This is a genomic window from Achromobacter sp. 2789STDY5608621 (assembly GCF_001299375.1).
Taxonomy (GTDB): domain Bacteria; phylum Pseudomonadota; class Gammaproteobacteria; order Burkholderiales; family Burkholderiaceae_B; genus Achromobacter; species Achromobacter insuavis.
The window spans coordinates 8,898-65,822 of the sequence record NZ_CYTU01000005.1; the positions used below are offsets into that span (position 1 = coordinate 8,898).

Below are 56,925 nucleotides of genomic sequence, written 5' to 3' on the forward strand. Positions count from 1 at the left end.
TGCGCGCGACGATGGAAGCGGCGCTGGCCGGCCTGGACGCCGACACCCACCTGCACGTCAGCTTCGACGTCGACTTCCTCGACCCGGAGATCGCGCCCGGCGTCGGCACCACGGTCATGGGCGGCCCGACCTACCGCGAGGCCCAGCTGTGCATGGAGATGATCGCCGACACCGGCCTGATGCGCTCGCTCGACGTGGTCGAACTGAACCCGGCCTTCGACGTGCGCAACAAGACCGCCGACCTGGCGGTGGACCTGATCGAGAGCCTGTTCGGCAAGTCGACGCTGGTGCGCCGCGGCGGCTGACGCGCGCCTGCCAGACGCGGTGGCGGCGGACGGGTTGCCGATTGCCACCGAACTGATTGAGAATGCCCCAGGTAGAGCAAGAAACCGCCCCCCAGAGGAGACATTCCATGAAGTGCTATTGCGTCGTCAATTTCCGCGAACCGCTGCAGCAGATGGATCAGCCCATTGCCGCGCCGCAAGGCTCGCAGGTGCTGCTGAAGGTCCGCGCCGCGGGCGTCTGCCACAGCGACATCCACCTGTGGGAAGGCGGCTACGACCTGGGCCAGGGCCGCACCCTGTCGCTCAAGGAACGGGGCGTGACGCTGCCCCTGACGATGGGCCATGAAACGGTCGGCAGCGTGGTCGCCGCCGGCCCCGACGCCACGGGCGTCGAAACCGGCCGCAACTACCTGGTGTATCCGTGGATCGGCTGCGGCGCGTGCCCCACCTGCCTGTCCGGGCAGGAAAACCACTGTACCGCCCCCGCCTGCCTGGGCATCCATCGCGCCGGCGGCTATGCCGAGCAGATGCTGGTGCCGCACCCGCGCTACCTGATCGACATCGGCGATCTCGATCCGGCCCGCATCGCCCCCTACGCCTGCTCGGGCCTGACCACCTATTCGGCGCTCAGGAAGATCGGCGAGGCCGTCTACCGCGAGCACCCCGTGGTCATCTTCGGCGCCGGCGGCCTGGGCCTGATGAGCCTGACGCTGATCAAGGCGCTGGGCGGCAAGGGCGGCATCGTGGTCGACATCGACCCGGCCAAGCGCCAGGCCGCGCTGGAGGCCGGCGCGCTGGCCGCCATCGACGGCGCCGCGCCCGACGCCGCGCGGCAGATCATCCAGGCCGCCGGCGGCAAGCCCTTGCAGGCCGCCATCGACCTGGTGGGCGCCCCGTCCACCACCGCGCTGGCGTTCGACTTCCTGACCAAGGGCGGCAAGCTGATCATCGTCGGGCTGTTCGGCGGCGCCTCGTCGTGGCCGATCGCGCTGATTCCGATGAAGGCCATGTCCATCATCGGCAGCTACGTCGGCAACCTGGCCGAACTGCGCGAGCTGATGGAACTGGTGCGGGCCGGCAAGGTGCCGCCGATGCCGGTGCACCGCTATCCGCTGGATGCGGCCGACAGCGTGCTGGCGTCGCTGCGCGCCGGCAAGGTGCTGGGCCGGGCGGTGCTGACGGTGGATTGATCCTCCGCCGGGGCCGCCGCGAATGGGCCTATCATAGGCACCTGCGCAACCGCGCCCACTTTCCCGCAAAGGATCCCGCATGACCGACCGCCAGCTCACCATTCTCGCGGCCATCAACCTGCTGATCGCCATCGGCGCCGGCGCCTTCGGCGCGCACGGCCTCAAGCGCCTGGTGACCCCCGAGCTGCTGGCGGTCTGGCAGACCGGCGTCATGTACCATCTGATCCACGGCCTGGGCCTGTTCATCATCGCGCTGCTCGGCGCGCGCTACGGTTCGCCGCTGCTGTCGGCCGCCGGCCTGGTGATGTTCATCGGCATCGTCCTGTTTTCAGGTAGCCTGTACGTCCTGACCCTGACCGGCACCCACTGGCTCGGCGCGATCACGCCCGTGGGCGGCGCGGCCTTCCTGGCCGCCTGGGCGATGGTGGCGCTGGCCGCCTACCGCGCCCAGGGCTGAACCCCTCGCCGGGCCGCGGCCCGGCACCCCCGCATTGCCTCCTGGCGGCCTCGGCCGCCTTTCCTGCTGAACCCCGATGTCGTCCTCTACCGTTTTTCCCGCCGCGCGTGACCACTCCGTCTTCACGGGCATCGCCTGTGTCGCCGGAGGCATCTTCTTCCTGACGCTCAGCGACGCCAACGCCAAATGGCTGGGCACCTCCTACAACCCGCTGCAGATCCTGTTCCTGCGCGCGCTGATCGCGCTGCCGTTCGTCACCGCCCTGGCCGTCTGGCTGGGCGGACGCCGGGTGCTGCGCACGGCCCATCCCGGCCTGCACCTGACGCGCGGCGCCATCAACGTGGTCTCGGCCTGTTGTTTCTACCTGGGGTTGCGCGCGCTGCCGCTGGCGGAGGCCACCGCCATCGCGTTCGCCGCGCCGTTGTTCGTCACGGCGCTGTCGGTGCTGATCCTGAAGGAACGCGTCGATGGCCGGCGCTGGCTGGCGGTGCTGGCCGGGTTCGCGGGCGTGCTGATCATCGTGCGGCCGGGCACCGACGCCTTCCAGGCCGCAACCCTGCTGCCGCTGACCACCGCCTTCCTGTACGCCGTCATGATGATCACGGCGCGCGGCATCAGCCGCGGCGAAGGCATGCTGACCACCACCTTCTACATCGTCGCCGGCCAGCTGGTGTGCAGCGCGGTGGCCCTGCCCTGGGTCTGGCACACGCCGGCCATGGCCGACCTGCCCTATTTCGCGGCGGTGGCGCTGTTCAGCACGCTCGGGCTGGCGCTGATCACGCAGGGCTTTCGCATCGCGCCGGCCTCGGTGGTGGCGCCGTTCGACTACACCGGCCTGATCTGGGCCACGCTGCTGGGCTGGATCTTCTGGCGCGAGGCGCCCGACGCCTATGCCTACCTGGGCGCGCTGTTCATCGCCGGCAGCGGCGTCTACATCGCGGTGCGCGAGGCGCGCGGCTCGCACAAGCGGCGCGCCAAGGCCTAGCGGCCAGGCCGGCCAAGCCGCGCGGCGGTCAATGGTCGGCCCCGCGCGGCACGCCCGCTATTCGGTCGGCGGCGGGAAATTACGGCGCAGCACGCCCGCCACGGTCGGCTCCAGCGCCGCCTGGTCGGCGACCGCCGTCAAGGCCGGACAGTGGGCCTCGAACCAGGCGCGCCCCGGCCGCCAGCGCGTCATCACCGTCACGTACAGGTCCAGCGCCGAAAAGCGCCGGCCCAGCATGTGCGGCGCGCCGGCCTGGCGCTCCAGTTCCAGCCACAGTTCCGCGCGCCGCGTATGCACCCGCTCGCGCAGCAGGTCGGCCGCCGCGCCCGGCGTGGTCCAGTGCGGCGGATCGTCGCCGTAGGTAAAGGTGGGATAGATCGCCGCCACCAGCCGCACCAGCAGGTTCAGGAAGCGCGCCCGCTCGGGCCGCGACGGCTCGGGCGCCAGGCCGGCCTGCGGCGCCACGTCGTGCAGGTGCAGCACCATCGCCGCGCTTTCGGTCATCACTTCGCCGTCCGGCGTGATCAGCGTCGGCACCTGGCCCAGCGGATTGAGGTGCAGCAGCCGGTCGCGCTCGGGACCGGGCTTGAGGTACGGCACGTCGGTCAGCGTGTGCGGCACGCTGGCCAGCGCCAGCGCCATCTCGACCACGGCCGAACCGCAGCCGGGCGAGCCGATCAATTCATAGGTCTTCATGACATCACCCTCCCGCTGGCGCCGGCGCCAGCCGCAGCAGCTCGCCCGGCGACGCGTCGGTCAGCACGTACACAAATCCGTCCGGCCCCTGCCGCACGTCGCGGATGCGGGCCTTGCGCTCGCCCAGCAGGCGTTCCTCGGCCACCACCTTGTCGCCGTCCAGCGTCAGCCGGATCAGATCCTGGTCGGCCAGCGCGCCGATGAAGAGCGAATGGCGCCAGGCGGGAAAGCGGTCGGCATCGTAGAACGCCATGCCGCTGATGGCCGGCGACTTGGCCCACCAGTACAGCGGCGATTCCATGCCCGGCAGCGTCTCGCCCTTGGCCTCGGGAATCGGCTGGCCGGAGTAATTGATGCCGTAGGTCGCCAGCGGCCAGCCGTAGTTCTTGCCGGGCTGCACCAGGTTGATCTCGTCGCCGCCGCGCGGGCCGTGCTCGTGCTCCCACAGCGCGCCGCTCCACGGATTCATCGCCATGCCCTGCGGATTGCGGTGCCCGTACGACCAGATTTCCGGCCGCGCGCCGGCCTTGCCGACAAAGGGATTGTCGGGCGGCACCGAGCCGTCGACGTTCAGGCGCACCACCTTGCCCTGCAGCTTGTCGAGGTCCTGCGCGGTCGGGCGCTGGTTGTTCTCGCCCAGTGAAATGAACAGATGGCCCTTGCCGTCGAACACCAGGCGCGAGCCGAAATGCAGGCCCTGCGACAGCTTGGGCGCCTGGCGGAACAGCACCTGGAAGTCCTCCAGCGCCGTGGCGTCGGCCGACAGCCGGCCGCGGCCGACGGCGGTGCCACTGCGCGAGCCATCCGATTCGGCGTATGACAGATAGACGTAGCGGTCCTGCGCGAAGCCCGGCGACAGGGCCACGTCCAGCAGGCCGCCCTGCCCCTGCGCCGCCACCTTGGGCACGCCGGCCAGCGGTTGGGACAGGCCGCCCGGGATGCGCAGCAGCCGCAGGCTGCCGGGGCGCTCGGTGATCAGCATGCCGCCCTCGGGCAGGAAGGCCATCGACCAGGGATGCTCCAGGCCGCCCACCACGACGGTCACCTGCGCGCGCGCGGCGGGCGGTTTGTCGGGACTTTTCTGCGGGGTGGCCCAGACGCTGGCCGCGCATAGCGCGGCGCCGGCGAAGGCGATCAGGGACGAGGCGCGACGGATCGCGGACGGGCGTGACGGCATGGACATCTCCGGCGGCGGGGTGAAGCGCGGCGGCACGGCGCGGCGCCTTGCGGGTGGCGTACCATAGGAGCCAGCGACGGGTGGCTGCCCGTCCATTTCTCTCAGGAGACTCCCTTACATGAAACTGTACTACATGCCCGGCGCGTGCTCGCTCGCCTCCCACATCGTGCTGGAATGGATCGGCAAGCCCTATGACACGCACAAGCTCAGCCGCGACGAACTCAAGGGTCCCGAGTTCCTGAAGGTCAATCCGCTGGGCGCCGTGCCCGCGCTGGTCGACGACGGTTTCGCGCTGACCCAGAACGTCGCGATTCTGGAATACCTGGCCGAACAGGCGCCGCAGGCCAAGCTGCTGGGCGACGGCTCGGCCCGCTCGCGCGCCGACGTGCGCCGCTGGCTCGGCTTCATCAACTCCGACATCCACAAGACCTTCTCGATGATCTTCGGCGCCGGCCGCTTCCTCAACGAAGAAGGCCCGCAGCAGGAACTGGCCGCCTCGGCCTCCAAGATCCTGACGCGCCTGTTCGCGCTGCTGGACGCCCAGCTCATCAACCAACCCTACCTGGGCGGCGAGGCGCCGTCGATCGCCGACGCCTACCTCTACGTGGTGCTGCGCTGGGCCCACGCCAAGCAGGTCGACCTGGCGGGCCAGGACCACCTGGCCGCGTTCTTCAAGCGCATGGAAGACAACGCCGGCGTCAAGGCCGCGCTCAAGGCCGAAGGCCTGGCATGACGGCATCGGCGCCGGCCTGCCCGCGCGCCATCGCCCCGGCCGTCCTGGACGCCGGGGCGTTCTTTTTTCAGGCCCCCGCCACGGCCGGCGCCGCGCTCTCCAGGATCTTCTTGACCGCCGCCAGGAAGCGCCGCGCCAGCAGCGGCGGCGCGCTCAGGTTCGAATGCGTGGCCCAGATCTCGACGCTGGCGCCCGGCGCGATCGGCCGCAGCACCATGCTGTCGGTCTGATCCGGCGACACGCACCAGGCATCCACCAGCGCCGGGCCCAGGCCCTGCTGCACGAACGAACAGGCCGTCACCGGCGAATGCACCTCGACCGCCGCCGCGCAGGCCGGCGCGCCGCCGAAGAACGACTGCAGCGCGCGTCCCAGCGGCGTGTCGTGGGGATAGCCGATCCAGGCCGCCGAGGCGAAATCCTCCGGATGCACCACCTCGTGCGCGGCCAGCGGATGGCCCTTGGGCAGCGCGCAGATCACCGGCACCGTCGCCAGCCGGGTCGAGGCCAGGTTGGGATGGTCCGGCGGCCGCATCGAGATGCCGATATCGGCCTGTCCCGACAGGAAATACGACGCCAGTTCGTCGAACGTGACGCTGCGGTAATCGACCCGCGCGTCGGCATTGCGGTCGCGAAAGCGGCCCAGCGCCATCGGCACCAGCCGCTGGCCATAGCTGGCGCTGGCGACGATCTTGAGCATGCCCGCGCCCGATTGCCCGAGGCTGGCCGCCAGATCGTTGACGCGCTGGATGCCGCCATAGACCTGCTCGACCTCCGCATACAGGCGCCGCGCCTCGGCGGTGGGCGAGAGCCGGCTCTTGACCCGCTCGAACAGCCGGTAGCCCAGGCGCGTCTCGGTCAGCGCCAGCACCCGGCTCACCGCCGGTTGCGACACGTGCAGCATGCGCCCCGCGCCGCTGATCGAACCGGCCATCATGATGGCGCGGAACACCTCGATCTGGCGCAGGTTCAGCGGCCGGCCGGCGCTGGGCCCGACCTCGTCGGCATAGGCCTGCTCATCCATGTTGGTTCCCCTTGATCAATAACGGCGGATTATAGGTTTTCGACATTTTTCGATGACGCGGTGCCGCATGCCCGGTGCTAATCTGCCGGCCTCCACACAACAAAACAAGGGGAAATCCAGCATGCAACGCACCTTCTTCCGCAGCCTCGCCGCCCTGGCGCTGGCCACCACCTTCACCGCGGGCGCCCAGGCCGCCGGCGCCTATCCCGACAAGCCCATCACCTTCATCGTGCCGTCGGCCGCCGGCGGTTCGCCCGACGTGCTGTCGCGCCTGATCACGACCCAGATCTCCAAGGACACGGGCGCCACCCTGGTGGTGGAAAACCGTCCCGGCGCCGCCGGCAACATCGGTATCGCGCTGGTCAAGCGCGCCGCGCCCGACGGCTACACGGTGGGCTACGGCAACATCAACACGCTGGCGGTCAACCGCTCGCTGTTCAAGCGCCTGCCCTACGACGTCGACCAGGACCTGGCGCCCGTGGCCCACATGTTCGACCTGTACAACGCGCTGATCGTGCCGGCCGACTCGCCCGTCAAGAGCGTGCAGGACCTGATCGACCGCGCCCGCAAGGAGCCCGGCCGCCTGTCGTACGGCGCTTCCGGCGTCGGCACCACCGGCCACATGGGCGGCGAACTGTTCAAGAGCATGGCCAAGGTCGACGTCATGTTCATCCCGTACAACGGCGGCCCCGCCGCCATCCAGGACCTGCTGGGCGGGCGCCTGGACTACCTGTTCGTCAACACCTCCGAGGCCACCCCGCTGGTCAAGAGCGGCAAGGTGCGCGCCATCGGCGTCAGCAGCCTGAAGCGCCTGGCGCTGATGCCCGACGTGCCGACGCTGGACGAAGCCGGCCTGAAGGGCTACGAAACCGTGGCCTGGGGCGGCGTGGTCGCGCCCAAGGGCACCCCGCCCGAGGTCGTCGCCAAGCTCAATGCCGCCATCCAGAAGGCGCTGCAGGCCCCCGAGGTCCGCACCGGCCTGGAAACGCTGGGCGCGGTGCCCGCCAGCGGCGCGCCGGATGAATTCAAGCAGCTGATCGATCGCGAAACCGCCAAGTGGAAGCAGATCATCGAAACCGCCGGCATCGAGAAACTGGACTGAGCCCCGCCATGACGGACCGCAGCACCCGGCTGGACCCCGCCCCGCGCGCCGACTTCATCGTGGCCGGCGCCACGCTCATCGACGGCGGCGGCGGGCCGTCGCGCCAGGGCGACCTGGCGGTGCGCGCCGGACGCATCGTGGCGCTGGGCGAATTCGCCCACGCCCCCGGCGTGCCGGTGATCGATGCCCGCGGCCTGGCGCTGGCGCCCGGCTTCATCGACTCGCACACCCACGACGACGGCTACCTGCTGGCGCATCCCGAGATGCTGCCCAAGGTCTCGCAAGGCATCACCACGGTCGTCACCGGCAACTGCGGCGTCAGCCTGGCGCCGCTGTCGCGCCAGGAGATCCCGCAGCCGCTGGACCTGCTGGGTCCGCCCGAGCTGTTCCGCTTCGAAACCTTCCGCGCCTGGCTCCAGGCCCTGGCCGACGCGCCCGCCGCGGTCAACGTCATCCCGCTGGTCGGCCACACCACGCTGCGCGTGGCGGTCATGGACGACACCGGCCGCGCCGCCACCGACGCCGAACGCCAGGCCATGCGCGCCCTGCTCGACGAGGCGCTGGAGGCCGGCGCCTTCGGCGTCTCCACCGGCACCTTCTACCCGCCCGCCAGCGCCGCGCCCACCGACGAGATCGTCGACGTCTGCCAGCCGCTGCGCGGCCGCGCCGGCGCGATCTACGCCACCCATCTGCGCGACGAGGCCGACCACATCGTGCCGGCCATGGAAGAGGCGCTGCTGATCGGCCGCGAACTGGACTGCCGCGTGGTGTTCTCGCACCACAAGCTGGCCGGCGAACGCAACCACGGGCGCAGCCGCGAAACGCTGGACATGATCAGCCGCGCCGCCGCCACGCAGCGCGTCTGCCTCGACTGCCACCCGTATCCCGCCACCTCGACCATGCTGCGGCTGGACCGCGCCCGCCTGGCCAGCCGCACCCTGATCACCTGGTCCAAGGGCTACCCCGAGGCCACCGGCCGCGACTTCGCCGACGTCATGGCCGAACTGGGCCTGGACGACGAAGCCGCCCTGGCCCGCCTGGCGCCCGCCGGCGCCATCTACTTCCTGATGGATCCGGCCGACGTCAACCGCATCTTCAGCCATCCGCTGACCATGGTCGGCTCCGATGGCCTGCCGTTCGACCCGCATCCGCACCCGCGCCAGTGGGGCACCTTCACCAACGTGCTGCGCACCATGGTGCGCGAACAACAGCTGCTGTCGCTCGAAACCGCCATCCACAAGATGACCGGCCTGGCGGCGGCCCAATACGGCCTGTCCGAGCGCGGCCTGCTGCGCGAGGGGTATCATGCTGATCTGGTGCTGTTCGATCCCGCCACGGTGACAGATGTGGCCACTTTTTCAGCTCCCATTCAGGTTAGCCAGGGCATCCACGGCGTGTGGGTCAATGGCCGGCAGGTGTGGGACGGGGAACGGACCGGCGCCGAGCGCCCGGGCCAGGTACTGGCACCCGGTGATGCATTACCTTGGAGTCAACAAAGTGAATAGCTATTCCCAGGGCTGTTACCTGGGTGTTTTGGGCGGCATGGGCCCCATGGCCGGCGCCGCCTTCGCGCTCCGCCTCGCGGCGCTCACGCCCGCCGACGCGGACCAGCAGCACATCCCCACCCTGCTTCGCAACGATCCGCGCATCCCCGATCGTTCCAGCGCCTACATGGCCGGCGGCGAGAATCCCCTGCCCTACATGGTCGAAGGCGTGCGCTTTCTGGAACGCGCCGGCGCCCAGCTCATCGCCATCCCCTGCAACACCGCGCACCTCTGGTACGACGACATCGCCGCCGCCACCCAGCGCCCCGTGCTGCACATCATCCAGGCCGTCATCGACGACCTGCGCCGCCTCGGCCTGCAGCAGGGCCGCATCGGCCTGATGGGCACCGCCGCCACGCTCAAGCTCGGCCTCTACCAGCGCCACCTCGAAGCCCAGGGCTACGAATGCATCGTCCCCGACGACGATGAAGTCGAACGCTACTGCATGGCCTCGATCCGCGCCGTCAAGGGCAACCAGCTCGAAGCCGCCTTCGCCCCCGCCGCCGAATGCATCGCCCGCCTCAAGGCCCGCGGCGCCGACGCCGTCGTCCTGGGCTGCACCGAACTGCCGCTGGCCGTGCCGCACGCCCTGCGCCCCAGCCTGGGCATCACCCTGACCGACTCGATCGACGCCCTGGCCCGCGCCGCCATCGCCCACTACCTGGCCGACCAGCCCGAGCAACGCATCGCCGCGTAGGCAAGGCCCGCGAGTTGCACAACCTCCCGACAACCGGGAGAATCGATCCGTCGGTCCACCCTGTCGGTGGCCGCGGATCATTCAGGAGTCAAGGACGTGCGCAACCCCGTTCCCGCGGCAATGCCGACCGCCATCATGAAAGGCCCGCGCCGGCAAAGCGCTCAAGGCAAACATGCGATCCTGCATGCGGCAATCTGCGCCGTCCTCGCCAGCGCTCCGTTCCTGCCAGTCAAAGCCGCCCACGCCGCCGGCTTCGACTGCAAGGCCGCGAAAACCCATGTCGAACATCTGATCTGCGCCGACCCGTCGCTGTCCAGGCTGGACGATCAGGTGAAGGATCTCTACGACAAGATCCAGTCCGAAACCGCTGGCCGTGACGGTGAAACCGGCGAATGGCGCGATCCCGTGGCAAAAGAACAGACGCAATGGCGCACCACCGTGCGCGACCGTTGCCCCGACGCCACCTGCCTGAAATCCGCCTACGAGGCCCGCATCGCCGCCATGAAAAAGAACTGGGCAGAAGCCCTGGCCCCCGCGGACAAGTAATACGCGAGCCCTACGGCGCGGTCGAGTTGCCCTGAAAAAGCTCGGCCCCTCTCTCCCCACCCAGGCGGCCCCCCCCCTCCCCCAGCGCGCAGCGTCATCCTCCCGACGCAACCCCACCGCGTATGCCAAGATTGGCCGCCCGCGCGGCCAATCTTGGCGGGCCCCGCAAAACCCGCCCCTTACCCCACGCTCCAGCAGCGCGACAAGCCTCGCAATCCGCAGCCCGAGGCGGGTGGCGGGTGGGCGCGGCGGGCCGTCGATGCGCCCGAGGGAATCTGAAGGAACAGCCGCAGGCTGTGACGAAGATGACAACGGGGCAGTCCGGAGCGAACGCTCCGGACCGCAATCGTTGGCCCGCCGCGCCCACCCGCCACCCGCCTCGGGCGACCTACGAAGCCCCCTCCGCCTTCACCAAGACGAAAAAAAAGGGCGCCCTTCGCAGTAGCGCCCAAATTTCCCTTCGCGGGGAATAAAACCTTCAAGCGGATCACCCGCCCAGATAAGCCTTCCGCACCTGATCATTGACCAGCAGATTCGCCCCCGTATCCTGGAGCACCACCCGCCCGTTCTCCAGCACATACCCGCGATCCGCCACCTGCAGCGCCTTGTTGGCATTCTGCTCGACCAGGAACACCGTCACGCCCTGCTCGCGGATCTCGCGGATGATGTCGAAGATCTGTGCGATCACCAGCGGCGCCAGCCCCAGCGTCGGCTCGTCCAGCAGCAGCAGGCGCGGCCGCGTCATCAAGGCCCGCCCGATCGCCAGCATCTGCTGCTCGCCGCCCGACATCAGCCCGGCGCGCTGGCTGGCCCGCTCCTTCAGGCGCGGGAACAAGCCATAGACGTGGTCGATGCCCGCCTGGATCTCCTCGCGCTTGGAGAAAAAACCGCCCATCATCAGGTTCTCGGCCACCGTCAGGTCCTTGAACACGCGCCGCCCTTCCGGCGAAATGGCGATGCCATTGCGCATGATGTGGTGCGTGTCCTTGTTGGTGATGTCCTCGCCCTCGAAGGTGATCTTGCCTTCCTTGGCGCGCGGATTGCCGCAGACCGTCATCAGCAGCGTGGTCTTGCCGGCGCCGTTGGCGCCGATCAGGGTCACGATCTCGCCCTTGTTGACGTCCACCGACACGCCGTTGAGCGCCTGGATGGCGCCGTAGAACGTGTGAATGTTTTCCAGCTTCAGCATTTATTCCTCCCCCAGGTACGCCTTGATGACGCGCTCGTCGTTGCGCACCTGCTCGGGGGTGCCGGTAGTGATGGGCTTGCCGTGCTCCATGACCAGGATGCGGTCGGAAATGCCCATGATCAGGCTCATGTCGTGCTCGATCAGCAGCACCGCCACGCCGAACTCGCGGCGCAGCTGGTCGATGAGCGACTGCAGATCGCGCTTTTCCTGCGGGTTCAGGCCGGCGGCCGGCTCGTCCAGCATCAAGAGGCGCGGCTTGGTGATCATGCAGCGCGCGATTTCCAGGCGACGCTGGTGGCCGTAGGCCAGGTTGCCCGCCTCGCGGTTGGCATACTCGCGCAGGCCCATGAAATCCAGCCACTGCGCCGCGCGCGACAGCGCGTCGGCTTCCGACTGACGATAGGACTTGGTCTTGAGCAGGCCCGGCAACAGGCGCGACTCCACCTGCGTGTGCTGCGCCACCAGCAGGTTCTCCAGCACCGTCAGCTGCTTGAACAGCCGCACGTTCTGGAACGTGCGCACCAGCCCGTGACGCGCCACCTTGTGGCTCGGCAGGCCGGTGATGGACTTGCCGTCCATCACGATGTCGCCCGCGGTCGGCGCGTAGAAACCGCCCACGCAGTTGAACACGGTGGTCTTGCCGGCGCCGTTGGGGCCGATGATGGCGAACACCTCGTCGGGTTTGACTTCGAACGCCACGCTATCGACGGCCAGCAGGCCGCCGAAGCGCATGGTCAGTCCGGATACTTTCAGCAATGCCTCGCTCATTTAGCCAGCTCCACGTGGGGACGCTTCATGGGCAACAACCCCTGCGGACGCCACATCATCATCAATACCATCACCAGACCGAACATCAGCATCCGGTACTCGGCGAACTCGCGCGCCAGCTCGGGCAGCACCGTCAGCAGGATGGCGGCGAGGATCACGCCCACCTGCGACCCCATGCCGCCCAGCACCACGATCGCCAGGATCAGCGCAGACTCGATGAAGGTGAAGGATTCGGGGTTGACCATGCCCTGGCGCGCCGCGAAGAACGCGCCGCCGAAACCGGCGAAGGTCGCGCCCAGCGTGAACGCCGACAGCTTGATGCGGGTCGGGTTCAGGCCCAGCGAACGGCAGGCGATCTCGTCCTCGCGCAGCGCCTCCCAGGCGCGGCCGACCGGCATGCGGATCAGGCGCGTCGAGACGAACAGCGTCACCAGCGCCAGCAGCAGCGCCATCATGTACAGATAGATCACCATGTGCTGGTTCTGGAACGTCAGGCCGAAGAAGTCATGGAACGTGGTGCCCCCTTCCGTGCTGGCGCGACGCGTCATCTCCAGGCCGAACACCGACGGCTTGGGAATGCCCGAGATACCGTCCGGACCGCCCGTGAGCGTGTTCAGGTTGATCAGCAACAGGCGGATCATTTCGCCGAAGCCCAGCGTCACGATGGCCAGGTAGTCGCCGCGCAGGCGCAGCACCGGGAAGCCCAGGATGAAGCCGAACAGCGCGGCCATCGCGCCCGAGAACGGCAGCGCCTCCCAGAAGCTCCAGCCGCCCCAGTGGTACAGCAAGGCGTAGGTATAGGCGCCGACGGCGTAGAAGCCGACGAAGCCCAGGTCCAGCAGCCCGGCGAAACCGACCACGATGTTCAGGCCCAGGCCCAGCATCACGTAGATCAGCACCAGCGTGGCGATGTCGACCGAGCTGCGGCCGGCGAAGAACGGCCAGGTCACGGCCACCGCCAGGATCAGGAACATCAGCAGCTTGTTGCTCTTGGCCGGGGCCGAGGGCAAGGTCGGCAGATTGGTCTTGAGCTTCTGGAACGGCTTGGCGATCCAGGGCCGCAGCAGCTGGAACACGAACACGACCGCGGCGGCCAGGGCCACCAGCGACCAGTGCGACTCCATCGACGTGCGGGCGCCCTGACGGATCAGTTGCAGGCCGAAGACGGGGGTGACGATGACGGCGGTCAGCACCGCCGCCATCGTGGCGTTTTTGAGATTGTTGTTCGACATCAGACTTTTTCCACCTCAGGTTTGCCCAACAGCCCGGTGGGACGGAACAGCAGGATCAGGACCAGCAGCGAGAACGCCACGATGTCCTTGTACTGCGACGAGATATAGGCTGCCGCGAACGTTTCGGCCAGGCCCAGCAACACGCCGCCCAGCATGGCGCCGGGGATGCTGCCGATGCCGCCCAGCACCGCCGCCGTGAAGGCCTTGATGCCGGCCAGGAAGCCGATGAAGGGATTGAGCTTGCCGATGGTGATGGCGATCAGCACGCCGCCCACCGCCGCCAGGATCGCGCCCATCACGAACGTGAAGGAGATCACGCGGTTGGTGTCGATGCCCAGCAGGTTGGCCATGTGCATGTCCTGCGAGCAGGCGCGCGAGGCGCGGCCCATGCGGGAGTACTTGATGAACAGCGTCAGGCCGACCATCAGCGCCACGGTCACCAGGATGATCATGATGCGCGAATACGGCACCGTCACATCGAAGTCGGATCCCATGTGGAACTGCACCGCGCCGGACACCAGCGATGGCACCGCCATGTCGCGCGCGCCCTGGCCCAGGGCGACCCAGTTCTGCAGGAAGATCGACATGCCGATGGCCGAGATCAGCGCCACCAGGCGGGGGCTGCCCCGCACCGGGCGGTACGCGACCCGCTCGACGCTGAAACCGTAGATGCCGGTGACGACGATGGCCACCAACAGCATGGCGGCGATGATGAACGGGACCGGCAGGCCGCTACCGGTGCCGATGGCCGTGAGGGTGACCAGGCCGACATAGGCGCCGATCATATAAATTTCGCCGTGAGCGAAGTTGATCATACCGATGATGCCGTAGACCATTGTGTAGCCGATGGCAATCAACGCGTAGATCGCGCCCAGAGACAATCCGTTGAAGAATTGCTGGGTAAGTTGGGGTATGAGGTCAGACATTATTTCTCTGTGCTCCAAATAGTTCCGGCTCCGGTAGAGAGACCCGGAGCCGGAAACCTGGGCGTATTTTAAGGGCCTGTGATCATCGCGTGCCGGCCGCACAGCGCTTTTGGCGCATCGCTACGCGGATTACGACACAACGACGACGACAGGCCCTCACGCCGGCACCACGCCGGCGGAATCGCGGGAGTTTACAGCTGGGTCTTCTTGCCGTTCTTGTCCCATTTGTAAACGGCGAACTCGAAGTTCTTCAGATCGCCCTTGGCGTCGTACTCGACCTTGCCGATGCCGGTGTTGAACGTGGTCTTGTGCATGTAGTCGGCGACCTTGGCGGGATCCTCGCCCACGGCGGTGATGCTGTCGGCCAGGATCTGCACCGCGGCGTAGGCCGGCATCTGGAAGGCGCCGTCCGGATCGCGCTTGGCGTCCTTGAAGGCCTTGACGATGCTTTCGTTGCCCGGCAGCTTGGTGAAGTCGGCGGGCAGCGTGACCAGCAGGCCCTCGATGGCCGGGCCGGCGATCGCCACCAGATCCTGGTTGGCGGTGCCTTCCGGACCCATGAACTGGACCTTCAGGCCCTGTTCACGCGACTGGCGCAGCAGCAGGCCGAGTTCGGGGTGGTAGCCGCCGAAGTAGACCAGGTCGACGCCGGCCGACTTGAGCTTGGTGATGATGGCCGAGTAATCGCTGTCGCCGACGTTGATGCCTTCGAACAGCGCCACGTTCACGCCTTCCTTGGTCAGGGTGTCCTTGACCTGGGTGGCCACGCCCGAGCCGTAGGTCTGCTTGTCGTGCAGCACGGCGACCTTCTTGGGCTTGAGGGTGTTGGCGATGTAGCGGGCGGCGTACGGACCTTGCTGGTCGTCGCGGCCGATGGTGCGGAAGAAGTAATGCGGCTTGATCGTGTCGGTGACCAGCGGCGACGTCGCGCCCGGGGTGATGCCGACGATGCCTTCCTGTTCGTAGACGTTCACGGCGGCCACGGTCACGCCCGAGCACGCATGGGCCACGGCGAACTTGGCGCCGGAGTTGACCACGCGGTTGGCGGCCGGCACGGCCTGCTTCGGTTCGCAGCCGTCGTCGATGAGGATCGGTTCGAGCTTCTTGCCCTTCACGCCGCCCTTGGCGTTGATGGTCTCGATGGCAGTCAGCGCGCCAGCCTGGATCTGGTCGCCGTATTGGGTGTTGGGGCCCGTCATGGGCTGCGGGATGCCGATCTTGATCGTATCGGCGGCGTGCACGGAACCTGCCAGGGCAAGCGCCCCGAATGCCATAGCTACCGGGGTAAGGCGATGCAGAAACTTCATGCGGAGTTCTCCAGCGAGGTTTTGAGCGGCTCTGTTCGATCCGGTCTGTCGGGTGGATACCCCGCAACCCGTATCGCGCGTCGCCGGCTTCTTGGGCAAAAACACGGTGTGGCCGGTATTCTGGAAGCAAGCAGACATACTGTCACTGCGTGTAATCCCCAATATTTCAGGAGAAATCTTTAATCGTGACGGATCGGTGCGACAAGTATGTGAAAACGCAGGAAAAATCCGCGCGGCGCCTTGGATTTCCCATGGCGCCGCGATGCATTCGATGGCAGGTGATTTATATGAATAATCATTAATACGCCGTTTGACTTCGCATTTTCATACAGTACTTACGCGAGTCTTACGAATAATGATTATCCCGTTAATAATAATCACCGATTTTCGAAAATCAGACGCTGGCAGGTTTTGCCAGATTCCACATCAGCGCGCGGAACGGCGCCAGCATGCTGATGTTGACCACCAGCTTGATCGCCAGGTCGCCCATCATCCAGGTCACCCAGGGCGTGCCGGTGGCGGCGAAGGCCACGCTGAAGAACACCGCGGTGTCGAGGATCGCGCCCAGCACCCCTGACACCAGCGGCGCGCGCCACCAGCGCTGGTCGCGCAGGCGGTCGAACACCTGGATGTCGACCAGCTGCGCGCAGATATAGGCCAGGCCCGAGGCCAGCGCGATGCGCGGCGACGCCACCCACACCGACACCGCCAGCGCCGCGGCGAAACCGAACCACACCACCCGGCGCGCGGCCGCGGGGCCGAAGCGGCGGTTGAGCACGTCGGTCACCAGGAACGCCACCGGATACGACAGGCCGCCCCAGGTCAGCCAATCGTTCAGCGGCACCTGCACCAGGATGTTCGAGCCCACCACCACCAGCAGCATGCACAGCACGGCGATGCCGAACTGCGCCCGGCTCATGGGGGCAAAGCGCGCGGCGGCCTGGCTCACTTGCCGAACTCCTCGGCCAGCTCGCGCGAACGCTGCGCGGCCGCGGCCATGGCGTCCTCGACGATGCCGGCAAAGCCGGCGGCATTGAACGCGGCCAGCGCCGCGGCGGTGGTGCCGCCCTTGGAGGTGACGCGCTCGCGCAGCACCGACGGCGGCTCGGACGATTCGGCCGCCAGCTTGGTGGCGCCCGCAAAAGTGCCCAGCGCCAGCTGGCGCGCCTGCTCGGCCGTCAAGCCGACCTTCTGGCCGCCGGCGATCAGGGCTTCCAGGAACAGGAAGACGTAGGCCGGGCCGCTGCCCGACAGCGCGGTCACGGCGTCCAGCGCCGCGTCGTCGGCCACCCAGACCACGTCGCCGACGCTGGCCAGCATGCTGGCGGCCAGGTCACGGTCGGCCTGCCCCACCCCGTCGAGCGCCGCCAGGCCGGTGATGCCGGCGCCGACCAGCGCCGGGGTATTGGGCATGCAGCGCACCAGGCGGCGCCACGGCGCCTCGGGCGTGCCGAGCCAGCCGGCCAGCGTATCGGCGCGGATGCCGGCCGCCACGCTTACCACCAATGTGTCGTCGCGCAACCACTGACGCGTGGAAGCCACAACGTCTTTCATGTTCTGTGGCTTGACTGCGAACACCCACACGCGGCAGCGCGCCAGGGCCTCGTCCGGAGCGGTCGCGGTGGTCATGCCGCGGGCCTGCCAGGCGGCGTGCGAATCCTGGTTAATGTCAATGACATGAATGCTGCCGGCGGGGCATACTTTGCCCGCAAGGCCGGAGGCCAGGGCAGCGGCCATATTGCCGCCGCCGATGAACGCAATCGAAAGTTCGTTTTTCATAGGAAGCGATTGTAAACCGGCCGGCTCCAGCGGGAAAAAAAAGAAAATGTTCGTTCGCGCCTAAAACGCGCAATTTGACAGGCGTTTTAAGTGATGTGAAAGTCACGGTTTTGTCACAAACAATTCATAAGGTGACGTGTTTTCCGCGCCCGGACAATCCCGGTCGCGACACGCCCAACTGGAGGAAACCTCTCATGCGATCCCACCGAATTGCCCTCACCTTTGCCGCCGTCATGGCGGCCTTCGCCGGCGCTTCCGCGCACGCGGCCACCGAAATCACGTTCTGGCACTCGATGGAAGGCGCGCTGGGCGACCGCGTGAACGGCCTCGTCGACGAGTTCAACAAGAAGAACCCCGACTACCAGGTCAAGGCCGTCTACAAGGGCAATTATGGCGAATCCATGAACGCCGGCATCGCCGCGTTCCGCGCCGGCAACGCCCCGGACATCCTCCAGGTGTTCGAAGTCGGCACCGCCACCATGATGTACGCCAAGGGCGCCATCAAGCCGGTGCAGCAGATGTCGGAAGAAGTCGGCAACCCGATCGATCCGAAGGAATTCATCGGCGCCGTGGCCGGCTACTACTCGTCGGCCGACGGCAAGCTGGTGTCGATGCCCTTCAACAGCTCGACCGTGGTGTTCTACTACAACAAGGACGCCTTCAAGAAGGCCGGCCTGGACGCCGACAAGCCGCCCAAGACCTGGGAAGAACTGGCCGCCGCCGGCCAGAAGCTGAAGGCCGCGGGCCAGGAATGCGGCTACACCACGTCGTGGCCGTCGTGGGTCCAGCTGGAAACGTTCTCGGCCTGGCACAACGTGCCGTACGCCACCAAGGACAACGGCTTCGGCGGCCTGGACGCCCGCATCGCCATCAACACCCCGCTGCACGTGCGCCACCTGGAAAACCTGGCCAAGCTGGGCAAGGAAGGCATCTTCATGTACGGCGGCCGCGGCGACGAGCCGAACTCGCTGTTCATCAGCGGCAAGTGCGCCATGATCACCGGTTCGTCGGGCCTGCGCGCCAACATCGCCAAGAACGCCAAGTTCGAATTCGGCACCTCGACCGTGCCCTACTACGCCGACGTGCAGGGCGCGCCGCAGAACACCATCATCGGTGGCGCCTCGCTGTGGGTCTTCGCCAACAAGAAGCCGGAAACCTACAAGGGCGTGACCGCGTTCTTCAAGTTCCTGGCCAGCCCGGAAATCGCCGCCCGCTGGCACCAGCAGACCGGCTACGTGCCCGTCACCAAGGCCGCCTACGAGCTGACCAAGAAAGACGGCTTCTACGACAAGAACCCCGGCACCGAAGTCGGCGTCAAGCAGCTGAACGTCGAAACCACCGCGCAATCGCGTGGCCTGCGCCTGGGCTTCCTGCCGCAGATCCGTGAAATCGAGGACGCCGAAATCGAACGCATCGTGGCCGGCAAGGTCGCGGCCAAGGACGGCGCCGAGAACATCGTCAAGCGCGGCAACGAACTGCTGGAAAAGTTCGAGAAGAGTGTAAAGTAACGCCCGTTCCGGGACTCGGAACAAGCCCCCGCCACGCACGATTTCCGTTTCGTGACAGGGGCTTGCGTGATTCAAGCGAGGCTTAAAGCCCTGGTTATTTTGGGGCTTTAAGCCTATCGTGCTTATGCGTTGCCGGCGCCCTCGGGCGCCTCGAGCCAGGCCGGTGCCGCTTCCCGGCCGGCGGTTTCAAGCGGCGGTTAATCCAACCGCCGTTTTTCGTACCTTGGGTTCCCCCTATGGAAAAACGTGTTGTCTTTGGGCACAAGACCCTGCCCTATCTGCTGCTCCTGCCGCAGATCGTCATTACCGTGGTCTTCTTCTTCCTTCCCGCCGGCCAGGCCATGTGGCAGTCGATGCGGTTGGAAGATGCCTTCGGCCTGTCCTCCGAGTTCGTCGGTTTCGACAACTTCATGGAGCTGTTCTCGCAACAGGCCTACCTCGATTCCTTCCGTGTCACGGCGGTGTTCTCGATCCTGGTCGCCGTGGTCGGCCTGGGCGTCTCGCTGCTGCTGGCCGTCATGGCCGACCGCGTGATCCGCGGCGCCGGGCTCTACAAGACCCTGCTGATCTGGCCCTACGCCGTCGCGCCCGCCGTGGTCGGCGTGCTGTGGCTGTTCCTGTTCTCGCCCTCGGTCGGCATCCTGGCCGTGGCCCTGCGCCAGGCCGGCGTCGACTGGAACCCGCGCCTGGACGGCAACCAGGCCATGATCCTGGTGCTGATCGCCGCCGTCTGGAAGCAGGTCTCGTACAACTTCCTGTTCTTCCTGGCCGGCCTGCAGTCGATTCCGCGCTCGCTCATCGAAGCCGCCGCGATCGACGGCGCCAGCCCGTCGCGCCGCTTCTGGAGCATCGTGTTCCCGCTGCTGTCGCCCACCACCTTCTTCCTGCTGGTGGTCAACATCATCTACGCCTTCTTCGACACCTTCGCGGTGGTGGACACCACCACGCAGGGCGGCCCGGGCACGTCGACCTCGATCCTGGTCTACAAGGTGTACAGCGACGGCTTCCGTGGCCTGGACCTCGGCTCGTCCGCGGCCCAGTCGGTGGTGCTGATGTTCATTGTGATTGCCTTGACGGTCGTGCAGTTCCGCTACGTCGACCGCAAAGTGCAGTATTGATTTTCGAGGCAGATAACAATGGTTGAACGCCGTCCCTGGCTGGATATTCTGGCCCACGTCATCCTGCTGTGCGGGGTGGCGATGGTGGCCTTTCCGCTCTACGTCACTTTCGTCGCGTCGACCCAGACCGCGCAGGAAGTGGCCTCCGCGCCGATGTCGCTGATCCCCGGTCCGCACTTCGTCGACAACTACATGCAGGCGCTGTTCGGCGGCTCTTCCGGCGGCTCCTCGGGCGCGCCGGTGGGCCGCATGATGTACGTCAGCCTGATCATGGCGCTGGCGATTTCGATCGGCAAGATCGCGATCTCGCTGCTGTCGGCCTTCGCGGTGGTGTATTTCCGCTTCCCCGGCCGCATGTTCTTTTTCTGGATGATCTTCGTCACGCTGATGCTGCCGGTCGAAGTGCGGATCGCGCCCACCTACAAGGTGGTGGCCGACCTCGGCCTGCTCAACAGCTACGCCGGCCTGACGCTGCCGCTGATCGCCTCGGCCACGGCCACCTTCCTGTTCCGCCAGTTCTTCCTGACGGTGCCGGACGAACTGATCGAGGCCGCCCGCATCGACGGCGCCGGCCCGGTGCGCTTCTTCCGCGACGTGCTGCTGCCGCTGTCCAAGACCAGCATCGCCGCGCTGTTCGTGATCCAGTTCATCTACGGCTGGAACCAATACCTGTGGCCGCTGCTGGTGACCACGCAGGAAGACATGTACCCCGTCGTCATCGGCATCAAGCGGATGATCAGCGGCGGCGACAGCGTGACCGAATGGAACATCACCATGGCCACCGCCATGCTGGCGATGATCCCGCCGGCGCTGGTCGTCATCCTGATGCAGAAATGGTTCGTCAAGGGCTTGGTCGACACTGAAAAGTGACCCTCCCCTATCGCCTACCCGACAACGACTCCGATACGAATAACTCATGGCTACTCTCAGCTTTCGCAACGTAAAGAAAACCTACGCCGGCAACGTGCCGGTCATCCATGGCATCGACATGGATGTGAAGGACGGTGAATTCATCGTCATCGTCGGCCCCTCGGGCTGCGGCAAGTCCACGCTGATGCGCATGGTCGCCGGCCTGGAAACCGTGACCAGCGGCGAGATCGTGATCGACGACAAGGTCGTCAACAATCTCGAGCCGGCCGAACGCGACATCGCGATGGTGTTCCAGAACTACGCGCTCTACCCGCACATGACCGTGTTCGAGAACATGGCGTACGGCCTGAAGATCCGCAAGTTCTCCAAAGACGAGATCAAGAAGCGCGTCGACGCCGCCGCGCAGATCCTGGAACTGAGCCACCTGCTGGACCGCCGCCCGCGCGCCCTGTCGGGCGGCCAGCGCCAGCGCGTGGCCATGGGCCGCGCCATCGTGCGCGAACCCAAGGTGTTCCTGTTCGACGAACCGCTGTCGAACCTGGACGCCAAGCTGCGCGTGGCGATGCGCCTGGAGATCATGAAGCTGCACCGCCGCCTGGGCACCACCAGCCTGTACGTGACGCACGACCAGGTCGAGGCCATGACGCTGGCGCACCGCATGATCGTCATGTACCAGGGCGTGCCCGAGCAGATCGGCACGCCGATGGAAGTGTTCGAGAAGCCAGCTTCGACCTTCGTGGCCGGCTTCATCGGCTCGCCGCCGATGAACCTGATGGAAGTCAACGTCGCCGGCGACGGCACGGTGCAGACCGCCGACGGCCTGGCGCTGGAGATCTCGCCGCTGCAGGTGCCGTCGCAGGTGCGCGGCCGCAAGGTCATCATGGGCATGCGCCCCGAGCACATGCTGCTGAACACGCAGGGCGTGCCGGCCGAAGTCGAGATGGTCGAAACGCTGGGCTCCGAACAGCTGGTCCACTGCCGCTGCGGCAAGACCACCCTGGTCGTGCGCTGCACCACCCGCCAGTTGTCCGAGTCCTCGGCCAAGGTCGGCGACCGCGTCAACGTCGGCCCCGACGGCCGCCACCCGCTGCACTGGTTCGAGGCCGACACCGGCCGCCGCGTGCAGGGCCTGTAATACCCCCCCGCGGGCGGCGTCGGCGGCCGCATGGCCCGCCGAACCGCCCCAGCCGCCCGCCCCGCCCGGGGCGGGCGTTTACCGCCACACACTCAGTACGTGTAGGTGATCATCGTGCCGATCGAGTATTGGTTGCGATCCTTCACGATCGGGCTGTCGGCCGCGTCGCCATACAGGCGGCGCGCCTCGGCCGCGACCGACCACGACCATTCCTTGCTCAACGGCAGCGCCCAGGTCGCGCCCAGGCCGATGCTTTCCAGGCCGCCCTTGGGGTTGTAGCGGCGGTAGCCCGAGTTGGCCGACTGGCGATCGCTCACGCCGTACCAAGTGCGCATGTAGTTGCCGTCGCCGAAGTTGCTGCTCAGCGCCAGCGAGATCGCGCCCGCCGAACCTTCGTACACCGTGGTGCTGGCGCCCAGGTTGAACAGCGTGTAGGCGCTGCCCACGTCCCGGTCGTCGCCCTTCTTGAATGCGTGCGCCACCGTGGCCGACAGCGTCACCGGGCCTAGCTGCGTCTCGGCATCCATGCCGATCTGCGCGCGGCTCTTGATGTCGCCCATGCCGCGCAGCTTGTTCGAGCCCTCGAATCCCTTCTTGTGGTCCTTGCGCGAGGCGCTGGGCGCGACGTAGAAGCGGAAAGTGCTGCTGAGCGCCTGCGTCTCCCAGCCCAGGCCGTGGGCCGTGTCCAGGAAGAAGCCGCCCGGGCTGCGGATGCCCAGGCCGAAGATCGGCAGGGCCGAGCTCTCGTCGCTGCCGCTGTAGCGCGGCGCGTAGCCGACGCCCAGCGTGCCGTAGAACTTCCACTCCTCGGCCGGCTTCTCGGCGCCGGTGGCGACCTCGATGCCGCGCGAGCTGGCGCCGCGAGAACCGTAGACCGAATTGTCGGCGACCTGCTGGCCGCCCGCGGCGAACGACAACACCGGCAGGCTGGCCAGCAAACACGCCGCGCCGGCGCGGCGCTGCATCAGGGACAAAGAGAGATTTCGCTTCATAAAAACATCCGGGAAACGAGGTTGAGGGGAAAACTGGGCCACGCCGCGGCTGCCGCGGCGCATGCCTACTCTTGCGCCACGCCCTTGGCCTGGCGCATCAGGTTCATGGCGAGGGTCGAGACCGAGGCCACCAGCGGCTCGGCGCTGTCGGCATTGCTCATCACCAGCACCGCCAGCTTCTCGCGCGGCGCCAGCAGCCAGCGGGCATGGAAGGCTTCGGTTGCACCACTGTGGTCGCGCAGCGCGTCGCCGGCGATGTAGTCGGCATCGCAGGGCGCCGCCAGCCACGACAGCGCCAGGCGGCACTCCAGGTCCATGCCGTTGGCCACCGTCTCCAGGTTGAGCAGCGTGAGCGCGGATTCGTCGTTGAGGATGCGGCGCCCCTGGTAGGTGCCGCCGCCGAACAGCATGCTGGAGAAACGCGCCATCTCGGCGGAACTGGCCCACAGGCCTTCCGCGGCCTCGTTCGGCTGCGGCTGTTCGACCCACGGGATGCCGCGGCGGTAGCCGGCCGCGCGCAGTTCACGCGCGTCGTCGCCGGCGGCCGCCAGCCGGAAGCCGGCGCGCGAGATGTTCAGCGGCTGCAGCAGCGTGCGGCGCACGTAGGCGTCGAAGGGCTCGTCGGCGGCGTGCGCCACCATGTCGCCGAGCATGGCGTAGCCCATGTCGGCGCGGGCCCGGCCCATGGTGTCTTCCAGCGTGTCGGGACGCAATGCCAGCAGGCGGCGGACGGTGAAGGGATAGGTGCCCATCCAGTGCATGGCGGCGCGGCGCGGCTCCAGCGCCGATTGCGGCAGCGCCTGGGCGGCGGGGATGTCCAGCGACAGGCGGCCGTCGTCGGCGGCGCGCAGCACGCCCGCGGCGGTCACGACCTTGGAGATGGCGCCTACCCGGTAGAGCGTGTCGCCGGTGGCGTTGCGATGGCGCGCCGAATCGGCATAGCCGAAGCCGCTGCTCCAGACCGTGCGCTGGTCATCGACGATGGCGATCGACAGGCCCGGCACCCGCTGCGCGTCCAGGTCATAGGCAATGCGCTGCTTCAGGTACGCCACTACCGCCGGATAGTCGCCGCGGGCGATGGTCGGCGGCGCGGCCGGGGCCCCGCCCTGGCAACCGCCGGCGGCGATCAGGAGCATGGCGACGGCGACCAGGCGGGCGAGCGAAAACATGACGAACAGGCAACCCTCTTTTGAGAACTGCCGTCATGCTAGACAGGGACGCGTCCCCGATCTTTCCCGCTTTGTATGGAGTTTGTGAAGATTGGAAGGACAGATTGTTAAGTTTGTTAAAGGCGGGCCGGATCGATGCGGCGCGCCCCTGTCCCCGGCCTCAGGCCGCCTTCCAGCTGATGATGAAACGGGCCCCGCCCAAGGGGCTGTCGGTGGCCTCGGCGGTGCCGTTGTGCCAGCGCGCCACGCGGCTGACGATGGCCAGCCCCAGCCCGGTGCCGCCGGTGCCGCGGTCGCGGCTCTCGTCCAGGCGGATGAAGGGCTCGAAAATGCGTTCGCGGTCGGCCTGCGGGATGCCCGGGCCGTCGTCGTCGACCATCAGCACATACTCGCGCGGCGCGGGCGACACCAGGCTGACCTGGACCCGGCCGCCGGCGTAGCGGATGGCGTTCTGCAGCAGGTTCAGCAGCGCCCGCGTCATGTAGCGCTGGTGCAGGTGGACCTCGCGCACCTGGCACAGCACCACCTCGCAGCGCACGCCGGACTGGTCGGCCTCGAAGCCCGCGTGCTGCACCACCGAATCGAGCCAGCTGCGGGCGTCCTGCGGCTGCAGCGCGACGCCATCGCCCTTGTGCTCCAGGCGCGCGTACATCAGCAGCTCGGACGCCATGCTGTCGAGCTCGGCGACGTCGCTCTTCATGTCGTCGATCAGGCGCTTGCGCTCGGCCGGCTCGTCGGCGCGGCCGATCATGTCGAGCTCGAACGACAGGCGCGCGATCGGCGTGCGCAGCTCGTGCGAAACGGCGTTGGTCAGCTCGCGCTGGTTGCCGATCAGCGCCGCGATGCGCTCGGACATCAGGTTGAAGGTATCGCCCAGGTTGCCGATGCTGGAATGCCGCGACAGCCGCGCGCGGGCCTCCAGGTCGCCCTGCCCCATGCGCAGGGCGGCGGTCTTGAGGGCTTCCAGGTCGCGCCAGATCGGCAGCGCCCACACCAGCATGAAGGCGCACAGCAGCAGGCCCAGCGCCGAATAGACCGCCGCCACCACCCACGGGCCGAACGACGGCTCGGGCGGCAGCTTGACCTCCAGCCACTGGTGGTCGGGGCCGGGAATCGCGGCCACGAAGGTCTGCATCTTGTCGCGGATGAAGAAGTCGCCGCGGGCGACGATGCGCCGTTCGCTGTCGCTGGCGTTGTAGTCCGACGCATTGAAGACGCGCAGGCCCAGGCCATAGTAGGGCTTGAGCTGCTTTTCGATGTAAGCCGCGCGCGCGCCCGGCTCGACCTTCGACAGTTCCAGCACCAGGGAATGGATCTGCCCGCGCACCGACTCGCGGGTATAGGCGTCGCTGACCGGCTCGAACAGGTAGTTGGCGGAACGGTCCACGACTTCGTTGGAAATCACGAAGCCGACCGCCAGCACCACGAAGAGCCGCAGGACGAATTTAATCATCGCCGTCCTCGTGCGCCTTGGGCGAGAACAGATAGCCCTTGCCCCACACGGTCTTGATGCGCGCCGGATCGCGCGGGTCATCGTCCAGCTTGCGGCGCAGCTTGCTGACGCAGACGTCGACGCTGCGGTCGAGTCCGTTGAACTCGATGCCGCGCACCGCGTTGAGCAGGTCGTCGCGCGTCAGCACCTGGCCGGCCTGGCTGGCCAGCGCCCACAGCATCTCGAATTCCATCGTGGTCAGGTCGACCTCGACGCCGCCGTGGATCACCGCCCGGGTGCGCCGGTCGATGACCAGCGGCCCGAACTCCAGGCGCTCCGGCGGCTCCTCGAGCTGGCTGTGACGGCGCAGCAGCGCCCGGATGCGGGCCAGCAGCACGCGCGGCTCGACCGGCTTGATGACGTAATCGTCCGCGCCCGATTCCAGGCCCAGGATCTGGTCCAGGTCGTCCTCGCGGGCGGTCAGCATCAGGATCGGCGCCGAAGAGAAGGCGCGCAGGTCGCGGCAGACCTGCAGGCCGTCGCGCCCGGGCAGCATCAGGTCGAGGATGGTGATGGCCGGGTCGTGGCGGCGGAACGCCTCCACCGCATGGTCGCCGCGGTAGGCCTGGGCGACCTGGAACCCGTGTTGCTCCAGGAACTGCGCGATCAGGCGCGACAGCTTCGGATCGTCTTCGACTAGCAAGGCCTTGGTCATGGGGTGTCCGGACAGAAAAAGAGAGAGCGATTTCGCCGCATTCTACGCAAAACCGCGCGAGCGGCGTTCGACCCCGCCGGCGACGGCTCGGTTCCCGGCGGGCGGCGCCCACGAAAAAGCCGGGCGGGAAGACATCGCTTCCGGCCCGGCCGAGGGGTCTGGCGGATGGCGCGCGCCAGCGGCGAAAACGCCGCCCGGGTGCGCGCCAAGTCCTTATTTATAAACGGACTTCGAGCCGTCCTTGTGCCACACGAAGACGTCGAACTGGAAGTTCGTCAGGTCGCCCTGCTTGTTCCAGGCCACCTTGCCGATGGGGGTGTCGAACGTGTTGGCGTGCAGGTACTTGGCGACCTTGGTCGGGTCTTCGCTGCCGGCGCCCTTGATGCCGTCGGCGATGACCTGGGTGGCGGTGTAGGCCGTCATCTGGAACGCGCCGCTGGCGTTGCGCTTCTTGGCGGCGAAGGCCTTGACGATCTCGGCGTTGGCGGCGTTCTGGGTGAAGTCGGCCGGCAGCGTCAGCAGCATGCCTTCGACGGCGTCGCCGGCGATGGCGTTGATGTCCGGGTTGCCCGTGCCTTCCGGACCCATCCACTTGGCCTTCACGCCCTGCTCGGCCGCCTGGCGCAGCAGCAGGCCCATTTCGGGGTGGTAGCCGCCGTAGTAGACGAAGTCCACGCCCTGGCTCTTGAGCTTGGTGATGACGGCCGAGTAGTCGCTGTCGCCAGCGTTGATGCCTTCGAAGATGGCGACGGGCACGCCGCCCTTTTCGAGGTCGTTCTTGACGGCGGTGGCGATGCCCTGGCCATACGACTGCTTGTCATGCAGCACGGCGGCCTTCTTGGGCTTGAGCTTGTCCAGGATGAACTTGGCGGCGGCGGGACCCTGCTGGTCGTCGCGGCCGATGGTGCGGAAGATGAACTCGTAGTTCTTGCCGTCGGTCAGGGCCGGCGACGTGGCCGAGGGCGTGACCATGACCACGCCTTCGTTGTTGTAGATGTCGGCGGCGGCGATGGTGGCGCCCGAGCAGACGTGGCCCACGACGAAACCGATCTTGCTGTTGACCACGCGGTTGGCGGCGACCGGACCCTGCTTGGGTTCGCAGCCGTCGTCGATGACCACGGTTTCCAGCTTCTTGCCGTTGATGCCGCCGGCGGCGTTGATGCGTTCCACCGCGGTGTCGACGCCTTCACGGACCATGTCGCCGTACTGGGTGACCGCGCCGGTGGTGGGGCCCACCACGCCGATCTTGATGGTCTGCGCGTGCGCGCCGGCGCTGAACGCCAACCCCGCGGCGACGCCCAGGGCCGCGATGACCGGGGTCAGACGAAATGCTTGCTTCATGAGTGGACTCCCTTAATGGCTTGTAATCGTTGGTTTTTGAACCGGGCGGACAGCCGGAAACGCATTGGTCACGCCCCGTTACGTTGCATTAGCACGGCAAGCATACACTGAAAAATAGCGGCTTTTGCAGGGGTTCCGGCCCGCCTTGGGCGAGGTTTCGATATTGCGGTGCCGCATCAGGGGCGCCACCGCCCTTATGCCCGCCACCGTATATGCAAAAGCGGATTTATTCGTTTGCGTTACTAAGGCGGCGCGGCATCATGGCCGCCATGAGACTCCAACCGATCATCGTCCCCGGATGGAAAGACTCCGGACCCGAACACTGGCAATCGCGCTGGGCGGCCTTGTTGCCGCACGCGGTGCGGGTGCAGCAGCGCGACTGGCAGAACCCGGTGAGCGCGGAATGGATATCCACCCTGGCCGGCCTGGTCGACCAGGCCCGCAGCCCGGTGCTGCTGGTCGCCCACAGCCTGGGCTGCCTGATCAGCGCGGCGCTGCCGGTGCCGCTGCGCGCCAAGGTCGCCGGCGCCCTGCTGGTGGCGCCGGCCGACGTCGAGCGTCCCGACGCGCCGGACTGTCTGCGCGGCTTCGCGCCGATCCCGCGCCAATCGCTGCCGTTCCAGAGCGTGGTGGTGGCCAGCGACAACGACCCCTACTGTCGGCTGGAGCGCGCCCGCGCCTTTGCCGAGAACTGGGGCAGCCGCGTGGTGGTGATCCCCGGCGCCGGCCACATCAACGCCGACAGCGGCCTGGAAGACTGGCCGCAAGGCCTCAAGCTGTTCGGCGCGCTGCGCCGGCGCGCCTCGTGGCGCGTGTCGCCGCCGCCCGAGCGGATCGCGCCGATTCCCGAGCGGCCGCTGTCGCACCAGGCCTGACCCGCCGTTTCAGCCGCCGCAGCCCGCGCCGGTGCGCGCTGCCGGCAGCGGCGTATCGCCGCTGGTGTTGCCCGCATGCTTGCGGATCCGGTCGGCCAATTCCGCCGAGGGCTTCTCGTAGCCATAGCAATACGGCGGCGTCGGGGCGGCCTCGGGACGGTAGTCCTGCAGCACGGGCTTGGCGTCCCCCAGGTAGAGGTTGTCCTTCAGGCGCAGGAACGCCTTGAAGTCGCGCGTATAGCCGTGCACCGCCTTCAAGTCCTGGTAGGCGCCCTCGTCCGACGCCCCGTTGTCCAGCGCGCTGCGCTTGGCGGCCGTGGGGATATAACGGCAGTAGTTCACCTTCACCCCCTCCACCGTGGGAAAGAATTCCGGCTCCACGCATTGGCGCTTGGCGTCATTGTTGAAGATGTTGCCTTCCACCAGCGCCTTGGCCTCCAGGCTGAAACTCATGCCGTAGAAATCCCAGTTCTCCAGCAGGTTGTTGAACAGGTGGAACGTGCCGAATTGCCCGCGGGGATTGCGCTGCACCGTGTTGAAAAAATAATTGTGGTGCAGCGTCACGCGCGCGATGGCATCCCGTTCGTAGTTCGCGAACAGGTTCTTCGAGGTGATGTTGTTGAGCAGCATGACCTTGTTCGAATTGTGGAACTTGGTCCACGAGATCGTGACGTCGGTGGAGCCGTTCTTCACGTTCAGCAGCCGGTCGGACATGCGTGACAGGTCCATGTGGTCCACCCACACGTCGCGGCTGTCGTTGGCGATGTTCACGGCCTGCGTCAGCCGGTTCAGGCGGCCGTCGATGGTCAGGTGCGTAAGGATGACGTTCTTGCTGCCATACACGCCCAGCCCGTCGTCGATCAGGGCCACGTGCTTGCCGCGGCCGTCGATCGTGGTGTTCGACGGCACCCGCAGCTGCGAGTCCAGCACGATCGTCATGTCCGAGGCGAAGCGGATCCAGGTCGGTCCCTTCTTGGCCTGCGCCAGCGCCGCGCGCAGCGTGCCCGGTCCGGCGTCCTGGTCGGAGGTGACCTCGATGAACTTGCCGCCCAGGCCGCCCGTGGCGCGGGCGCCATAGCCTTCGCGCTGCTGCAGCAGTTCGGAAACGAAGGGGCAGCGTTCGTCCGGACTGGCGCAGGACTCACTGGCGGCGGCCGCGCCGCCATACAGCATGGCCGCCACGAGCATGCCCACCCCGGGCAGCCAGGCCGGCGCGCCCGGCAGCCCGCGCCCGGCCGGCCCGCCGCGCTTGCGGCGCGGCGCCCTGCCCGTCGCCGCTTCCGTTGTATTCGTTCCTGCTTTCATGGACATTCACTCCCTAACCCTGCGCGGACCGATCCGCGGCCTGCACGTGGCGCCAGATGCCGCCGCTCAGGCGCAGGTTCTCCGGCGGGCCGGCCACATGCGCCCGCAGGTGCTTGAAATACGCTTCCTGCCAACGCCGCGCGTACGCGTCGGCGTCCTCGCCCGGTTCCACGGCGGGCAGCATCTCCAGCGTGTAGGCCACCCGGCCGTTCTCCCAGCGCGGGGTGTAGAACACCGACGGCACGCCCTGGCGGTGCGCCAGGTGCGCGGCGAAGCTGGAATAGGTCACCGCCTGCCCCTCGAAGACGCTGCGCGGCGCGGCGGGGTTGGCGGCGCCATCCACGGCCAGGCACAGCACATTGCCCGCGGCCAGCGCGCGCATGCAGGCCTTGGCGACCTGCGCCTCGGTCTGGTCGGCGGTGGAAATCAGGGCGGCAGCGTAGCTGCTCTGGGCGATGCTGGGCGCGGTCGCCAGCCAGCGCGAAGGAATGCCCAGCAGTTCCAGCGCCATCAAGCCGGCATACATGGGCCCCACGTGCGCCGTGGCCACCACCACGCCCCGGCCGGCGGCCAGCAGCGGCGCGAAGAAACGCTCGCCGGTGTCCAGTTCGCCCAGCACCTGCATGGCCTCCTCGACGCTGTCCTCGCGGCATTCGAGCCAGTCGAACAGCAGGTGGTCCACCAGATGGCCCCAGCGCGCGCGCCGCTCCCATTGCGCGCGGTCGGCCGTGGCGTCGCCCCGCATCGACCAGGCCCAGTCCAGGCGGGCCTGCGGGATCGGCGCGGTGTCCAGCTTCTGGTCCAGTTGATCCAGGGCCTGCTGGAAGGTCGGCGGCAGCGCGTCACCGCGTTGCGCGACGTAGCGCGCGAACAGGCTCTCGGCCTCCTGCTTGCGGCCCGCCTGAGACAGCGCACCGATGGCGGCGCGCTGCCAGAGCCGCTTGTCGGGGGACTTCTCGACCAGGTGCAGCATCTGGTCTGCGGCCTCCTCGTATTGCAGCGTGTAGCGCAACGCGCGGGCGTACAGGGCGCGGGTCTGCTCCAGCTCCGGCGCCAGCTCCATGGCCTGGCGCAACGGCGCCACGGCCTCCTTGTAGCGGCCGGCGCGCAGCAGGGTTTCTCCATGCAGTGTCAACAGCCGCACGTCGGCCGGCGCCGCGTTCAGCCCCGCCTCGAAGTGCGCCGGGGCATGCACCTTGCGGTCGTCGTCGGTGGCGCGCCGCAGGTGCGCCAGCCCCAGCGATGCGCGCAGCGCCGGAGCATCGTGGCCTGCGTCCAGCGCCCCGTTGCCCAGCAGGATCGCCGCCTCGACCCGGTCATCGTCGAGCAACGCGCGCACGGCGACCGTCGCCACGCGCGCGTTCGGCAGATCCGCCGGCTGCAAGGCCATGGCGATGCCGGCGGCATCAGCCGCGTCGCCGTTGCGCGCATGGGCCAGCATCCACCAATGCGCGTCGCCCGGATTGGCGCGCGCCTGGGCGGCGGTCTGGCGCGCGACCTCGGCGGCCTGCGCGATGCGTCCGGCCTGCACCCGCAGCTGGATCCGCGCGGCCTGCAGCGCGCCGCTATCGGGCGCAATGGCGGCGGCGGCGTCCGCCTGCTCGATGGCGCGGTCCCATTGCTCGGTGCGGCCCAGCAGGCTGGCAAGCAGGCGGCGGTCATCGGTACGCGCCGGATAGGTCTGAACCAGCTGCTCCAGCGCGGCGATCGCCGGCGCCAGCCGGCCCACCTTCACGAACGGCGACACCAGCAGGCGGCGCGCGTCGCGCCAGCCCTCTTCCACCCGCGCCAGCGCCGGCCCGAGCCCGGCCATCGCCTGCAAGGGGTCGTCCGCCTCCAGGATCTGCTTGATGACCGCGCGCAGGCGGCTGACGCCATCGCTCGGCGCGGCATGGGCAGCGGCCGGCGCGGCGGCGCCGGGGCGTTCAATCGTGGTATCAACCATGGCGCAATCCTCTCAGCAGGGCCATCGCCGCGCGCAGGACGAACATGAGCACGAAGCCCAGCGCCAGCGCCTGCAACAGCAGCACCCCCGTGCGCGGGCTGCTGGGCCGGTCGGTGGAAACCGGCTGCGCGATGATGGACAGGTAACGCTGCAGGCGCAGGGCGTCCGTCACGGCCTGCTGGTAGGACTGCTGCGCCAGCGTCAGATTCGAATCGGCGAAGGCCTGGGTATTGCGCAGCGCCTCGTACGATTTGAGTTGCTTCGCTTCCGTGTTGCCTTCGCCGCTCAGGCGCTGGCGCACGGCGGCGAGCCGTTTCTTCAAGGCCACGACCTGCGTTTCGGCCGGCTTGAGCATGAAGTGGTCCTTGTTGTTCAGCGCGCGGATCTTGTCCAGGTTGATCTGGGCGGTGCTCAGTTCCGCTTCCAGCTGGCTGGACAGGTTCAGCAGCATGGCCACCGTGGCCGTCGGGTCGATATTGCCGTGCGTGGTGCGCCATGTCGTCAGCGCCTCGCGCGCGCCCAGCGCCTTCTGCTCGGCCTGCTTGACCGACTCCTCGCTGACCCTCAGCTTGTCCGCCACGCCCTTTTCGTTCATGGAGCTGACGAAGTCTTCCGCCAGGCCGATCAGGGCCTTGGACAGGGTTTCCGCGTCTTCGGGCGAATAGGCGCGCACGCGCAGCACGTCGATCTGCTCCAGCGCGTTGAAGGAAACCTGCACCGAGGCCCGGTAGGCGCGATAGAGATCGTCCTCGCTCGAGTCCTCCGACAGATGGTTGGCCGGGTCCAGGCCGGTATTGAGCAGGTAATGGCGCAGGCCGACCTTCTTGTCCAGCTGCCGCATGCTGTCGCGCGACCTCAGGAAGTCGCTGACCGCCCAGCCGTCGACGAAGCCGCCGAGCATGCCGCCCGAGTTGCCCGTGGTGAGCAGGCTGGCCGCCATGGCGCCGCCGCCCTGCTGGCCGGACCCGGACTGCACGAAGAAGCGCGACTCGGCCTCATAGCGCGGCGTGGCGATGCAGAGCACGTAGACCAGCGCCAGCGCGACCGGAGCCACGACGATGAAGGCATTGATCCAGCGGCGGCGGCGACGGTCCTCCAGCGCCGATTGCCGCTCGCGGCGCCGGCGCTCGATCTCGGAGCCGCTCTCAGAAGCCGAGCTGGCCCTCGTCGAAGCCGCCGAAAACGTCGTCGCCTGTTCCGGATTCGCTTCGTGATCGTCGCGGGGGGAACTTGCTGATGCACTGGTCGAGGTCGTCTTCGATGCGGAGTGCGCTTCGTTCATAAATCAGGCCCTTCAGGCAATAGTCCGCCAATTGATTCTGGCGGTAACTGGAAAGAATGAGCGTCCTGCCGATCAGCCGTTCTTCGAACAGCGCCAGCCAGAGACGGGTGAAGCGGCAGGGTTCGAAGGGAATGGCCCCTTCGATCACGTAGACGTCGAACGCCGGCGCCAGGGCCAGCGCGAACGAAAACTCCTGCCGCGCAAACAGCGGCCAATGCTCCATCGGCCGGGACAGGCTCTTGGGGTCGGTGATCAGGTCGGCCACCAGTTCATAGGTGGCGTCGGCATCGAGCTCGTACATCTGGCTCACCAGCTCGATCATGTTCAGGCCGCTGGCCTTGCCGCGGATGAAGCCCTGCCGGCCGATCGCCCAGGAGACGTTGCCGTCGTGCTGGACGAATCCCTGGCGCGGCGGCCGCAGGCCGCACAGCAGGTCGATGATCTGGCGGTGCAGCTCCGGCGCGGGCGACAGCAAGGCGTAGCGCCCGACGGGAATGTCGAGGTGGGCCTGCGCCAGCAGCGCCTGCCGGTTGCCGAAGGCCAGCGGTTCATCCGTCACGCCATTGAGATGAATCATCGTCGTTCCTCACATGGGCTGGATATTGGGACGGGCCAGCCGCTCGGCCGCCAGGGCGACCGCCATCAGGAAAACCAGGCTGGTCAGGAAGTACCCCAGGCTCGCGTCCTGCGACGTGTAGGCGTCGAAGTAGGCCGAGCGCAACAACTGCATGCCATGCGAGAACGGCAGCCACAGCATCCAGGGCCGCAATTGCTCGGGCAGCTGCTCCGAGACGAAGAAAACCCCCGAGAAAATCTGCAGGAAGCGCTCGATCACGGGCGCCAGCCGCAGGAAGAAGTGCCAGAAGGTCGCGATCGCGCCGAACAGCAGGCCCATCGCCGCGGCGCAGCACGCCATCAGCACCACGTACAGCATGAATCCCGGCCAGCTCCTGGGCAGCGTGATGAGATCGAGCGCATGGCCGGCGGTGATCAGCACCACGAACACCACCAGGTACACCGACACGTACAGCAGCGCCTGCACCAGCGCGCACATCAACGGCGACACACCCTGGAAATTCAACAGGCCGCGCGCCGATACGTAGGCCGTGCTGCTCCGGAAGATGATCTGCCGGAACATGATCCAGGTCGTCGCGCCCAGCAGCGAGAAGGTCTGCACGTCCATCCCCAGGATGTAGTGCGTGCCCATCAGGATGTAGAGCGACGAAATCAGCGTCAGCAGCACGACCGGACCCACGAACGCCCACAACAGGGCGATCCGGCTTTCGCCATGCATCACATGCAGCTGGTAGACGAACAGCGCCAGCAGCGTGCGTCCGCCCGGCCAGCCGCGGCCGGCGATGTGCGGACGATGCCCGGCATGCAGTCCGCGCACCCGCTCCCGCAGGATCTCCAGGTCGCCGGCCTCGCCCGCGGGCAGTTCCATCTCCAGCGCGATATCGTTGCGCGAGGCATGGCGGCGCGCATCGCGCGCCTCGTCCTGCCTGCGCCGCTGCTCGCGCCGCTCCTGCGCCTGGGCCAGGCGCTGATCCTCGGCCACCAGCCGGGCGGGCATGTAGCCCGGCGCGAACACCTCGACGCCGGCGCGGATGTCCTGCTCCAGCAGGCGCACGATGATGCGCAGGCGCCGCCGCGAAAAGTCGGCCAGCGACTCATCGACCTTGGCGCGCGCGATTTCCGCGTCCAGCTCGGCCTGCACCGCCTCGTAGACCGCCCGCCGGGCGGCCACCGAGTCGTGCGGCTCGCCCTGCAGGCGCGCCAGCAAAGGCTTGAGCAGGACGGCCGGCTCAGCCTTGGCCTCGAACAGCGCGGCGGGGTCCAGGCGCCAGGCGGCGACGCCCGATCCCACCGCGTAACTGCTGTCCTTTCTCCGCGAACGCCAACCCTTGATCCGATCCTCGTTACTCATCGACACGCTACTGGCTGATGCCGCTGGAGGAGCCGGAGTTGGAGTCGATCGCCCGGGTGGCGCTGAAGCCGGCGCTCATGGTCACGCGGAACGCGGACAGCACCTTCTGCACCTGGGTGAACGGCGCGTCGGAGATATAGATCGCCTGGCCTTCCTTCACGGTGAATTCGCGGGCCAGCGCCACCTGTTCCGGGCGCGTGAGGTCGAACTGGTACACCACCGGCAGCAGGTCCGGCTTGCCCTCCACGCCCGCCTGCGCGGGCGTGAACAGGAACACCGAGCGCGGGTCCGCGGTCTGGTCATCCAGGCCCTTGGAGTCGGCCAGCGCGTCCAGCACGCTGTAGTTGCGCTTGCTGATCGCCACTCGGCCCTGGTTGCCGGCCGCGCCCAGCACGGTCAGGAACTCGCGCGATTCGTAGGCCGTGATGACATCGCCGGAGCGCAGCAGGATGTCGTTGTTCTGGTTGCGGTAGATGTCCGACAGGCGCACGGAAGCTACCTTGTTGTCGCGCCGCAGGCTGATGACGAGCTGCTCCGGATTGGTCTGCACCGGCGCCGCCTGCGCCAGCGCGCTGCTCAGCCGCTGGGAGGTCTGCGTGATCGGATACATGCCCGGCTTGGTCAGGTTGCCCTGCACCGTCACCATCTGCCCGCGGGCATCGGCCGCGCGCGTCACGCTGACATCGGCGCCAGCCACCAGCCGGCTCAGGCGCGCCACGATGGCGTCATGCAACTGCCCCAGCGTCATGCCGCCGGCCTTGAATTTGCCGAGGATGGGAAAGGACACATTGCCGTTGCGGTCCAGTTCCTGGTTGCCCAGGTCGCTCACGCCGGTCGGGTCCGCCGCGAACACCCCCAGCCCGCCGCGCTCCCACACCTTCACGTTGATGCCATCGCCCGGCACCAGGCTGTCGAAGCCGGCCTGGGTCAGGTCGCGGTAGGGCACGGGAAAATCGGAGACCTCGGGCACCCGGCTCGCGCGCGCGAGTTCGCGCGACGCGGGCATCACGACGACATCCTTGGCGTCGTGGGCGCCTGTCATCTCGCCCAACATGGGGCCGGAGCGCGGCAGCTGGCAGCCGCTGAGCATCAGTACGGTAATCAGCAGCAGGGCCGGCGCCGCAATGCGGCGCGGACCCGCCGCCGGGGCGGTCATTTGCATAACTTCCTTTATCTTCAGGACCAGGATGGGACTGGCGGACGCTCAGGCCTGCATGAGACGCATGGGGGGCAGCTCCATGCTCGCGTCGTTCTCCGACTCGGGCATGAGCGGCATGCACAGGCTCAGGAACTTGCCCAGCATCGCCTCCAGCGAAAACAAGGTCTGCGCCCGCTCGCGGCTCTGGGCTTTGAGGCCCTGGTCGGCGCGCACCCGGTCCACGATCGACGCGACCTTGTCGCAGGCTTCATGCAGGTCGGGATGCTCGACGTCGCCCAGCAGGTGCCCGGTCTGGTCTTCCTCGAAGCACTCGCCCGCGCCGCCGGCCGGCGTCGACACGACCGGCACGCCCAGCAACTGGGCTTCGATCAGCACATTGGGCAGGCCCTCGTAGCGCGACAGCAGGACCTTGGCGTCCATTTGCGAATACCAGTAGCCCACGTGATTCGACAAGCCGACCAGCAGCAGCCGGTCCATCACGCACAGGTCTTCCGCCAACGCCACGATGTTGTCGCGCAGCCGGCCATCGCCGACGATGACGAAGCGCGCCTGCGGACGCTGTTTCAGGTACAGCGCCGCGAGCTTGATCCACAGTTGCGGCCGCTTGTCCGGCTCCAGGCGGAACACGCCGCCGATGGTTTCCGTGGCGTCGGCCGTGCTCTCCTGGAAGGCCTGCCACTTTTCCTTGTCCGTCTGCGCGGCATCGGTGGCCAGGTCCGGCACACCGTTGTACAGCACGTGGAAGCGCACGATGGGGATGCCGAGCCATTCCGCGTAGGCCTCGGCCGCCTTGCGGCTGTTGCTGACGAAATGCACGCCAGGCACCTGGGCCAGGGCCTGGTACAGCTCGGGATACTCTTCGCGGAAGCGGTCCTTGCGGATGTTCGGCGGCAGGCCGCGGAACACCAGGTGGATGGTCGGCGCGCCGGCCAGCAGCGCCGCCAGGGCGCCGAACAGGCACGTGCCGTCCTGCCACAGGCTCACCACGTCGAAGGTGCTCGCGCGCAGGACCGGCGCCAGACGCGTCACGCCATAGTGGACCGGCGGCGGCAACTGCTCCAGCAGGCGGCCCAGGCTGCCGTCCGGCACGGATTGATGGGCCACCGAGATCGCGGGCAGCTTGTTGATTTCCGTGACCGGAATGCGCGCCTTGACCAGCACGGACAGGAAGAAATCCAGGCCCTGCTTCTTGCTGGAACCGGGCGGCTCGGTGTGCTGCTTGACCAGCACTTCCACTTTCTCCGGCTTCATCGGCGTATCGGCGGGGCGCGGGCTGGGCGTGTCCGCCATGCGGGCCAGTTCCCCGGCCAGCCGCGTCAGCTGGCGCTCGGCGCCGCCGGGCCCCAGGCTGCCCGTCACCAGCGCGACCGACACGGGCTTCTCGGGCGAGTATTCCGGGATCTGGCGATCGCGGAAATGCAGGATGGCGTGCTTCATCGACACGATCCTGATGTCCTGGCCGGCCAGCGAGGCCTCGGGCTCCAGCCGCTGATAGAACGCGTAGTCGCTGGCCAGGCCGTTGGCCAGCTCAGCCGCCTTGCTGCCCGGCGCCAGGTGCTTGGCCACGGGCGCGATGACGTCGAACGCATCCGCCAGCAGGCCGCGCTTGCGCAGCCGCTTGGCGAATTCGACGCGGATGTTGCGGTCCGTGTGCTGCAGGATCAGCCGGCGGAACAGTTCATCCGACTGTTCGTAGGCTCGGATATCGCTCAGCAGCTTGGCGCGGGCGAACAGCCGGGCCGGGTTTTCGGTGGACTCCGGCAGGTGCCGCTCGACCAGGGCCAGCGCGTCCTCGAGGTGGCGCTCCTTGACCAGGCGGGTGGCGCGATAGCGCACGATCTCCAGGTCATCGGGGCATTCGCGCAGCAGCGTGGCCCATTGCTCGGACATGCCCTCGTTCAGGCCCGCCGCCTCTTTCAGCCTGAGCAGCAGGAAACGGACCTTGGAGTCGGCCATGTGGCCGCGCGCCAGCGCTTGCGCGTCCGCCAGATTGGCCTGCGCGACCTGGACCCGCACCGAGGCCGCCACGATTTCCTCCAGCCGGCCCTGGACCGCCTGGAGGTCGGACGACGCGGTGTTCTCGCGCTCGGTGATCAATGGCGGATTCATGCGGCCTTCCTGCGGTTGGCCTTGTCGATCCACACCAGGCAGCGCTGGATGTAGTGATCGAACTGGGCCGGATTGTCGGAACGCTCCTTGAGCGCGCGCCAGTAGGGCAAGGCCTGTTCGAAGCGGTGCAGGCGCATGGCGCCCACCGCGGCCAGGCGCAGGCCGATGGGATCGTCGGAGACCAGCTGCAGGATGCGCTCGCCCAGCGCCAGGCGTTCGGTGGTGCTGGACGATTCCAGCGCGCGCGCCTCGGCGTACAGCACGGCCAGGATGCGGCGCTTCTCGTGGTCGACTTCCGGCATCCCCGGCCACGACCGCGCGACACGGTCCAGCAGGTTCCAGGCCGCCTTGGGGTCGCCGGCCGACAGGATTTCGCGGGCGCCGCGGATGGCGCGCGGTCCGAGCCTGCCGAGCTGGCGCTCGGCCTCGTCGCGGGCGCTCTGGTCGGCCGACGCGTGCGCCAGGACCATCTTGTAGGCGTCGATGGCCTCGCCGAACCAGCCGCCATTGAACGCGACACGGGCAAAGTGCAATTGCGTGCTGAACGGCGCCGACTCGTTGGCGGCGGCCTGTTCCAGGTGGCGCATGGCGGTCTGCTTGTCGCCCAGCGCATCGGCCGCGCGGCCGCGCATGGCGTGCAGTTCGGGGAATTCGACCTGGGTGTCGAGCGCGATGTCGGTCAGGTCGATCACTTCCTTGTGGTTGCCCGCCACTAGCGCGGCCCGCACGCCCAGGCGCATGGCGCGTTCAAAGGCGCGCTGCGCCCGCACCCCGGCCAGGGCATCGGGATTGAGCAGGCGATGCGCGCAGATGCGCTCGGCGGCATCGCGCAGACGGCCCTCCTCCAGCGCCTGCGCGCCCTCCTCGGCCCACGCCGCGGACTGCGTGCTCAGCCACGCCGAAATGTCTTCCTGCTCGCTGTCGGCCAGTTTGCACGACACGGCCAACGCGGCCGCGGCCATGATGCAGCCACGCCACGTGGCTTCCTTGATCAGCTCCAGCGCCTCGACATCCTTGAGCGCGGGCGACTCGGACGCCAGCGCGCGCAGTCCGGCGCGGTCCCCGGCGATCAGCCGGTCGCGCCACAGCGTCGCGAAGCTGCGGCCATGCGACGGGATGGCGGCGCGCACTTCATGGACCCAGCGCAGGGCGGCATCCATGTCGCTGCCCGCCTGCAGCAGCGACAGCACGGTGTCGGCCGCCTCGGTGGCGGTCGCGTCCTGCGGCGAGGAAATGCGGAACAGCTGCTTCCAGTTGCCCAGCGCCTCGTCCACGAAACCCAGGTGGCCGGCGGAGATCGCGGCGATGCGCACGATTTCCGGGGTCTCGATTTCGTCGCCCAGCAGGCCGGCGGCCAGCGAGTGCGCCACGTCATGGCGGCCCAGCTTGAACTGGTTGCGCATCAGGATCTGCTCGGCCTTGCTGCCGGTGGCCAGCGTGCCGTCCGCGCCGCCCAGCAGCGCCAGCGACCCTTCGTAGTCGCCCAGTTCTTCCTGGAAGCGCGCGAACAGCAACGTGTGGTCGGGCAGGCCGGGATGACGGCGCAGCACGTCGCGCAGGCGGCGCGAGGCTTCGCGCAGGTCGCCCGAATCCCAGATCTTCTCGATGCGTTCGACGCCTTCGTCGGCGCTCAGCTTGGGCACCGACGGCTGCGGCGTGGAGGTGCTCATGCGCGGGCGCACGAAAGTCTTGAACCACTCGGTGTACAGGCGCTCGGCGAACAGCGGCGTGTAGTGCGTCAGGTCCAGCCCGCCGTCTTCCATCGCGTCGGCCTGCCCGATCTTGTTCATCAGCGGCGTCGGGTCATAGCACGGCACGCCGATTCGCTGCGCGCTGGCGGTCACCGCGGCGATCAGTTGTGCCCGCTGTTCGATCGGCACATTGTCGGGCGTCATGGCATTGACGTGCGTGACGAACACGACCTTGTCCCGGCCCAGCAGGTCGACCAGCTCGTGCATCTGCTGTTCGATTTCCTCGTCCGTCTGTTCGCGCTTGACGATGCGGGCGAGCAGCTCGCGATTGTCCGCGGACAGGCTCTTGAAGACGGGATCCTGGTCCAGCCACGCGCGTCGCTCGGCAAGCCGTTCGTCGCTGGCCTGCGACCAGAACGCGCGGGTGCGCGCGCGGTCGGCGAAGAACTCGCTGAAGAAGCGCACCAGGTAGTTGGACTGGATCGGGTAGCCGCCGACGGTCAGCAGCTTGCGCGAGGACAGCTCGACCATGTACAGGTCGGCCGGCTTGTGCGTGCCGCGGCGGGCCTGCTCGCCGTTCGACGGGCGGAAGATCACGCGCTGCACGTCGGTGGGAACCTCGGCCTGGCCGAACATGAAGCGGGCCTGCTGCAGCGCCTCGGCGCTGGTGTGCACGAAACCGTAATTGCGCCCGAGCTGTTGCTTGATCGGGTAACGTCCCACCGCGTCGCGCAGCGGGGTGTGAATGCGGCAGGTGCCAATCGGAGCGATGGTAAAGGCGGTCATTCCGGGCCTCTCCTGTGTTTGATGGGTTGCGGCGGGCCTGGACTCAGAGGGTCCAGTACAAGAGGCCGGACGGCAGACGGCGGCTGTCCAGCACGGACTTCAGGTCGCAGACCAGGCCGTCGGCCTTGACCAGCTGCGGCAGGTCTTCCCAGAGGGTGTCCATGGTTTCGCGGTGCGGCACGGCCAGGATCAGCACATCCAGGTCGCGGAACTGGTCGCGTTCCACCAGGCTGATGCCGTACTCGTGCCGCATCTGTTCGACGTCGACCATCGGGTCGCAGGCCACCGGCGTGATGCCGTAGTCGCCCAGCGCGCGGTACAGGTCGACCACCTTGGAATTGCGGATGTCCGGCACGTTTTCCTTGAACGTCATGCCCAGGATGCCGACCCGGGTCGAGGCGTTCAGGCGGCCGTTGCGGGCCAGGGTCTGCACCACGCGCGAGGCCACGTGGCTGGCCATGCCGTCGTTGATACGGCGGCCCGAAAGGATGACTTCGGGGTGGTAGCCCAGCTCCTGCGCCTTGGACGTCAGGTAGTACGGATCCACGCCGATGCAGTGGCCGCCGACCAGGCCGGGCGTGAACTTGAGGAAATTCCACTTGGTGCCGGCGGCTTCCAGCACTTCGGCGGTGCGGATGCCGACCAGATCGCAGATCTTGGACATCTCGTTCATCAGCGCGATGTTGATGTCGCGCTGGGTGTTTTCGAGCACCTTGGCGGCTTCGGCCACCTTGATCGAGGAGGCGCGATGCACGCCCGCGTCGATGATCTGCTCATAGACGCCGGCGATGATCTCCAGCGATTCCGCGTCCTGGCCGGACACGATCTTGACGATCTTCTCCAGCGGATGCTCGCGGTCGCCCGGATTGATCCGTTCGGGGCTGTAGCCAAGCTTGAAGTCGACGCCGCAGCGCAGACCCGACACCTTTTCCAGTTCCGGCCCGCAGATTTCCTCGGTCGCACCGGGGTGCACCGTCGATTCGAACACCACGATGCTGCCGGGGCGCAGCACCGGCCCGATCGAACGGCAGGCCCGCACCAGCAGGGAAAAATCGGGATTGTTCTTTTCGTCGACCGGCGTCGGCACGGCGACCACGAAGAAATCGCAGCCCTCCAGCTCGCTCACCTGATCGGTAAATTGCATGGGCGACGCCAGCAAGGCATCGCGCTCGATCTCGCCCGTCCAGTCCTCTCCCTGTTTCAGGCTCGTGATCCGCCGCTTGTCCACATCAAAGCCGACGACATCAAAACGCCTGGAAAATGCCACGGCCACGGGCAGGCCGACATATCCAAGACCGCATACTGCGATTCTCTTTACCACGGGGGACCTCACTGTTTTCGTCGTGTCGAATACATCAAAAAATCGACACCCAGGAACCAAATAATCGATGCGCAATCGAATCGCTTATTCGCGCCTGGGTGGACGTCACACTCAAAATTAATTACATCTCGATACCCCGGCATACCAGTGGGCAACGAGCCAACGAATCGTAGGCCGCGGCGGCAGCAAATTTTTTTCTAAAAGTTTTCGATGCTATGGAAATAAGTCGCCGAGGTCGTAATAAACGTGGGGAAATCCCTGAAATAATCTCTTTTTCCATACATATGGAAATAAATGAGACCTTTTGTCTTGTAAGAGATTATTTAAAGTCGTTTTCTTATCTTGATTTAATCAAACTGCAAGGAATGAGTATTCGCCCTGGGTATCTTTGGACGCTCCCGGGGAAAATGTCGTTATTGCAACTTCAAGTCACTGATCGCGTCCGGAATAACCAGAAAAATCGTGCTAGGCGTAAATCAGCACGCCCTCTTCCCTATTGACCGCGCATTCTGGGTCGTGGCATACGCGCGCGGCGCGAAAATCGCCCGGCGCGCCCGGGCGAGGCGAATCTGTCCTGATATTGAAATGACTTCCACCCATGACAGGCCGGTGGATTACACATTCCAACAAGTGCGGCACAGGGCGAGCGCCCTTTCCCGCCTGGGCGCACCCCGCTTTCCAGATAATGGCGTCCGACGCGGGCCGCGCGCATGAAAAAAGCCCCCGGAACCGCGAGGTTCCGGGGGCTTGGCTTGACGATGGCGCCCCGGCCGGGGCGCCGCCGTGACGTTTACTGCAGCAGGCTGCGCAGCATCCAGGCGTTCTTTTCGTGCACGTCCAGGCGCTGCGTCAGCAGGTCGGCGGTGGGCTGGTCGTTGGCGGCGTCGGCCTTCTCGAAGGCGGCGCGGGCGGTCTTGGCGACCGATTCATTGGCGTTGACCAGCAGGCGCACCATTTCCAGCGCTTCCGGCACCGACTCCGGCTCGGCGATGGACGACAGCTTGGCGTACTCGCGGTACGTGCCCGGCGCGTAGTGGCCCAGCGCGCGGATGCGCTCGGCGATGCTGTCCAGCGCGTTCCACGACTCGGTGTACTGGGTCATGAACATCAGGTGCAGCGTATTGAACATGGGCCCCGTGACGTTCCAGTGGAAGTTGTGCGTCATCAGGTACAAGGTGTACGAATCGGCCAGCAGCTTGGACAGCTCGCCGGCGACGGCGGCACGGTCCTTGTCAGAGATGCCGATGTTGATGCGCGGAACGCTGGGGGTCTTCTTGGAGGACTTTGCCATTGCTAGCTCCCTGTTGGGGTTGGTAGACAAAACTAGGATAACACCGCGACTGCGACAATCCGGCGCGGGAACAGACCGGCGCGCCGCGGCTTGATCGTGCGCAAATGCGCCCGCAATTTCAATCCTGCACGGCCGCGGCTTCGTCCGATAACATCCGCACGCCGGGCAGTTCGCATTCGTACACCGCCTGGGCCAGCGCCTCGATCGCCGCCAGTCGCGGGAAGCTGCGGCGCCAGGCCAGCACCACGCGGCGCTCGGGCACGTGGCCCTCGAACGGCAGGTAGCGCAGCAGGCTGTTGGATGGCGGCTGCTCAGGCACCGCCGTCACCGGCAGCACCGTCACGCCGATGCCGGCCGCGACCATGTGGCGGATGGTCTCCAGCGACGAGCCCTCGAAGGTGCGCTGGATGCCATCGCTGGCGGCCGAGAAGCGCGACAGCTCCGGACACACCTCCAGCACCTGGTCGCGGAAACAGTGGCCGCTGCCCAGCAGCAGCATGGTCTGCTGCTTCAGGTCCTGGGCGTCGATCGATACGCGCTGCGCCAGCTCGTGGTCCTGCGGCACCGCCACCACGAACGGCTCGTCGTACAGCGGCTGCATCACCAGCCCCGCTTCCGGCAGCGGCAGCGCCATGATGGCGCAGTCGATCTCGCCCTGGCGCAGCAGTTCCACCAGCCGCACGGTGAAGTTCTCCTGCAGCAGCAGCGGCATCTGCGGGGTGCGGCCGATCTGCACCGGCACCAGGCGCGGCAGCAGGTACGGGCCGATGGTGTGGATCACGCCGACCCGCAGCGGGCCGGCCAGCGGGTCGTGCCCTTGGCGCGCGATCTCCTTGATGCTGGCGCTTTCCTCCAGCACCTTCTGCGCCTGCGCGACGATGCGCTGGCCGATGGGCGTCACGCCCACTTCAGCCCCGCCCCTCTCGAACAGCGTCACGCCCAGCTCGTCCTCGAGCTTGCGGATCGCCACCGACAGCGTGGGCTGGCTGACGAAACAGGCCTCGGCCGCCCGGCCGAAATGGCGCTCGCGCGCCACCGCCACGATGTATTTCAGTTCGGTGAGAGTCATGGTCGACTACGCCCCCGGGAGTTGAGCGCGCGCCCGGCGGGCGGCGCTGGAAAATGGGAAGGTCATGGTGGCATTCATCCGCTGGGTCGATGCGCCCTAAGTGCGCAGGAAGTCTTCCCGGCCCCGCATCCAGCGGGCCAGGTGCGCCTCGACGGCGGCGGGATGTTCGGCGCGCAGCCAGACCGCGGCATCGCGCGCCTGTTCGGCGATTTCGGCGTCGGTCTCCAGATCGGCGAAACGCAGCAGCGCCATGCCGGACTGGCGCGTGCCCAGGAATTCGCCCGGACCGCGCTGTTCCAGGTCGCGGCGCGCGATCTCGAAGCCATCGGAGGTTTCGAACATGGCGCGCAGGCGTTCGCGCGCCACCTGCGACAGCGGCGTCTGGTAGATCAGGACGCAGACGGACTCGGCGGTGCCGCGCCCCACCCGGCCGCGCAGCTGGTGCAGCTGCGCCAGGCCGAAGCGCTCGGCGTGCTCGATGACCATCATCGAGGCATTGGGCACGTCCACCCCCACCTCGATCACGGTGGTCGCCACCAGCAGGTCGATCTCGCCTTCGCGGAAGGCCTGCATCACGGCGGCCTTCTCGGCCTGCGGCAGGCGGCCGTGCACCAGGCCGATGCGCAGGTCCGGCAGGTCGGCGCGCATGCCCTCGTAGGTGTCGACCGCGGTCTGCAACTCGAGGGCTTCGCTTTCCTCGACCAGCGGACAGACCCAATAGGCCTGCCGGCCGCCGCGCGCGCCCTGCGCGATGTGGGCGATGACTTCCTCGCGGCGCGCGTCCGACACCAGCTTGGTCAGCACCGGCGTGCGGCCCGGCGGCAGTTCGTCGATCACCGACACGTCCAGGTCGGCGAAGAAGGTCATGGCCAGCGTGCGCGGAATCGGCGTCGCGCTCATGTTGAGCTGGTGCGGCACGATGCGGCCGCGCACCGTCTCGCCCTTGCGCGTCAGCGCCAGGCGCTGGCCGACGCCGAAGCGGTGCTGCTCGTCGACGATCGACAGCCCCAGCCGGTGGAATTCGACATGGTCCTGGATCAGGGCCTGGGTGCCCACCACCAGTTGCACGCTGCCGTCGGCCGCCGCGGCGGCGGCCTCGCGGCGCGCCTTGGCCGTCAGGCTGCCGCTGAGCCAGGCGACGTTCACGCCCAGCGGCTGCAGCCACGACACCAGCTTGCGGAAATGCTGTTCAGCGAGGATTTCGGTGGGCGCCATCAGCGCCACCTGCGCGCCCCCGGCGATGGCCTGGGCCGCGGCAATCGCGGCGACCACGGTCTTGCCGCTGCCGACGTCGCCCTGCAACAGGCGATGCATGGGATACGGCCGCGCCAGGTCGGCCGAGATCTCGGCCACCACCCGCTGCTGCGCGCCGGTCAGCTTGAACGGCAGCGCCTGATACAGCCGGTCCACCAGGCCGCCGGCCTCGTCGCGCACCGGCAGCGCCTCGGCTTCCTTGACGCGGCGCGCGGCGCGCGCGGCGGCCAGCGACAGCTGCTGGGCCAGCAATTCATCGAACTTGATGCGGCGCCAGGCCGGATGCACGCGCTCCAGCAGGGCCGCCTCGGATTCGCCCTGGGCCGGCGTGTGCAAGGCGCGGATCGCCGGCTCGAACGGCGACAGCTCGTAGCGCGCCAGCGCCTGCGGCGGCAGGGTATCGGACAGGTCGGCGCGGTCCAGCGCCTGCGCGATGGCGCGCCGCAGCGTCAGCTGCGGCAGGCCTTCGGTGGTGGGATAGACGGGCGTCAGCGCCGTGGGCAGCGGCGCGTCGGCGTTGGTCATGCGCGGATGCACCATCTCGCGCCCGAACAGGCCGCCGCGCACCTCGCCGCGCGCGCGCAGCCGCTTGCCGACGGTGACCTGCTTCTGCTGGCTGGGGTAGAAATTCAGCCAGCGCAATTGCAGTTCGCCGCTGTCATCGGCCAGCGTCGCGGTCAGTTGGCGCCGCGGCCGGTACAGCACTTCGGATTTGGTGATCTCGCCTTCGACCTGGCCGGCAAAGCCGGGCCGCAACTGGCTGATCGGAATGACCCGGGTCTCGTCCTCGTAGCGCAGCGGCAGGTGCAGCACGAAGTCCTCGGGCAGCACCAAACCCAGGTTACGCAGCTTGCGCTCCGTATCCGTCATGGCTTTGCCGGCGCCTTTGGGTTCGGCGCCGGATCGCTTGGTTGCCACGGCCGCGGCCGGCATGTGGGAGGAAACCTCTGGAAAAACGCGCGTGGGCGGCGTTTACAGGACCAGGATGGCCTCGACCTCGAACTGCGCGCCCTTGGGCAGGCTGGCCACGCCGACCGTGGAACGGGCCGGGAACGGCTGCGGAATCAGCTCGGCCATGATGGCGTTGGCGGCGGTGAACTTGCCCAGGTCGGTCAGGAACAGCGTCAGCTTGACCACCTTGTCCAGCGTGCCGCCGGCGGCTTCGACCACCGCCGTCATGTTGGCGAAGGCCTGGCGCACCTGCGCATCGAAATTCTCGGAGACCAGGTCGCCGGTGCCCGGCTCCAGGCCGATCTGGCCCGACAGGTAGACGGTCTTGGTGCCGCTGACGGCAACCGCTTGCGAGTAAGGGCCAACGGCGGCGGGCGCGGCGTCGGTGTGGATGATTTGCTTGCTCATGGGCGGAATCCTTCTGGTGACGGATAGCTACAACTATCGGATTTTAATCGGCAATAGGGTTTTGCGAAAGGCTCATGCGAACCAGCCCGCGAACCAACCCAGGCTTTCCATGTTACCCACTCTTCACGACGCGCAAATGCAATCCGTCATCGGAACGCCGCGCCGATCTCCGCCCGGCTGGCCCACAGCAGGTCGTACAGCGCCTGCGCCGCCAGCGGCAGGCTGCGCCCCTGGCGCCAGACCAGGTACAGGGGCCGCAGCAACGCCTTGCCCGCCAGCGGCACGATGCGCAGGTCGGCGCCGCCGAAATGGAACAGCGTCATCGCCGGCACCACCGCCACGCCCAGGCCGGCGCGCACCAGCCCGGTGACCGTGGCCAGGTGCTCGACCTCGAACACCGGCGGCGGCGCGTCGGCGCCGAAGGCCGCGTCCAGGTGCTTGCGCACGCTGCTGTTGCGCGCCAGCTGGATCACCGCGTGGCGGGCCACGTCGCGCAGCCGCACGCGCGCCATCGCCGCCAGCGGATGGTCGGCGCGGCACACCAGGAAATAGCGGTCGGCATGCAGGAATTCGCTGTCCAGGTCGCTCATGTCCGGCCGCCGCGAGGCCACCGCGAAGTCCACCTGGCCGTCGCGCACCATGTCCAGGCAGGGATCGAGCAAGGCGTCGCGCAGGTCCACCGCGATGCCCGGATGCTGCTCGCGGAACCGCGCCAGCAGCGGCGGCAGCCAGCCCGCCGCCAGCGACGGCAGCGCGGCCAGCGCCACCCGGCCGCGCCGGCGGGCGGCATGGTCGCGCAGGTCCTCCATCACCAGGTCCATGTCGGCCAGCAGACGCCGCGCCGACGCGTCCAGCACCCGGCCTTCGGCGGTCAGCTCGACGTTGCGGGTATTGCGGTCGAACAGCCGCAGGCCGGCGCTCTCCTCCAGCTGGCGGATCAGTGCGCTGAAGGCCGGCTGCGTCAGGTGGCAGCGCTGCGCGGCGCGGGTGAAGTGGCGTTCGTCGGCCAGGGCCACGAAAGCGCGCAATTGCCGGGCGGATAGATTCATGGTTTTTCTGGATTAATTGATCCGATATTTCTATTTTACTGATGAGCGAGCGCTGCCTATAGTGGCTCCGGATTCCCTTACGCGCCCTGCCTGGACCCTTATGCCTTCCTCTCCCCTGCTCATCGGCTGCGCCTCCGGCTTTTCCGGCGACCGCAGCGACGGCGCCGCCGCCGTGGTGCGCACGCTGGCCGCCCGGGGCGGCGGCACGCTGATCTTCGAAACGCTGGCCGAACGCACCCTGGCGCTGGCGCAACTGGCGCGCAACGACGACCCGCGCCGCGGCTACGAGCCGCTGCTCGACGAACTGGTGGCGCCGGTCCTGGCCGACTGCCTGCGCCACGGCATCGCCATCGTCAGCAACTTCGGCGCCGCCAACCCGGTCGGCGCCGCCCGCCGCATCGCCGAACTGGCCGCGCAGCAAGGCCTGCCCGCGCCGCGCATCGCCGTGATCCATGGCGACGCGCTCGACGCGCCGGCCCAGCGCGAGCTGCTGCGACAACGCCTGGGCGCGGCGCTGGATGGCGTCGATGTGGTCAGCGCCACCGCCTACCTGGGCGCCACCGAGATCGCCGAGGCGCTGGCCGCCGGCGCGCAGATCGTCGTTGCCGGCCGCGTCGCCGACCCGTCGCTGACGCTGGGTCCGGCGCTGGCGCATTTCGGTTGGAATCGGGACGACTGGGCCCGGCTGGGTCGCGCCACCATGGCCGGCCACATGCTCGAATGCGGCCTGCAGGTCACCGGCGGCTACTTCTGCGTGCCCGGCCTGAAGGAAGTGCCCGACGTGCACGCCGCCGGCTTTCCCATCGCCGAGATCGACGCCGACGGCGAATTCGTCATCGGCAAGGCCGCCGACACCGGCGGCATGGTGGACGCCCGCACGGTCAAGGAACAACTGCTGTACGAAGTGCACGACCCCGCTCGCTACCTGACGCCCGACGTGATCGCCGACCTGAGCCAGGCCCGGGTCGAGGATCTGGGCGGCGACCGCGTCGCGGTGCGCGGCATCACCGGCCACGCCCGCCCAGCCGAACTGAAGGTCAACGTCTGCTATCGCGGCGGCTGGCTGGCCGAGGCCGAGATTTCCTACGCCGGCCTGCAAGCCGAGGCGCGCGCCCGCCTGGCCGCCGACATCGTGCAAAAGCGCCTCGGCTCGGCGCTGCGCCTGCGCGCCGACCTGATCGGCGCCCTCAGCATCCTCGACGACGACGCCGGCGCCCTGCGCCAGGGCCGCCCCGACGGCCACGCCCGCGATGTGCGGCTGCGGATCGCCGGCGAACACGCCGACCGCGCCGTGGCCGAGCGCGTGCTGCGCGAAGTCACCGCGCTCTACACCTGCGGCCCGGCCGGCGGCGGCGGCGTGCGCACCGCGCTGCGCCCGCGCCTGAACATGGTGTCCTGCACCATCCCCCGCGACGCCGTCCACAGCGGCTGGCGCTTCCTGGACGAGATCCCGCAATGAACACCCCGTCGATAGCCGTCCCCCTGTACCGCCTGGGCCACAGCCGCTCCGGCGACAAGGGCGACACCTCCAATCTCAGCCTGATCGCCTGGGACCCCGAATGCTACGAGGCGCTGGCCGCGCAGGTCACCGAGGCGCGCGTGGCCGCCTGGTTCGCCTACCGCCAGCCGGCCCGCGTCACCCGCTACCTGCTGCCGACCCTGCACGCCATGAACTTCGTGCTCGAAGGCGTGCTGGACGGCGGCGTCAACGACGCCCTCAACCTGGACGCGCACGGCAAGAGCCTGTCCTTCCGCTTGCTGGACATGACGGTCCAGGTCAGCCCCGCGCTGGCCGCCCGTCTGCCCGACATTCCGGGCGACCACCCCGCCCCCGCCTGACCCCGCAGCCCCCCACGACAACAACACACACAACACACGACAGGAGACACACCATGCGCTTTACCCTCAAGGGCCGGCTGGCCCTGCTGCTGGCGGCCTTGCCGCTGACCGCCCTGGCCCAGGGCGGCACGGCCGGCGCCTTTCCGGCCAAGCCGATCACCTTCATCGTGCCGTTCGCCGCCGGCAGCGCCACCGACCAGATCGGCCGCGCCATCGGCCAGGGCGTCACCGAGCAGACCGGCCAGGCCGTGGTGATCGAGAACAAGCCCGGCGCCAGCGCCATGATCGGCGCCGCCACCGCGGCCCGCGCCGCCCCCGACGGCTACACGGTGCTGATCACCACCAACACCACCCACGCCGCCAACGAACACCTGTACAAGACGCTGACCTACCACCCGGTCAAGGACTACGCGCCGATCTCGCTGCTCGGCAAGGGCGGCCAGATCATGGTGGTCAACCCCAATTCGACCGCCAAGTCGGTCGGCGACTTCCTGGCGCAGGCGCGCCAGTCGCCCGGTAAGCTGAGTTTTGGCAGCGGCAGCTCCAGCAGCCGCATTGCCGGCGAGCTGCTGCAGCAGATGGCCGGGGTGCAGCTGCTGCACGTGCCCTACAAGAGCAACCCGCTGGCCGTCACTGACCTGCTCGGCGGCCAGATCGACATGATGATCACCGACACCGCCACCGGCCTGCCGCAGGTCAAGTCGGGCAAGCTGCGCGCGCTGGGCGTCACCGGGCTGACCCGCTCGCCGCTGGCGCCGGACGTGCCCACCATCGCCGAGTCCGGCGTGCCGGGCTACGAGATGGGCTACTGGTTCGCGGCCTATGCGCCGGCCGGCACGCCGCCCGACGTGGTCAAGCGCTTGAACGAGCTGCTGGTCAAGGCCACGCAGAGCGCGCCGGCCAAGCAGTTCTACGCCCAGACCGGCACCGACCCGGCCAGCTCCACGCCGGACGAACTGGCGCAGTTCCAGCAAGCCGAGTCGAAGAAGTGGGGCGACATCATCAAGAAGGCCGGCATCCAGCCGGAATGAGGCCCACCCGCTCAACGCGCTGACGCCAGAAACAAAAAGCCCCGTCGCATGCGTGACGGGGCTTTTTGCTGGCGCGGGTGAACCGCGATTTATTTGTCGACGAACGCGCGTTCGACCACGTAGTCGCCCGGCTGGCCCACGCCCGGCGACACCACGAAGCCGCGCTTGTCCAGCATGGCGCTGATGTCGGCCAGCATGTGCGGGCTGCCGCAGATCATGGCGCGATCGGTTTCGGGGTTGATCTGGGGAATGCCGATGTCGGCGCACAGCTTGCCGTTTTCCATCAGCTCGGTGATGCGGCCCTGGTTGCGGAACGGCTCGCGCGTGACGGTCGGGTAGTAAACCAGCTTGTCGCGCACCACGTCGCCGAAGAACTCGTTGTTCGGCAGCTCGTTTTCGATGAAGTCGGCGTAGGCAAGTTCGCTGACCCAGCGCACGCCGTGCACCAGGATGACCTTGTCGAAACGTTCGTAGACGTCCGGGTCCTTGATGATGCTCATGAAGGGCGCCAGGCCGGTGCCCGTGCCGAACAGGAACAGGTGCTTGCCCGGCTTGAGATCGTCGACCACCAGGGTGCCGACCGGCTTGCGGCTGACCAGGATGGTGTCGCCTTCCTTCAGGTGTTGCAGGCGCGAGGTCAGCGGACCGTTCTGCACCTTGATGCTGAGGAATTCGAGGTTTTCTTCGTAGTTGGCGCTGGCGATGCTGTAGGCTCGCAGCAGCGGCTTGCCTTCGACTTCCAGGCCGATCATGACGAAGTGGCCGTTGTGGAACCGCAGGGCCGCGTCACGCGTGGTGGTGAAGGAGAACAGGGTGTCGTTCCAGTGGTGCACGCTCAGTACACGCTCGGTATTGAAAGCAGCCATGTCGTATCTAGTAAGCGCGGAACAAAGGACATCATGCCCAACCTGCCCCGCTGGGGTTCGCCGCGGCGCACAAAAGACGCGCCCGGTATTAGGGTTGTCCCTATTCTACAGGGACTTGATGATAATTGCTCTCATTATTCCGTAATACGCTTATGCCGTATTGATGGGGATCAAGGGTCTTAGCGCCAGTCTTACATCTAGTTGAACACGATAAAACTTCCTGTTATCGTGCCGCTCTGACTTGATAATCATTTTCGTTAGCAGACCGCTTTGAGCAGCGGCGGCGTTTACGCGCCGGCCGCCGCAACCCTTGCCGGAGTTCCCGTTATGTCCATGCGTCCCCAAATGACCACCCTGCTGCGCGCCCTGGCCCTGGCCGGCGCCGCCGCCTTCGCCGTCCCGGCCCACGCGGCCGAGGAAGTCAGCCTCTACACCACCCGGGAACCGAAGCTGATCCAGCCGCTGCTGGACGCCTTCACCAAGGAAAGCGGCATCAAGGTCAACACCGTCTTCGTCAAGGACGGCCTGCTCGAGCGCGTCAAGGCCGAAGGCGCCAAGTCGCCCGCCGACGTGCTGATGACCGTCGACATCGGCAACCTGCTGGACCTGGTGGACGGCGGCGTGACGCAGTCGGTCAAGTCGGCCACGCTGGAATCGGTCATCCCCGCCAACCTGCGCGGCGCCGATGGCAAGTGGTACGCCCTGTCGCTGCGCGACCGCGTGCTGTACGTCGAAAAGGACCTGAAGCTGGAATCCTTCCGCTACGAAGACCTGGCCGACCCGAAATGGAAGGGCAAGGTCTGCATCCGCTCGGGCCAGCACCCCTACAACACCGCCATGGTCGCCTCCATGATCGCCCATGACGGCGCCGAGGCCACCGAGAAGTGGCTGCGCGGCGTCAAGGCCAACCTGGCCCGCAAGGCCGCCGGCGGCGACCGCGACGTGGCCCGCGACATCCTGGGCGGCATCTGCGACATCGGCCTGGCCAACGCCTATTACGTCGGCCACATGAAGAACGCCGAAGCCGGCACCGACGCCCGCAAATGGGGCGACGCCATCAAGGTGATCCGCCCGACCTTCGCCAACGAGAAGAGCGGCGGCACCCACGTGAACGTCAGCGGCGCCGCCGTGGCCGCCCACGCGCCCAACAAGGCCAACGCCATCAAGCTGCTGGACTACCTGGTGTCCGAGCCGGCCCAGGCGCTGTACGCGCAGGCCAACTACGAGTACCCGGTGCGCAAGGGCGTCAAGCTCGACCCGGTCATCGCCAGCTTCGGCGAACTGAAGGTCGATCCCCTGCCCCTGACCGAGATCGCCAAGTACCGCAAGCAAGCCAGCGAGCTGGTGGACAAGGTCGGTTTCGACAACTAACACGCGGCCAGGCGGCGCCCGCCGGCGCCGTCTCGCGGCACTCAGGCCTGCCCCCGCTCGCCCGGAAAACCCCGGGACGGGCGGCGGCAGGCCTTGACGCTACTATAGGCGCCGCCCGCGTGGCGCCTTTCCCGCAGCAACCCTTGTGAAGCATGCATACAGATTCCCTGCCCCGGCCGCTGCGTATGCGCTGGGCTGAACGCGGCGCCGGCTGGCTCGCCGGCGCCTCCCTCATCGGCCTGGCGGTGCTGGCGCCGGTGCTGACCCTGGTCTGGTGGGCCCTGGGCGGCGACCTGTCGCACTGGCGCCATCTGGCCACCTACGTGCTGCCGCAGGCGCTGGCCAACACCGCCGCGCTGCTGGCCGGCGTCGGCGTGCTGGTGACGCTGCTGGGCACCGGCTCGGCCTGGCTGGTGACGGCCTACGAATTCCCCTCGCGGCGCGCCCTGACCTGGGCGCTGCTGCTGCCGCTGGCGGTGCCGACCTACATCATCGCCTTCGCCTATCTCGACCTGCTGCACCCGATCGGCCCGATCCAGAGCGCCATCCGCGCGCTGCTGGGCTATGACAGCCCGCGCCAGTTCCGGCTGCCGGACCTGCGCTCGATCTACGGCGCGATCTTCGTGCTGGGCTTCGTGCTCTACCCCTACGTCTATCTCAGCACCCGCGTCATGTTCATGACGCAGGCCGCCAGCCTGCTGGAAGCGGCGCGCACGCTGGGCGCGGGCCGCTACGGCGTGTTCTTCCGCGTGGCGCTGCCGCTGGCGCGCCCGGCCATCGTGGTCGGCGTCAGCCTGGCGCTGCTGGAAACCCTGAACGACATCGGCGCCTCGGAATTCCTGGGCGTGCAGACGCTGACCGTGTCGGTCTACACCACCTGGGTCACGCGCTCGGACCTGGCCGGCGCGGCGCAGATCGCGCTGACCATGCTGGCCATCGTGATCGGCCTGATCCTGCTGGAGCGCCATGGCCGCAAGCGCCAGCGCTACGCCAACACGCAACGCATGCGGCCGATGCAGCCGCGCCGGCTGCGCGGCGCGGCCGCCGCGCTGGCGGCGGTGCTGGGCTGGATCCCGGTGCTGATCGGCTTCGTCGCCCCGGCGCTGTACCTGGTCGTCGAGACCTACAAGCGCCTGCACATGGTGGGCGGCGTCTCCCGCCAACTGCTCAACGGCTTGAGCAACACGCTGATCGTGGCGTTCAGCGCCACCCTCGTGACGCTGGTTTGCGGCCTGATCGTGGCCTGGGCCGGACGCACCCTGCGCGAGAGCGCCGGCTTCAACCCGGGGCGCGCCTGCGCCCGCGTCGCCAGCCTGGGCTACGCCGTGCCCGGCACCGTGCTGGCCATCGGCCTGCTGACGCCGTTCGTCTGGATCGACACCGCCGTGGCCAAGGTCTTCGGCGGCAGCGGTCTGTTCCTGATGGGCTCGATGGCGGCGCTGGTGTGCGCCTATGCCATCCGCTTCCTGGCCATCTCCACCGGCGCGCTCGAGGCCGGCCTGGCGCGCATCCCGCCGTCGCTGGAACAGGCCTCTCGCCTGCTGGGCGAAAGCTCGGCCGGCACCCTGCGCCGCGTCCACCTGCCGCTGCTGCGCCCGGCGCTGGCGGCCAGCGCGCTGCTGGTGTTCGTGGACGCCATGAAGGAACTGCCGGCCACGCTGCTGCTGCGGCCCATGAATTTCGACACGCTCGCCACCTGGCTCTATGCCGAAGCGGCCCGCGGCACCTACGAGGAAGGCGCGGTCGCCGCGCTCGCGATCGTGCTGGCCGGCCTGCTGCCCGTCATCCTGCTGGCCCGCACCAATCTGAAAATGGGACATTGAACATCGTGCCCGATCTGCTCGAACTCGATCATCTTTCGCTGGCGTACGACACGCCCAAGGGCCTGCGCCCCGTGGTGCAGGACCTGACGCTGGGCCTGCCGGCCGGCCACATCGGCTGCCTGCTGGGCGAATCCGGCTGCGGCAAGACCACCGTGCTGCGCGCCATCGCCGGCTTCGAGCCGGTGCGCGCCGGCCGCATCCTGCTGGACGGCACGGTCATCTCCTCGCCCACCGAACAGGTTGCCCCGGAAAAGCGCCGCGTCGGCATGATGTTCCAGGACTACGCGCTGTTCCCGCACCTGTCGGTGGCGCAGAACGTGGCCTTCGGCCTGCGCCGCCTGGAGCGCGCCGAACGCGCGCGCCGGGTCGAGGAAATGCTGACCCTGGTCGGCCTGGCGCACGTCGCCAACAGCTATCCGCACGAAATCTCCGGCGGCCAGCAGCAGCGCGTGGCCCTGGCCCGGGCCCTGGCGCCCTCGCCCGACCTGCTGCTGCTCGACGAACCGTTTTCCAATCTGGACGTGGACACGCGCGAACGCCTCGCCTTCGAGGTGCGCGAGATCCTCAAGACCACCGGCCACACCGCCATCCTGGTGACGCACAACCAGGCCGAGGCCTTCGCCATCGCCGACCGCATCGGCGTGATGGCGGCCGGGCGCATCGCGCAGTGGGACACGCCCTACAACCTGCACCACCACCCGGCCGACGACTTCGTGCGCGACTTCATCCGGCGCGAAGCGCTGGCCGAGCAGCGCGAACAGGTGTTCGAGCGCGGCCGCTGATCCACGGACCGCGCGGCGCTCAGTCGGCCGACAGCTTGACCTTCTGCGACAGCGCCTTGAACGACTCGTACTGGCTGCGGGTCAGGCGCTCGACTTCGGCGGGCGTCGAGCCATAGGGCATGAAACCGGCCTGCTCCAGCTTGTCCTTGACGTCCGGCATCGCCAGCGCCGCCTGGAAGGCTTCGCTCAGCGCGGCCGTGATTTCCGGCGGCAGCTTGGCCGGACCATAGACCGCGAACCACGGATCCACCACCGCCCCGCCATAGCCCAGCTCGGCCAGCGTCGGCACGTCCGGCAAGGCCGGCGCGCGCTTGCTGCCGGTGACCGCCAGCGCGTGGACCTTGCCCGACTTGATGTGCGGCAGCGAGGCCGGCAGGTTGTCGAACATGATCGGCAGGTGGCCGCCCAGCAGGTCGTTCAGCGCCTGCGCGCTGCCCTTGTAGGGGATGTGCTGCATGCCGGCGCCGGTGAGCTGGTCGAACATGACGCCAGCCAGGTGCATCGAGGTGCCGGTGCCGGGCGTGCCGAAGGCGGTGCCGGCGTGCTGCTTGGCATAGGCCACCAGGTCCTTGACGCTGTCGACCTTGAGCGACGGGCCGGTTTCCAGCACCACCGAGGACGCGCCCAGCATGCTGATGCCGGTGAAGTCCTTGGTCGGGTCGAACGGCATCGACGGGTAGACGAAGGGGTTCAGCGCGTTGGTGGAGATGGCGCCGAAGCCGATGGTGTAGCCATCCGGCGCGGCCTTGGCCACGGCGTCCATGCCGATGTTGCCGCCGGCGCCCGGACGGTTCTCGACGATGACCGGCTGGCCCAGCTTCTCGGCGACCTTCGCGCCGGCCGTGCGCGCCACCAGGTCGGTGGTGCCGCCGGCGGTG

At 67.8% G+C, this 56,925-nt stretch carries 51 protein-coding genes (1 of these 51 cut by a window edge); 20 read left to right on the forward strand and 31 right to left on the reverse strand.

Going from position 1 to position 56,925, the window contains the following annotated elements:
- From AOZ53_RS07240 to AOZ53_RS07255, 4 genes are all read left to right on the forward strand, one after another.
- Positions 1–305 (forward strand): arginase family protein (locus tag AOZ53_RS07240; protein WP_197286461.1); only part of this gene is annotated, 305 nt, incomplete at its 5' end.
- A gap of 107 nt (positions 306–412) precedes the next feature.
- The gene (locus tag AOZ53_RS07245) at positions 413–1,474 is read left to right on the forward strand and encodes an alcohol dehydrogenase (RefSeq protein ID WP_054434042.1); all 1,062 of its coding nucleotides are present in this window, start codon (positions 413–415) and stop codon (positions 1,472–1,474) included.
- Between the two features lie 79 nt (positions 1,475–1,553).
- Positions 1,554–1,931: a DUF423 domain-containing protein gene (locus tag AOZ53_RS07250; RefSeq protein WP_054487405.1), complete on the forward strand. Its 378-nt coding sequence runs from the start codon at positions 1,554–1,556 to the stop codon at positions 1,929–1,931.
- Positions 1,932–2,007: 76 nt separating this feature from the next.
- On the forward strand, positions 2,008–2,916 hold the full coding sequence (locus tag AOZ53_RS07255; RefSeq protein ID WP_054487407.1) for a DMT family transporter: 909 nt from the start codon (positions 2,008–2,010) through the stop codon (positions 2,914–2,916).
- 57 nt (positions 2,917–2,973) lie between these two features.
- On the opposite strand, the gene AOZ53_RS07260 is transcribed toward AOZ53_RS07255, so the two are convergent.
- Positions 2,974–3,612, reverse strand: a complete 639-nt coding sequence (locus AOZ53_RS07260; protein ID WP_054476757.1) for a glutathione S-transferase family protein — start codon at positions 3,610–3,612, stop codon at positions 2,974–2,976.
- A gap of 4 nt (positions 3,613–3,616) precedes the next feature.
- Complete coding sequence (locus AOZ53_RS07265) at positions 3,617–4,795, reverse strand: PQQ-dependent sugar dehydrogenase (protein ID WP_369816799.1); 1,179 nt, start codon at positions 4,793–4,795, stop codon at positions 3,617–3,619.
- A 112-nt stretch (positions 4,796–4,907) separates the two neighbouring features.
- Here AOZ53_RS07265 and AOZ53_RS07270 point away from each other — a divergent pair, with 112 nt between their 5' ends.
- On the forward strand, positions 4,908–5,522 hold the full coding sequence (locus tag AOZ53_RS07270; RefSeq protein WP_054434038.1) for a glutathione S-transferase family protein: 615 nt from the start codon (positions 4,908–4,910) through the stop codon (positions 5,520–5,522).
- Positions 5,523–5,589: 67 nt separating this feature from the next.
- Here AOZ53_RS07270 and AOZ53_RS07275 read toward each other — a convergent pair whose 3' ends face one another.
- The gene (locus AOZ53_RS07275; RefSeq protein ID WP_054434037.1) at positions 5,590–6,543 is read right to left on the reverse strand and encodes a LysR family transcriptional regulator; all 954 of its coding nucleotides are present in this window, start codon (positions 6,541–6,543) and stop codon (positions 5,590–5,592) included.
- Positions 6,544–6,664: 121 nt separating this feature from the next.
- On the opposite strand from AOZ53_RS07275, the gene AOZ53_RS07280 reads away from it, so the two are divergent.
- From AOZ53_RS07280 to AOZ53_RS07295, 4 genes are all read left to right on the forward strand, one after another.
- Positions 6,665–7,645, forward strand: coding sequence for a Bug family tripartite tricarboxylate transporter substrate binding protein (locus AOZ53_RS07280; protein WP_054487411.1), 981 nt, complete (start codon positions 6,665–6,667; stop codon positions 7,643–7,645).
- Between the two features lie 8 nt (positions 7,646–7,653).
- Positions 7,654–9,150: an N-acyl-D-amino-acid deacylase family protein gene (locus AOZ53_RS07285; protein ID WP_054487413.1), complete on the forward strand. Its 1,497-nt coding sequence runs from the start codon at positions 7,654–7,656 to the stop codon at positions 9,148–9,150.
- The gene (locus AOZ53_RS07290; RefSeq protein WP_054434034.1) at positions 9,143–9,886 is read left to right on the forward strand and encodes a cysteate racemase; all 744 of its coding nucleotides are present in this window, start codon (positions 9,143–9,145) and stop codon (positions 9,884–9,886) included. The genes AOZ53_RS07285 and AOZ53_RS07290 overlap by 8 nt, the downstream gene beginning before the upstream one ends.
- A 96-nt stretch (positions 9,887–9,982) precedes the next feature.
- The gene (locus AOZ53_RS07295; protein ID WP_231690587.1) at positions 9,983–10,432 is read left to right on the forward strand and encodes a lysozyme inhibitor LprI family protein; all 450 of its coding nucleotides are present in this window, start codon (positions 9,983–9,985) and stop codon (positions 10,430–10,432) included.
- 487 nt (positions 10,433–10,919) lie between these two features.
- On the opposite strand, the gene AOZ53_RS07300 is transcribed toward AOZ53_RS07295, so the two are convergent.
- The 7 genes from AOZ53_RS07300 to proC form a co-directional block, all read right to left on the reverse strand.
- A complete protein-coding gene (locus AOZ53_RS07300) occupies positions 10,920–11,621 on the reverse strand; it encodes an ABC transporter ATP-binding protein (RefSeq protein ID WP_049073552.1) in 702 nt (233 codons plus the stop codon).
- Positions 11,622–12,389 (reverse strand): high-affinity branched-chain amino acid ABC transporter ATP-binding protein LivG, encoded by a 768-nt coding sequence (livG, locus tag AOZ53_RS07305; RefSeq protein ID WP_054431449.1) that lies wholly within the window; start codon positions 12,387–12,389, stop codon positions 11,622–11,624.
- The gene (locus AOZ53_RS07310) at positions 12,386–13,621 is read right to left on the reverse strand and encodes a high-affinity branched-chain amino acid ABC transporter permease LivM (protein ID WP_054431448.1); all 1,236 of its coding nucleotides are present in this window, start codon (positions 13,619–13,621) and stop codon (positions 12,386–12,388) included. The genes livG and AOZ53_RS07310 overlap by 4 nt, the downstream gene beginning before the upstream one ends.
- Entirely contained in the window at positions 13,621–14,547 is a 927-nt protein-coding gene (gene livH / locus AOZ53_RS07315) for a high-affinity branched-chain amino acid ABC transporter permease LivH (RefSeq protein WP_054431447.1), read from the reverse strand. The genes AOZ53_RS07310 and livH overlap by 1 nt, the downstream gene beginning before the upstream one ends.
- Before the next feature lie 191 nt (positions 14,548–14,738).
- Positions 14,739–15,854, reverse strand: coding sequence for a branched-chain amino acid ABC transporter substrate-binding protein (locus tag AOZ53_RS07320; protein ID WP_025140820.1), 1,116 nt, complete (start codon positions 15,852–15,854; stop codon positions 14,739–14,741).
- Positions 15,855–16,248: 394 nt separating this feature from the next.
- Positions 16,249–16,773, reverse strand: coding sequence for a queuosine precursor transporter (locus AOZ53_RS07325; RefSeq protein ID WP_035361466.1), 525 nt, complete (start codon positions 16,771–16,773; stop codon positions 16,249–16,251).
- A gap of 26 nt (positions 16,774–16,799) precedes the next feature.
- Positions 16,800–17,633 carry a pyrroline-5-carboxylate reductase gene (gene proC, locus AOZ53_RS07330; protein ID WP_054431446.1) on the reverse strand — a complete coding sequence of 278 codons (834 nt, stop codon included), beginning with the start codon at positions 17,631–17,633 and terminating at the stop codon, positions 16,800–16,802.
- 194 nt (positions 17,634–17,827) lie between these two features.
- Between proC and ugpB the strand changes: the two genes are divergently transcribed.
- The 4 genes from ugpB to AOZ53_RS07350 all read left to right on the forward strand — a co-directional run bounded on the left by ugpB (position 17,828) and on the right by AOZ53_RS07350 (position 22,264).
- Positions 17,828–19,141, forward strand: a complete 1,314-nt coding sequence (gene ugpB, locus AOZ53_RS07335; RefSeq protein WP_054431445.1) for a sn-glycerol-3-phosphate ABC transporter substrate-binding protein UgpB — start codon at positions 17,828–17,830, stop codon at positions 19,139–19,141.
- A gap of 236 nt (positions 19,142–19,377) precedes the next feature.
- Positions 19,378–20,259, forward strand: coding sequence for a sn-glycerol-3-phosphate ABC transporter permease UgpA (gene ugpA / locus AOZ53_RS07340; protein WP_054431444.1), 882 nt, complete (start codon positions 19,378–19,380; stop codon positions 20,257–20,259).
- Positions 20,260–20,277: 18 nt separating this feature from the next.
- Positions 20,278–21,129 carry a sn-glycerol-3-phosphate ABC transporter permease UgpE gene (ugpE, locus tag AOZ53_RS07345; protein ID WP_006386445.1) on the forward strand — a complete coding sequence of 284 codons (852 nt, stop codon included), beginning with the start codon at positions 20,278–20,280 and terminating at the stop codon, positions 21,127–21,129.
- 46 nt (positions 21,130–21,175) lie between these two features.
- On the forward strand, positions 21,176–22,264 hold the full coding sequence (locus AOZ53_RS07350; RefSeq protein WP_054431443.1) for a sn-glycerol-3-phosphate import ATP-binding protein UgpC: 1,089 nt from the start codon (positions 21,176–21,178) through the stop codon (positions 22,262–22,264).
- Positions 22,265–22,356: 92 nt separating this feature from the next.
- Here the strand turns inward: AOZ53_RS07350 and AOZ53_RS07355 are convergent, their stop codons facing one another.
- The 5 genes from AOZ53_RS07355 to AOZ53_RS07375 form a co-directional block, all read right to left on the reverse strand.
- Positions 22,357–23,256, reverse strand: coding sequence for a MipA/OmpV family protein (locus AOZ53_RS07355; protein ID WP_231690588.1), 900 nt, complete (start codon positions 23,254–23,256; stop codon positions 22,357–22,359).
- 65 nt (positions 23,257–23,321) lie between these two features.
- Positions 23,322–24,425, reverse strand: a complete 1,104-nt coding sequence (locus AOZ53_RS07360) for a serine hydrolase domain-containing protein (protein WP_054487415.1) — start codon at positions 24,423–24,425, stop codon at positions 23,322–23,324.
- 160 nt (positions 24,426–24,585) lie between these two features.
- On the reverse strand, positions 24,586–25,878 hold the full coding sequence (locus AOZ53_RS07365) for an ATP-binding protein (protein ID WP_054431440.1): 1,293 nt from the start codon (positions 25,876–25,878) through the stop codon (positions 24,586–24,588).
- Positions 25,871–26,572: a response regulator gene (locus AOZ53_RS07370; protein ID WP_054487416.1), complete on the reverse strand. Its 702-nt coding sequence runs from the start codon at positions 26,570–26,572 to the stop codon at positions 25,871–25,873. Before AOZ53_RS07370 ends, AOZ53_RS07365 begins: the two co-directional genes overlap by 8 nt.
- A gap of 213 nt (positions 26,573–26,785) precedes the next feature.
- A complete protein-coding gene (locus AOZ53_RS07375) occupies positions 26,786–27,913 on the reverse strand; it encodes a branched-chain amino acid ABC transporter substrate-binding protein (RefSeq protein WP_054476785.1) in 1,128 nt (375 codons plus the stop codon).
- A 269-nt stretch (positions 27,914–28,182) separates the two neighbouring features.
- On the opposite strand from AOZ53_RS07375, the gene AOZ53_RS07380 reads away from it, so the two are divergent.
- On the forward strand, positions 28,183–28,788 hold the full coding sequence (locus AOZ53_RS07380; RefSeq protein ID WP_054431464.1) for an RBBP9/YdeN family alpha/beta hydrolase: 606 nt from the start codon (positions 28,183–28,185) through the stop codon (positions 28,786–28,788).
- A 9-nt stretch (positions 28,789–28,797) separates the two neighbouring features.
- Here the strand turns inward: AOZ53_RS07380 and AOZ53_RS07385 are convergent, their stop codons facing one another.
- From AOZ53_RS07385 to AOZ53_RS07450, 14 genes are all read right to left on the reverse strand, one after another.
- The gene (locus AOZ53_RS07385) at positions 28,798–29,961 is read right to left on the reverse strand and encodes a pectate lyase family protein (RefSeq protein ID WP_054431463.1); all 1,164 of its coding nucleotides are present in this window, start codon (positions 29,959–29,961) and stop codon (positions 28,798–28,800) included.
- Positions 29,962–30,106: 145 nt separating this feature from the next.
- Positions 30,107–32,038 (reverse strand): Vi polysaccharide transport protein VexE, encoded by a 1,932-nt coding sequence (locus AOZ53_RS07390; RefSeq protein ID WP_054431437.1) that lies wholly within the window; start codon positions 32,036–32,038, stop codon positions 30,107–30,109.
- A complete protein-coding gene (locus tag AOZ53_RS07395) occupies positions 32,031–33,062 on the reverse strand; it encodes a KpsE/RkpR family capsule polysaccharide export protein (protein ID WP_054431462.1) in 1,032 nt (343 codons plus the stop codon). The genes AOZ53_RS07390 and AOZ53_RS07395 overlap by 8 nt, the downstream gene beginning before the upstream one ends.
- A gap of 121 nt (positions 33,063–33,183) precedes the next feature.
- On the reverse strand, positions 33,184–33,897 hold the full coding sequence (locus AOZ53_RS07400) for a P-loop NTPase family protein (protein WP_054431436.1): 714 nt from the start codon (positions 33,895–33,897) through the stop codon (positions 33,184–33,186).
- Positions 33,898–33,906: 9 nt separating this feature from the next.
- On the reverse strand, positions 33,907–35,247 hold the full coding sequence (locus AOZ53_RS07405; RefSeq protein ID WP_054431435.1) for an ABC transporter permease: 1,341 nt from the start codon (positions 35,245–35,247) through the stop codon (positions 33,907–33,909).
- A gap of 7 nt (positions 35,248–35,254) precedes the next feature.
- Positions 35,255–36,403, reverse strand: coding sequence for a polysaccharide biosynthesis/export family protein (locus AOZ53_RS07410; protein ID WP_369815816.1), 1,149 nt, complete (start codon positions 36,401–36,403; stop codon positions 35,255–35,257).
- 48 nt (positions 36,404–36,451) lie between these two features.
- Entirely contained in the window at positions 36,452–38,515 is a 2,064-nt protein-coding gene (locus AOZ53_RS07415) for a glycosyltransferase (RefSeq protein WP_054487418.1), read from the reverse strand.
- The gene (locus tag AOZ53_RS07420; protein ID WP_054487421.1) at positions 38,512–40,992 is read right to left on the reverse strand and encodes a hypothetical protein; all 2,481 of its coding nucleotides are present in this window, start codon (positions 40,990–40,992) and stop codon (positions 38,512–38,514) included. Before AOZ53_RS07420 ends, AOZ53_RS07415 begins: the two co-directional genes overlap by 4 nt.
- Before the next feature lie 43 nt (positions 40,993–41,035).
- Complete coding sequence (locus AOZ53_RS07425; RefSeq protein ID WP_054487423.1) at positions 41,036–42,313, reverse strand: nucleotide sugar dehydrogenase; 1,278 nt, start codon at positions 42,311–42,313, stop codon at positions 41,036–41,038.
- Between the two features lie 790 nt (positions 42,314–43,103).
- On the reverse strand, positions 43,104–43,604 hold the full coding sequence (locus AOZ53_RS07430; protein WP_006386428.1) for a Dps family protein: 501 nt from the start codon (positions 43,602–43,604) through the stop codon (positions 43,104–43,106).
- Positions 43,605–43,722: 118 nt separating this feature from the next.
- Entirely contained in the window at positions 43,723–44,673 is a 951-nt protein-coding gene (locus AOZ53_RS07435; protein ID WP_054487425.1) for a LysR substrate-binding domain-containing protein, read from the reverse strand.
- A 96-nt stretch (positions 44,674–44,769) separates the two neighbouring features.
- Entirely contained in the window at positions 44,770–46,860 is a 2,091-nt protein-coding gene (recG, locus tag AOZ53_RS07440) for an ATP-dependent DNA helicase RecG (protein WP_054487426.1), read from the reverse strand.
- Positions 46,861–46,899: 39 nt separating this feature from the next.
- Complete coding sequence (locus AOZ53_RS07445; RefSeq protein WP_006394795.1) at positions 46,900–47,286, reverse strand: Rid family detoxifying hydrolase; 387 nt, start codon at positions 47,284–47,286, stop codon at positions 46,900–46,902.
- Positions 47,287–47,432: 146 nt separating this feature from the next.
- Positions 47,433–48,335 (reverse strand): LysR family transcriptional regulator, encoded by a 903-nt coding sequence (locus AOZ53_RS07450; protein ID WP_054431428.1) that lies wholly within the window; start codon positions 48,333–48,335, stop codon positions 47,433–47,435.
- A 100-nt stretch (positions 48,336–48,435) separates the two neighbouring features.
- Here AOZ53_RS07450 and AOZ53_RS07455 point away from each other — a divergent pair, with 100 nt between their 5' ends.
- The 3 genes from AOZ53_RS07455 to AOZ53_RS07465 are packed head-to-tail and all read left to right on the forward strand — an operon-like array spanning position 48,436 to position 51,205.
- The gene (locus AOZ53_RS07455; protein ID WP_054487428.1) at positions 48,436–49,794 is read left to right on the forward strand and encodes an acyclic terpene utilization AtuA family protein; all 1,359 of its coding nucleotides are present in this window, start codon (positions 48,436–48,438) and stop codon (positions 49,792–49,794) included.
- Positions 49,791–50,174: an AtuA-related protein gene (locus AOZ53_RS07460; protein WP_054477360.1), complete on the forward strand. Its 384-nt coding sequence runs from the start codon at positions 49,791–49,793 to the stop codon at positions 50,172–50,174. The genes AOZ53_RS07455 and AOZ53_RS07460 overlap by 4 nt, the downstream gene beginning before the upstream one ends.
- Positions 50,175–50,227: 53 nt before the next feature.
- Positions 50,228–51,205, forward strand: coding sequence for a Bug family tripartite tricarboxylate transporter substrate binding protein (locus tag AOZ53_RS07465; protein WP_054431425.1), 978 nt, complete (start codon positions 50,228–50,230; stop codon positions 51,203–51,205).
- Between the two features lie 89 nt (positions 51,206–51,294).
- Here the strand turns inward: AOZ53_RS07465 and AOZ53_RS07470 are convergent, their stop codons facing one another.
- The gene (locus AOZ53_RS07470) at positions 51,295–52,071 is read right to left on the reverse strand and encodes a ferredoxin--NADP reductase (RefSeq protein ID WP_054431424.1); all 777 of its coding nucleotides are present in this window, start codon (positions 52,069–52,071) and stop codon (positions 51,295–51,297) included.
- A gap of 327 nt (positions 52,072–52,398) precedes the next feature.
- Here AOZ53_RS07470 and AOZ53_RS07475 point away from each other — a divergent pair, with 327 nt between their 5' ends.
- The 3 genes from AOZ53_RS07475 (at position 52,399) to AOZ53_RS07485 (ending at position 56,047) form a co-directional block, all read left to right on the forward strand.
- Positions 52,399–53,442: a Fe(3+) ABC transporter substrate-binding protein gene (locus AOZ53_RS07475; RefSeq protein WP_054431423.1), complete on the forward strand. Its 1,044-nt coding sequence runs from the start codon at positions 52,399–52,401 to the stop codon at positions 53,440–53,442.
- A gap of 152 nt (positions 53,443–53,594) precedes the next feature.
- Complete coding sequence (locus AOZ53_RS07480; RefSeq protein ID WP_054487430.1) at positions 53,595–55,265, forward strand: ABC transporter permease; 1,671 nt, start codon at positions 53,595–53,597, stop codon at positions 55,263–55,265.
- 5 nt (positions 55,266–55,270) lie between these two features.
- A complete protein-coding gene (locus AOZ53_RS07485) occupies positions 55,271–56,047 on the forward strand; it encodes an ABC transporter ATP-binding protein (RefSeq protein WP_054431461.1) in 777 nt (258 codons plus the stop codon).
- Between the two features lie 19 nt (positions 56,048–56,066).
- Here the strand turns inward: AOZ53_RS07485 and AOZ53_RS07490 are convergent, their stop codons facing one another.
- A protein-coding gene (locus AOZ53_RS07490; protein ID WP_054431421.1) for a Bug family tripartite tricarboxylate transporter substrate binding protein crosses the window boundary here: on the reverse strand, positions 56,067–56,925 show its 3' portion. Its footprint extends 119 nt past the window's final position; only the last 859 of its 978 coding nucleotides appear in the window; the start codon falls outside the window, past its right edge; its stop codon occupies positions 56,067–56,069.

Coding starts and splice junctions, on each gene's coding strand:
- AOZ53_RS07245 (WP_054434042.1), top strand. CDS start 413: ATGAAGTGCTATTGCGTCGTCAATTTCCGCGAACCGCTGCAGCAGATG.
- AOZ53_RS07250 (WP_054487405.1), top strand. CDS start 1,554: ATGACCGACCGCCAGCTCACCATTCTCGCGGCCATCAACCTGCTGATC.
- AOZ53_RS07255 (WP_054487407.1), top strand. CDS start 2,008: ATGTCGTCCTCTACCGTTTTTCCCGCCGCGCGTGACCACTCCGTCTTC.
- AOZ53_RS07260 (WP_054476757.1), bottom strand. CDS start 3,612: ATGAAGACCTATGAATTGATCGGCTCGCCCGGCTGCGGTTCGGCCGTG.
- AOZ53_RS07265 (WP_369816799.1), bottom strand. CDS start 4,795: ATGTCCATGCCGTCACGCCCGTCCGCGATCCGTCGCGCCTCGTCCCTG.
- AOZ53_RS07270 (WP_054434038.1), top strand. CDS start 4,908: ATGAAACTGTACTACATGCCCGGCGCGTGCTCGCTCGCCTCCCACATC.
- AOZ53_RS07275 (WP_054434037.1), bottom strand. CDS start 6,543: ATGGATGAGCAGGCCTATGCCGACGAGGTCGGGCCCAGCGCCGGCCGG.
- AOZ53_RS07280 (WP_054487411.1), top strand. CDS start 6,665: ATGCAACGCACCTTCTTCCGCAGCCTCGCCGCCCTGGCGCTGGCCACC.
- AOZ53_RS07285 (WP_054487413.1), top strand. CDS start 7,654: ATGACGGACCGCAGCACCCGGCTGGACCCCGCCCCGCGCGCCGACTTC.
- AOZ53_RS07300 (WP_049073552.1), bottom strand. CDS start 11,621: ATGCTGAAGCTGGAAAACATTCACACGTTCTACGGCGCCATCCAGGCG.
- livG (WP_054431449.1), bottom strand. CDS start 12,389: ATGAGCGAGGCATTGCTGAAAGTATCCGGACTGACCATGCGCTTCGGC.
- AOZ53_RS07310 (WP_054431448.1), bottom strand. CDS start 13,621: ATGTCGAACAACAATCTCAAAAACGCCACGATGGCGGCGGTGCTGACC.
- livH (WP_054431447.1), bottom strand. CDS start 14,547: ATGTCTGACCTCATACCCCAACTTACCCAGCAATTCTTCAACGGATTG.
- AOZ53_RS07320 (WP_025140820.1), bottom strand. CDS start 15,854: ATGAAGTTTCTGCATCGCCTTACCCCGGTAGCTATGGCATTCGGGGCG.
- AOZ53_RS07325 (WP_035361466.1), bottom strand. CDS start 16,773: ATGAGCCGGGCGCAGTTCGGCATCGCCGTGCTGTGCATGCTGCTGGTG.
- proC (WP_054431446.1), bottom strand. CDS start 17,633: ATGAAAAACGAACTTTCGATTGCGTTCATCGGCGGCGGCAATATGGCC.
- ugpB (WP_054431445.1), top strand. CDS start 17,828: ATGCGATCCCACCGAATTGCCCTCACCTTTGCCGCCGTCATGGCGGCC.
- ugpA (WP_054431444.1), top strand. CDS start 19,378: ATGGAAAAACGTGTTGTCTTTGGGCACAAGACCCTGCCCTATCTGCTG.
- ugpE (WP_006386445.1), top strand. CDS start 20,278: ATGGTTGAACGCCGTCCCTGGCTGGATATTCTGGCCCACGTCATCCTG.
- AOZ53_RS07350 (WP_054431443.1), top strand. CDS start 21,176: ATGGCTACTCTCAGCTTTCGCAACGTAAAGAAAACCTACGCCGGCAAC.
- AOZ53_RS07355 (WP_231690588.1), bottom strand. CDS start 23,256: ATGAAGCGAAATCTCTCTTTGTCCCTGATGCAGCGCCGCGCCGGCGCG.
- AOZ53_RS07360 (WP_054487415.1), bottom strand. CDS start 24,425: ATGTTTTCGCTCGCCCGCCTGGTCGCCGTCGCCATGCTCCTGATCGCC.
- AOZ53_RS07365 (WP_054431440.1), bottom strand. CDS start 25,878: ATGATTAAATTCGTCCTGCGGCTCTTCGTGGTGCTGGCGGTCGGCTTC.
- AOZ53_RS07370 (WP_054487416.1), bottom strand. CDS start 26,572: ATGACCAAGGCCTTGCTAGTCGAAGACGATCCGAAGCTGTCGCGCCTG.
- AOZ53_RS07375 (WP_054476785.1), bottom strand. CDS start 27,913: ATGAAGCAAGCATTTCGTCTGACCCCGGTCATCGCGGCCCTGGGCGTC.
- AOZ53_RS07380 (WP_054431464.1), top strand. CDS start 28,183: ATGAGACTCCAACCGATCATCGTCCCCGGATGGAAAGACTCCGGACCC.
- AOZ53_RS07385 (WP_054431463.1), bottom strand. CDS start 29,961: ATGCTGTATGGCGGCGCGGCCGCCGCCAGTGAGTCCTGCGCCAGTCCG.
- AOZ53_RS07390 (WP_054431437.1), bottom strand. CDS start 32,038: ATGGTTGATACCACGATTGAACGCCCCGGCGCCGCCGCGCCGGCCGCT.
- AOZ53_RS07400 (WP_054431436.1), bottom strand. CDS start 33,897: ATGATTCATCTCAATGGCGTGACGGATGAACCGCTGGCCTTCGGCAAC.
- AOZ53_RS07405 (WP_054431435.1), bottom strand. CDS start 35,247: ATGAGTAACGAGGATCGGATCAAGGGTTGGCGTTCGCGGAGAAAGGAC.
- AOZ53_RS07410 (WP_369815816.1), bottom strand. CDS start 36,403: ATGACCGCCCCGGCGGCGGGTCCGCGCCGCATTGCGGCGCCGGCCCTG.
- AOZ53_RS07415 (WP_054487418.1), bottom strand. CDS start 38,515: ATGAATCCGCCATTGATCACCGAGCGCGAGAACACCGCGTCGTCCGAC.
- AOZ53_RS07420 (WP_054487421.1), bottom strand. CDS start 40,992: ATGACCGCCTTTACCATCGCTCCGATTGGCACCTGCCGCATTCACACC.
- AOZ53_RS07430 (WP_006386428.1), bottom strand. CDS start 43,604: ATGGCAAAGTCCTCCAAGAAGACCCCCAGCGTTCCGCGCATCAACATC.
- AOZ53_RS07435 (WP_054487425.1), bottom strand. CDS start 44,673: ATGACTCTCACCGAACTGAAATACATCGTGGCGGTGGCGCGCGAGCGC.
- recG (WP_054487426.1), bottom strand. CDS start 46,860: ATGCCGGCCGCGGCCGTGGCAACCAAGCGATCCGGCGCCGAACCCAAA.
- AOZ53_RS07445 (WP_006394795.1), bottom strand. CDS start 47,286: ATGAGCAAGCAAATCATCCACACCGACGCCGCGCCCGCCGCCGTTGGC.
- AOZ53_RS07450 (WP_054431428.1), bottom strand. CDS start 48,335: ATGAATCTATCCGCCCGGCAATTGCGCGCTTTCGTGGCCCTGGCCGAC.
- AOZ53_RS07455 (WP_054487428.1), top strand. CDS start 48,436: ATGCCTTCCTCTCCCCTGCTCATCGGCTGCGCCTCCGGCTTTTCCGGC.
- AOZ53_RS07460 (WP_054477360.1), top strand. CDS start 49,791: ATGAACACCCCGTCGATAGCCGTCCCCCTGTACCGCCTGGGCCACAGC.
- AOZ53_RS07465 (WP_054431425.1), top strand. CDS start 50,228: ATGCGCTTTACCCTCAAGGGCCGGCTGGCCCTGCTGCTGGCGGCCTTG.
- AOZ53_RS07470 (WP_054431424.1), bottom strand. CDS start 52,071: ATGGCTGCTTTCAATACCGAGCGTGTACTGAGCGTGCACCACTGGAAC.
- AOZ53_RS07475 (WP_054431423.1), top strand. CDS start 52,399: ATGTCCATGCGTCCCCAAATGACCACCCTGCTGCGCGCCCTGGCCCTG.
- AOZ53_RS07480 (WP_054487430.1), top strand. CDS start 53,595: ATGCATACAGATTCCCTGCCCCGGCCGCTGCGTATGCGCTGGGCTGAA.